Annotated in this window: 43 protein-coding genes and 2 pseudogenes; 34 read left to right on the forward strand and 11 right to left on the reverse strand. The window is 71.2% G+C overall.

Features of this window, described 5'->3' with window-relative positions:
• The 9 genes and pseudogenes from FREUN1FDRAFT_RS46470 to truA form a co-directional block, all read left to right on the forward strand.
• Positions 1-140, forward strand: a pseudogene (locus FREUN1FDRAFT_RS46470) (type I methionyl aminopeptidase); the annotation flags it as partial.
• A 301-nt stretch (positions 141-441) separates the two neighbouring features.
• On the forward strand, positions 442-663 hold the full coding sequence (gene infA, locus FREUN1FDRAFT_RS18015; protein ID WP_006541558.1) for a translation initiation factor IF-1: 222 nt from the start codon (positions 442-444) through the stop codon (positions 661-663).
• A gap of 55 nt (positions 664-718) precedes the next feature.
• The gene (gene rpmJ / locus FREUN1FDRAFT_RS18020; RefSeq protein WP_003956441.1) at positions 719-832 is read left to right on the forward strand and encodes a 50S ribosomal protein L36; all 114 of its coding nucleotides are present in this window, start codon (positions 719-721) and stop codon (positions 830-832) included.
• A gap of 278 nt (positions 833-1,110) precedes the next feature.
• Complete coding sequence (gene rpsM / locus FREUN1FDRAFT_RS18025) at positions 1,111-1,491, forward strand: 30S ribosomal protein S13 (RefSeq protein ID WP_006541559.1); 381 nt, start codon at positions 1,111-1,113, stop codon at positions 1,489-1,491.
• A gap of 91 nt (positions 1,492-1,582) precedes the next feature.
• A complete protein-coding gene (gene rpsK / locus FREUN1FDRAFT_RS18030) occupies positions 1,583-1,987 on the forward strand; it encodes a 30S ribosomal protein S11 (RefSeq protein ID WP_006541560.1) in 405 nt (134 codons plus the stop codon).
• 35 nt (positions 1,988-2,022) lie between these two features.
• Positions 2,023-2,652: a 30S ribosomal protein S4 gene (gene rpsD, locus FREUN1FDRAFT_RS18035; RefSeq protein WP_006541561.1), complete on the forward strand. Its 630-nt coding sequence runs from the start codon at positions 2,023-2,025 to the stop codon at positions 2,650-2,652.
• 190 nt (positions 2,653-2,842) lie between these two features.
• The gene (locus FREUN1FDRAFT_RS18040) at positions 2,843-3,892 is read left to right on the forward strand and encodes a DNA-directed RNA polymerase subunit alpha (RefSeq protein ID WP_006541562.1); all 1,050 of its coding nucleotides are present in this window, start codon (positions 2,843-2,845) and stop codon (positions 3,890-3,892) included.
• 120 nt (positions 3,893-4,012) lie between these two features.
• Positions 4,013-4,600 (forward strand): 50S ribosomal protein L17, encoded by a 588-nt coding sequence (gene rplQ, locus FREUN1FDRAFT_RS18045; protein WP_006541563.1) that lies wholly within the window; start codon positions 4,013-4,015, stop codon positions 4,598-4,600.
• 152 nt (positions 4,601-4,752) lie between these two features.
• Entirely contained in the window at positions 4,753-5,580 is an 828-nt protein-coding gene (gene truA / locus FREUN1FDRAFT_RS18050) for a tRNA pseudouridine(38-40) synthase TruA (RefSeq protein ID WP_006541564.1), read from the forward strand.
• Positions 5,581-5,651: 71 nt separating this feature from the next.
• Here the strand turns inward: truA and FREUN1FDRAFT_RS39910 are convergent, their stop codons facing one another.
• Entirely contained in the window at positions 5,652-7,331 is a 1,680-nt protein-coding gene (locus FREUN1FDRAFT_RS39910) for a hypothetical protein (protein ID WP_006541565.1), read from the reverse strand.
• A gap of 490 nt (positions 7,332-7,821) precedes the next feature.
• Between FREUN1FDRAFT_RS39910 and rplM the strand changes: the two genes are divergently transcribed.
• The 4 genes from rplM to glmS all read left to right on the forward strand — a co-directional run bounded on the left by rplM (position 7,822) and on the right by glmS (position 12,375).
• On the forward strand, positions 7,822-8,265 hold the full coding sequence (gene rplM, locus FREUN1FDRAFT_RS18060; RefSeq protein ID WP_006541566.1) for a 50S ribosomal protein L13: 444 nt from the start codon (positions 7,822-7,824) through the stop codon (positions 8,263-8,265).
• Between the two features lie 36 nt (positions 8,266-8,301).
• Positions 8,302-8,709, forward strand: coding sequence for a 30S ribosomal protein S9 (gene rpsI / locus FREUN1FDRAFT_RS18065; RefSeq protein ID WP_006541567.1), 408 nt, complete (start codon positions 8,302-8,304; stop codon positions 8,707-8,709).
• Positions 8,710-8,881: 172 nt separating this feature from the next.
• A complete protein-coding gene (gene glmM / locus FREUN1FDRAFT_RS18070; RefSeq protein ID WP_006541568.1) occupies positions 8,882-10,285 on the forward strand; it encodes a phosphoglucosamine mutase in 1,404 nt (467 codons plus the stop codon).
• A gap of 161 nt (positions 10,286-10,446) precedes the next feature.
• Positions 10,447-12,375 carry a glutamine--fructose-6-phosphate transaminase (isomerizing) gene (glmS, locus tag FREUN1FDRAFT_RS18075; RefSeq protein WP_035952161.1) on the forward strand — a complete coding sequence of 643 codons (1,929 nt, stop codon included), beginning with the start codon at positions 10,447-10,449 and terminating at the stop codon, positions 12,373-12,375.
• A gap of 143 nt (positions 12,376-12,518) precedes the next feature.
• Here glmS and FREUN1FDRAFT_RS18080 read toward each other — a convergent pair whose 3' ends face one another.
• On the reverse strand, positions 12,519-13,406 hold the full coding sequence (locus tag FREUN1FDRAFT_RS18080) for a PadR family transcriptional regulator (protein WP_006541570.1): 888 nt from the start codon (positions 13,404-13,406) through the stop codon (positions 12,519-12,521).
• 126 nt (positions 13,407-13,532) lie between these two features.
• On the opposite strand from FREUN1FDRAFT_RS18080, the gene FREUN1FDRAFT_RS18085 reads away from it, so the two are divergent.
• The 3 genes from FREUN1FDRAFT_RS18085 (at position 13,533) to alr (ending at position 16,958) form a co-directional block, all read left to right on the forward strand.
• Complete coding sequence (locus tag FREUN1FDRAFT_RS18085; protein ID WP_006541571.1) at positions 13,533-14,075, forward strand: SWIM zinc finger domain-containing protein; 543 nt, start codon at positions 13,533-13,535, stop codon at positions 14,073-14,075.
• Positions 14,076-14,196: 121 nt separating this feature from the next.
• A complete protein-coding gene (locus FREUN1FDRAFT_RS18090) occupies positions 14,197-15,822 on the forward strand; it encodes an NAD(P)H-hydrate dehydratase (protein ID WP_006541572.1) in 1,626 nt (541 codons plus the stop codon).
• On the forward strand, positions 15,819-16,958 hold the full coding sequence (gene alr / locus FREUN1FDRAFT_RS18095) for an alanine racemase (RefSeq protein ID WP_006541573.1): 1,140 nt from the start codon (positions 15,819-15,821) through the stop codon (positions 16,956-16,958). Before FREUN1FDRAFT_RS18090 ends, alr begins: the two co-directional genes overlap by 4 nt.
• Before the next feature lie 153 nt (positions 16,959-17,111).
• On the opposite strand, the gene FREUN1FDRAFT_RS18100 is transcribed toward alr, so the two are convergent.
• The gene (locus FREUN1FDRAFT_RS18100; RefSeq protein WP_006541574.1) at positions 17,112-17,453 is read right to left on the reverse strand and encodes a hypothetical protein; all 342 of its coding nucleotides are present in this window, start codon (positions 17,451-17,453) and stop codon (positions 17,112-17,114) included.
• 356 nt (positions 17,454-17,809) lie between these two features.
• Between FREUN1FDRAFT_RS18100 and FREUN1FDRAFT_RS18105 the strand changes: the two genes are divergently transcribed.
• From FREUN1FDRAFT_RS18105 to tsaD, 6 genes are all read left to right on the forward strand, one after another.
• Positions 17,810-19,051, forward strand: coding sequence for an alpha/beta fold hydrolase (locus FREUN1FDRAFT_RS18105; protein WP_006541575.1), 1,242 nt, complete (start codon positions 17,810-17,812; stop codon positions 19,049-19,051).
• A 190-nt stretch (positions 19,052-19,241) separates the two neighbouring features.
• Positions 19,242-19,685: a tRNA (adenosine(37)-N6)-threonylcarbamoyltransferase complex ATPase subunit type 1 TsaE gene (tsaE, locus tag FREUN1FDRAFT_RS18110; protein ID WP_006541576.1), complete on the forward strand. Its 444-nt coding sequence runs from the start codon at positions 19,242-19,244 to the stop codon at positions 19,683-19,685.
• An 811-nt stretch (positions 19,686-20,496) separates the two neighbouring features.
• On the forward strand, positions 20,497-21,432 hold the full coding sequence (locus tag FREUN1FDRAFT_RS18115) for a TetR/AcrR family transcriptional regulator (protein WP_006541577.1): 936 nt from the start codon (positions 20,497-20,499) through the stop codon (positions 21,430-21,432).
• A 440-nt stretch (positions 21,433-21,872) separates the two neighbouring features.
• Complete coding sequence (gene tsaB / locus FREUN1FDRAFT_RS18120; RefSeq protein ID WP_006541578.1) at positions 21,873-22,676, forward strand: tRNA (adenosine(37)-N6)-threonylcarbamoyltransferase complex dimerization subunit type 1 TsaB; 804 nt, start codon at positions 21,873-21,875, stop codon at positions 22,674-22,676.
• A 53-nt stretch (positions 22,677-22,729) separates the two neighbouring features.
• Complete coding sequence (gene rimI, locus FREUN1FDRAFT_RS18125) at positions 22,730-23,227, forward strand: ribosomal protein S18-alanine N-acetyltransferase (RefSeq protein WP_050795917.1); 498 nt, start codon at positions 22,730-22,732, stop codon at positions 23,225-23,227.
• Positions 23,228-23,321: 94 nt separating this feature from the next.
• On the forward strand, positions 23,322-24,344 hold the full coding sequence (gene tsaD / locus FREUN1FDRAFT_RS18130) for a tRNA (adenosine(37)-N6)-threonylcarbamoyltransferase complex transferase subunit TsaD (RefSeq protein ID WP_006541580.1): 1,023 nt from the start codon (positions 23,322-23,324) through the stop codon (positions 24,342-24,344).
• Positions 24,345-24,456: 112 nt separating this feature from the next.
• Here tsaD and FREUN1FDRAFT_RS18135 read toward each other — a convergent pair whose 3' ends face one another.
• Entirely contained in the window at positions 24,457-25,095 is a 639-nt protein-coding gene (locus tag FREUN1FDRAFT_RS18135; RefSeq protein ID WP_006541581.1) for an FMN-dependent NADH-azoreductase, read from the reverse strand.
• Positions 25,096-25,417: 322 nt separating this feature from the next.
• Between FREUN1FDRAFT_RS18135 and FREUN1FDRAFT_RS18140 the strand changes: the two genes are divergently transcribed.
• The 4 genes from FREUN1FDRAFT_RS18140 (at position 25,418) to groL (ending at position 28,618) form a co-directional block, all read left to right on the forward strand.
• On the forward strand, positions 25,418-26,125 hold the full coding sequence (locus FREUN1FDRAFT_RS18140; RefSeq protein WP_232295257.1) for a MarR family winged helix-turn-helix transcriptional regulator: 708 nt from the start codon (positions 25,418-25,420) through the stop codon (positions 26,123-26,125).
• Positions 26,122-26,409 (forward strand): hypothetical protein, encoded by a 288-nt coding sequence (locus tag FREUN1FDRAFT_RS18145; RefSeq protein WP_006541583.1) that lies wholly within the window; start codon positions 26,122-26,124, stop codon positions 26,407-26,409. Before FREUN1FDRAFT_RS18140 ends, FREUN1FDRAFT_RS18145 begins: the two co-directional genes overlap by 4 nt.
• A gap of 127 nt (positions 26,410-26,536) precedes the next feature.
• Entirely contained in the window at positions 26,537-26,845 is a 309-nt protein-coding gene (gene groES / locus FREUN1FDRAFT_RS18150; protein ID WP_006541584.1) for a co-chaperone GroES, read from the forward strand.
• Positions 26,846-26,968: 123 nt separating this feature from the next.
• The gene (gene groL, locus FREUN1FDRAFT_RS18155; protein ID WP_006541585.1) at positions 26,969-28,618 is read left to right on the forward strand and encodes a chaperonin GroEL; all 1,650 of its coding nucleotides are present in this window, start codon (positions 26,969-26,971) and stop codon (positions 28,616-28,618) included.
• Between the two features lie 428 nt (positions 28,619-29,046).
• On the opposite strand, the gene FREUN1FDRAFT_RS18160 is transcribed toward groL, so the two are convergent.
• Together FREUN1FDRAFT_RS18160 and FREUN1FDRAFT_RS18165 are read right to left on the reverse strand one after the other, a co-directional pair.
• Entirely contained in the window at positions 29,047-29,379 is a 333-nt protein-coding gene (locus tag FREUN1FDRAFT_RS18160) for a WhiB family transcriptional regulator (RefSeq protein WP_006541586.1), read from the reverse strand.
• A gap of 638 nt (positions 29,380-30,017) precedes the next feature.
• Positions 30,018-30,434 carry a DUF5319 domain-containing protein gene (locus tag FREUN1FDRAFT_RS18165; protein WP_035952132.1) on the reverse strand — a complete coding sequence of 139 codons (417 nt, stop codon included), beginning with the start codon at positions 30,432-30,434 and terminating at the stop codon, positions 30,018-30,020.
• A gap of 576 nt (positions 30,435-31,010) precedes the next feature.
• Here FREUN1FDRAFT_RS18165 and guaB point away from each other — a divergent pair.
• From guaB to FREUN1FDRAFT_RS18215, 5 genes are all read left to right on the forward strand, one after another.
• Complete coding sequence (guaB, locus tag FREUN1FDRAFT_RS18170; RefSeq protein ID WP_006541588.1) at positions 31,011-32,651, forward strand: IMP dehydrogenase; 1,641 nt, start codon at positions 31,011-31,013, stop codon at positions 32,649-32,651.
• Between the two features lie 169 nt (positions 32,652-32,820).
• The gene (locus FREUN1FDRAFT_RS18175) at positions 32,821-33,951 is read left to right on the forward strand and encodes a GuaB3 family IMP dehydrogenase-related protein (RefSeq protein WP_006541589.1); all 1,131 of its coding nucleotides are present in this window, start codon (positions 32,821-32,823) and stop codon (positions 33,949-33,951) included.
• Positions 33,952-34,070: 119 nt separating this feature from the next.
• Positions 34,071-35,597 (forward strand): hypothetical protein, encoded by a 1,527-nt coding sequence (locus FREUN1FDRAFT_RS18180; protein ID WP_006541590.1) that lies wholly within the window; start codon positions 34,071-34,073, stop codon positions 35,595-35,597.
• Positions 35,598-35,826: 229 nt separating this feature from the next.
• Positions 35,827-38,853 (forward strand): hypothetical protein, encoded by a 3,027-nt coding sequence (locus FREUN1FDRAFT_RS39915; RefSeq protein ID WP_050795916.1) that lies wholly within the window; start codon positions 35,827-35,829, stop codon positions 38,851-38,853.
• Between the two features lie 280 nt (positions 38,854-39,133).
• Positions 39,134-40,606 (forward strand): ABC transporter substrate-binding protein, encoded by a 1,473-nt coding sequence (locus tag FREUN1FDRAFT_RS18215; RefSeq protein WP_006541594.1) that lies wholly within the window; start codon positions 39,134-39,136, stop codon positions 40,604-40,606.
• A gap of 207 nt (positions 40,607-40,813) precedes the next feature.
• Here FREUN1FDRAFT_RS18215 and FREUN1FDRAFT_RS18220 read toward each other — a convergent pair whose 3' ends face one another.
• From FREUN1FDRAFT_RS18220 to FREUN1FDRAFT_RS18235, 5 genes are all read right to left on the reverse strand, one after another.
• Positions 40,814-41,410 carry an ATP/GTP-binding protein gene (locus FREUN1FDRAFT_RS18220; RefSeq protein ID WP_035952152.1) on the reverse strand — a complete coding sequence of 199 codons (597 nt, stop codon included), beginning with the start codon at positions 41,408-41,410 and terminating at the stop codon, positions 40,814-40,816.
• Positions 41,391-41,750, reverse strand: a complete 360-nt coding sequence (locus FREUN1FDRAFT_RS18225) for a DUF742 domain-containing protein (RefSeq protein ID WP_006541596.1) — start codon at positions 41,748-41,750, stop codon at positions 41,391-41,393. The genes FREUN1FDRAFT_RS18220 and FREUN1FDRAFT_RS18225 overlap by 20 nt, the downstream gene beginning before the upstream one ends.
• A gap of 25 nt (positions 41,751-41,775) precedes the next feature.
• Entirely contained in the window at positions 41,776-42,198 is a 423-nt protein-coding gene (locus tag FREUN1FDRAFT_RS18230) for a roadblock/LC7 domain-containing protein (RefSeq protein ID WP_006541597.1), read from the reverse strand.
• Positions 42,195-42,548, reverse strand: a complete 354-nt coding sequence (locus FREUN1FDRAFT_RS46475) for a hypothetical protein (RefSeq protein ID WP_232295259.1) — start codon at positions 42,546-42,548, stop codon at positions 42,195-42,197. Before FREUN1FDRAFT_RS46475 ends, FREUN1FDRAFT_RS18230 begins: the two co-directional genes overlap by 4 nt.
• 203 nt (positions 42,549-42,751) lie before the next feature.
• Entirely contained in the window at positions 42,752-45,946 is a 3,195-nt protein-coding gene (locus FREUN1FDRAFT_RS18235; RefSeq protein WP_232295260.1) for a nitrate- and nitrite sensing domain-containing protein, read from the reverse strand.
• A 485-nt stretch (positions 45,947-46,431) separates the two neighbouring features.
• Between FREUN1FDRAFT_RS18235 and guaA the strand changes: the two are divergent.
• From guaA to FREUN1FDRAFT_RS18255, 3 genes and pseudogenes are all read left to right on the forward strand, one after another.
• Positions 46,432-48,035: pseudogene (guaA, locus tag FREUN1FDRAFT_RS18240) on the forward strand (glutamine-hydrolyzing GMP synthase).
• A 787-nt stretch (positions 48,036-48,822) separates the two neighbouring features.
• Complete coding sequence (locus FREUN1FDRAFT_RS18250) at positions 48,823-50,217, forward strand: threonine/serine dehydratase (RefSeq protein WP_006541602.1); 1,395 nt, start codon at positions 48,823-48,825, stop codon at positions 50,215-50,217.
• Positions 50,218-50,363: 146 nt separating this feature from the next.
• Positions 50,364-52,563: UvrD-helicase domain-containing protein (locus FREUN1FDRAFT_RS18255; protein ID WP_006541603.1), on the forward strand; the 2,200-nt coding region annotated here is incomplete at its 3' end.

Raw genomic sequence — 52,563 nt, forward strand, 5'->3', positions numbered from 1 at the left:
CGCTCGCTGCCACACCGAGCACTCGGTGGCGGTGACTCCGGCGTGGGCCGTGGGTCCTGACCGAGCCGGATGGTGGCGTGGCGCGGTTCGCCGCGCTCGGTGTTGCCTGCGGTCAGCCGGCTGACGCCCCGACCGGCTGACCCCGCGCGGCCGCCGGGACGACACGGCCCGCGGACGCCTCGACGGGTTGGTCGCCCGGGATGGTCGACGGTCACGAGGGCGCCGGCTGAGGTCGGCGGGCCCCCTGTTGGCCCTTGACGAGCCGGGCACGTACACTCAGGAGTCGACGGTCTCAAGCGTTGTCGGTGTTCGTCGTTCACACGGCGGGCCCGCGCAGTGACCTGGCGCGATGAGCTCGCGTGGCGCTCTCTGGGGTGCGGCGCCGGTCCATACGGGTCAGGGTCCGTCATCCCAAGCGTCGACGTCAGGACAGCGGAGGACATGCCGAAGAAGGACGGGGCCATCGAGATCGAAGGCCGAGTAGTGGAGCCGCTCCCGAACGCGATGTTCCGGGTGGAGCTCCAGAACGGTCATCGCGTTCTCGCCCACATCAGTGGCAAGATGCGCCAGCACTACATCCGTATCCTCCCGGAGGACCGGGTGGTGGTGGAGCTCTCGCCATACGACCTGTCCCGCGGTCGCATCGTCTACCGCTACAAGTAGTCGTCATCCCACCAGTAAGCGCGGCCCACAGCTGCGTGTGGAGGTTCTCGCGGCCGTGAAGGTCAAGCCGAGCGTCAAGAAGATCTGCGACAAGTGCAAGGTGATCCGCCGTCACGGGCGTGTCATGGTCATCTGCGACAACCTGCGTCACAAGCAGCGTCAGGGCTGATGACTGAGCGTTTTCCATCGTAGACCCGGAGCTGCGGCCCCTTGGCCGTGCACCGTGAGATGGAAAAGGCTCACTGGCGGCGGGCCTGAGCTCGCCGCCGCCAATCGGCAGGTAAGCCTGCCAGCAGAAGCGACACCAGACCGCATCATGCGGTTCCACCCCCGGTCGGAGGCCGGGGCCTCGTCGACTACGGGCTGATTTCCGCCGTCAAGGCGTGGTCGTCCCGGCGAGGGCGGTGTCGCCCGAGACCTCCGGATGCAGGAAGGAACCATCGCGTAATGGCACGCCTGTCAGGTGTCGACCTTCCCCGCGAGAAGCGGGTCGAGATCGCACTGACCTACATCTTCGGGATCGGCCGCAGCCGTTCCAAGGAGACTCTCGCCGCCACCGGCGTCAACCCGGACACCCGGGTTCGCGACCTCACCGACGAAGAGGTCCAGAAGCTCCGGGAGTGGATCGACGCGAACTACCGCGTCGAGGGTGACCTCAACCGCGAGATCAAGCAGGACATTCGCCGCAAGATGGAGATCGGCTGCTACCAGGGTCTCCGTCACCGCCGCAACCTTCCCGTCCACGGCCAGCGGACGCACACCAACGCGCGTACCCGCAAGGGCCCGCGCCGCGCCATCGCCGGGAAGAAGAAGGCCGGCAAGAAGTAGTCATCGGTTCTGCTCGGGCCACTTTCGCTTTCGCGCCGGCCCGGGCGTCACGACCGCTGACCGACGACCTCGTAGACGGAGACCACGGGTTATGCCTCCCAAGACACGCGCCGCCGGCGTCAAGAAAGTCCGGCGCAAGGAAAAGAAGAACGTCGCCCACGGGCATGCTCACATCAAGAGCACGTTCAACAACACGATCGTCTCGATCACGGACCCCAGTGGCAACGTGATCTCCTGGGCCTCGGCCGGCCACGTCGGCTTCAAGGGCTCCCGCAAGTCCACCCCGTATGCCGCGCAGATGGCCGCCGAGAACGCGGCCCGCAAGGCGCAGGAGCACGGGATGCGCAAGGTTGACGTCTTCGTCAAGGGCCCCGGCTCCGGCCGGGAGACCGCGATCCGTTCGCTGCAGGCCGCTGGCCTGGAAGTCGGCGCGATCCAGGACGTCACCCCCACCCCGCACAACGGCTGCCGCCCGCCGAAGCGTCGCCGGGTCTGAGCTCCGCGCCAGGGATACGAGAGAGAAGGACGAGCATGGCCCGTTACACCGGCGCGGACTGCAAGCGTTGCCGCCGCGAGAAGACGAAGCTGTTCCTCAAGGGCAGCAAGTGCGAGACCCCGAAGTGCCCGATCGAGATCCGGCCGTACCCGCCGGGCGAGCACGGCCGCGGGCGCACCAAGGACTCCGAGTACCTGCTCCAGAAGCGCGAGAAGCAGAAGTGCGCGCGCATCTACGGGGTGCTGGAGAAGCAGTTCCGGGGCTACTACGACGAGGCGAACCGCCGTGCCGGCAAGACCGGTGACGAGCTGCTGAAGATCCTCGAGTCCCGGCTCGACAACGTGGTTTACCGGGGTGGCTTCGCGCCGTCCCGCGACGCCGCGCGCCAGGCCGTCCGGCACGGTCACGTGCAGGTCAACGGGCGCAAGGTCGACATCCCGAGCTACCGGGTCACCGAGAACGACATCGTTGAGATCGCGCCGAAGTCGCGTGAGCTCACGCCGTTCATCGTGGCCCGTGAGACCGCGGGGACCGGGCGTACCGTCCCGCCGTGGATCGAGGCCATCCCGAGCCAGATGCGGCTGCTCGTCCACTCGCTGCCCGCGCGCCAGGTGATCGACACCCAGGTGCAGGAGCAGCTGATCGTCGAGCTCTACTCGAAGTAGTCGTGAGATCCGGCGCCGGCCCTGTGTCGGCGCCGGATTCGCGTCGGTACCCGGTCCGGGGCTCATCCCGCTCCGTCGGTGACCCGGCGTACTGTTGACAGGCACGGGGATGGACGGATGTCCCTGTGCCAGCCCCGTTGGGGGTCTCACGGCGTCATATGGCGGTCGCCGTGTCCGGAAGGAAGATCTCATGCTGATTGCTCAGCGTCCCACCCTCGTCGAGGATCCGATCACGGAGTTCCGGTCACGTTTCGTGATCGAGCCTCTGGAGCCGGGCTTCGGCTACACCCTCGGGAACTCGCTGCGCCGCACGCTGCTGTCCTCGATCCCGGGCGCCTCCGTGACGAGTATCCGGGTGGACGGTGTCCTCCACGAGTTCTCGACGGTCCCCGGGGTGAAGGAGGACGTCACCGACCTGATCCTGAACCTGAAGGAACTGGTCGTCAGCTCCGACAACGACGAGCCGACGGTGATGTACCTGCGCAAGCAGGGCCCCGGTGACGTCACCGCGGCGGACATCGCCCCGCCGGCCGGCGTCGAGGTGCACAACCCCGACCTGCACCTGGCCACCCTCAACGACAAGGGCAAGCTCGAGATCGAGCTGACCGTCGAGCGGGGCCGTGGCTATGTCAGCGCCGCGCAGAACAAGCAGCCGGGCCAGGAGATCGGGCGCATCCCGATCGACTCGATCTACTCGCCGGTGCTGAAGGTCACCTACAAGGTCGAGGCGACCCGTGTCGAGCAGCGCACGGACTTCGACCGGCTCATCGTCGACGTCGAGACCAAGCAGTCGATCTCGCCGCGCGATGCGATGGCCAGCGCCGGCAAGACCCTCGTCGGCCTGTTCGGGCTGGCTCAGGAGCTCAACGCCGAGGCGGAGGGTGTCGACATCGGCCCGTCCGCGGCGGACGCCGCCCTGGCCGCCGACCTGGCGCTGCCGATCGAGGAGATGGATCTGACCGTCCGCTCCTACAACTGCCTCAAGCGCGAGGGCATCCACACCATCGGTGAGCTGGTGTCCCGCAGCGAGGCGGATCTGCTCGACATCCGCAACTTCGGGCAGAAGTCGATCGACGAGGTGAAGACGAAGCTGGGTGCCATGGGCCTGCAGCTCAAGGACTCCCCGCCCGGGTTCGACCCGCGCCAGGCGGTCGACACCTATGGCACCGACACGTACAACCCGTCGTTCTCCGACCCGTCTGACGACGGTCGCGAGTTCGTCGAGACCGAACAGTACTGATCCGACCGTGCGCCCCGGGGCCCCGATTCGGTCGGAGCCCCGGGCGTACGTCGACCGGGAGCCCAGCCGTGCTTCCCGGCGGCGCCCGGAGAACAGCGAAAGGAACGAGGAGCACCCATCATGCCCACGCCAACCAAGGGCGCCCGGCTCGGCGGTAGTCCCGCACATGAGCGGCTGCTGCTGGCCAACCTCGCCACCGCGCTGTTCGAGCACGGTGGCATCACGACCACTGAGGCCAAGGCGCGCCGGCTGCGCCCCTACGCCGAGCGCCTGGTCACCCACGCGAAGCGCGGTGACCTGCACGCACGGCGCAGGGTCATGCGGGTCGTCCGGAACAACTCGGTCGTCCACACGCTCTTCACGGAGATCGGCCCGCGCTACGCGGACCGTAACGGTGGATACACCCGCATCGTGAAGCTGGGCCCGCGCCGTGGCGACGCCGCCCCGATGGCGCGCATCGAGCTGGTCGAGGCGCTGACCGTCGGCCAGTCGGCGGTCGCGGAGGCCGAGCGCGCCCGCGGAACCCGGTTCGCGACCCGCAAGGCGCCGACCGGTGCGACCGCCGAGGCCGCCGACGACCTGAAGAACGAGTCGCCGACCGCCGCCGCGGTCGCGGCCGAGGCGCAGGCCGCTGACACCGCGCCCGAGGCCGCATCCTCCGAGGCGGTGTCCTCCGACACACAGGGCGACGCGAAGCCGGAGAGCTGAGTTCGCACCGCAGTTCGTTCGTAACAGCAGAAGCCCGTCGCCCATGGGGTGGCGGGCTTCTGCTCTGCCGCTGGTGGAGCTCCTGATGGAGCTCTGTGAGCCAGAAGTCCGCGACGATGCTCCCGACGGTTGCACAGGGGGGAGGCCCGCTCATGAACCCGGCCGACGGACTGCTCCGACTAAGGCTGGACCTCGCCTACGACGGCACGCCCTTCGCCGGCTGGGCGCGCCAGCCGGGCCAGCGCACCGTGCAGGGCGACGTCGAGGACGCGCTGATGCGGGTGGCGAGGCTGCCAGCGGTCCGGCTCACGGTCGCGGGCCGCACCGACTCCGGTGTGCACGCGATCGGCCAGGTGGCGCACGTCGACCTTCCCACGGGCACGCCCGTCGGTGGGCTCGCCCGCAGGCTCAACGGAGTGCTTGACCGCGCGGTCCGGGTGAAGGGCCTCGCTCCCGCTCCGGCCGGCTTCGACGCGCGGTTCTCCGCGTTGTCGCGCCGGTACGTCTACCGGATCACGGACGCGCCGTTCGGGGCGGAGCCACTGCGCCGGTTCGACACACTGGCCTCCCCGCGCCCGCTGGACGTCCCCGCGATGGCCGAGGCCGCGTTGCTGCTGCTGGGGGAGCACGACTTCGCCGCGTTCTGCCGGCGACGGGAGGGTGCCACGACGGTGCGGACCCTGCTGCGCCTGGACGTCTCCCGGGTGGAGGGCGTCATCCTGGCCGACGTCGAGGCGGACGCGTTCTGCCACTCGATGGTGCGCGCGCTGGTCGGGGCGCTCGTGGCGGTCGGAGAAGGCCGCCGCCGACCGGAGTGGGCGGCCGCCGTGCTCGGCCGGGGCGTGCGTGATTCGGGGGTTACGGTGCTGCCTGCCCACGGCCTGACACTGGTCGAGGTCAGGTACCCGCCAGACGCGCTGCTCGCGGCCCGGGCCCAGGTGACCCGAGCGGTGCGCGTCCCGACGTCCGCGTCGGGCTGAAGCCTGCATGTCGCCGGGCACGCCCCGGCAGAGCTGCCGGGGCGCCGCGCAGCCTGGCGGGCGCGGGCCGCTCAGCGGGTGCTGGCGCTCGCTGTCGGAGCCGGCGCGGGTGACACGGTCCCGGTCGGGACGGTCCCGGTCGGGGCGGTGCCTCCGGCGCCACTGCTGCTGCCCGCGCTGCCCGCGCTGCCGGTGACCATGCGCTGGGCGATGGGCTCCTTGGCGATCAGGCCCAGATCGGTGATGGCACTGCGCAGCGGAACGTCGTCGGCCGCGCCCTGGCTGCCGTCGACATAGGCGAGCTGGGTGAGGATCATGTAGTGGCCGCTCGCGATCGCGGCGCGCCAGGAGTTGTCCCCGTTCGGGCCGGTGATCCGCGCGTCGCGCACCGAACCCTCCGGGATCGGCAGCGGCGCGACGCCGCCCCTGCGCTCAGCCGCGATGGTGGCCGCGGACTGCGCGGTGCTCTGCTCGTTCAGCACGAACACGGACATCCCCGCGAGCACCTGCTTCTCGCCGGCCGCGGGCGTACTCAGGTACAACGCCCGGACGAGCTGGGTGCACCGGCCGTCCTTCAGCGTGGTGGTGAGCTCTCCGGTCAGGTCCGGGCAGCCGTCGACGACACTGCTGGCGATCCGGGTGTACGTCCGCCCCTGGACGGTGACCTCCTTGTCCGGGAAGAACTCGTTCGAATCCACCGGCCGGGAGTCGGAGCTGGCGCTGTTGATGAAGTTCGGGTCGACGGTCGGGGTCGCGAGCCTGGGGTCCTCGGTGGCCGAGGTGTCGCCCCTGGTCAGCATGACCACCGCGGCCGCAGCGACGAGGGTGAGCACGACTGCGGTCGCCACGGCGACCAGAGCGCGGGGGCGGCGTCGGCGCGGCGTCGGCGCGTACTCCGCCGGGATCCGGAGTCGGCCGGCCGCCTCCGGCGGCAGCTCGGGTTCTTCCTCGTCGCCCCGCGCGTTCGGGCCGTACTGGTCGTCCTGGTCGTCCCGGGCGGCCCGCTGGCGGCTCAGCGCGACCTGCAGACGGGCTGGCCTGGCACGCCCCGAGGCATCGCCGCGGCCGTCCGCCATGGGTGCCTCGCCGCCGGCGGCGGTGCGGGGGCGCGGGCGCGGTTCGTCCTCGGGGTAGGGCGTGGCCGCGGGGATGGCGAGTGGGCCGGTCGGGTGCTCCGATTCCGGCCCGTCGAAGGCTTCGTCCGCCCCGGCCGGCCGGCCGGCGGCAGGTGACAGGTCCGCGGTCGTCGCGCCGTCAGGAGCCGCCGGACGCTCTGGCAGCGTCGGCAGCGGGCTGGTCGCGGCCCGGCGATGGAAGGAGTAGCCCTTCGTCTGCTCAGGGCCCGCCCCGCCGGCCACCGGCTGGCCGCCGGTCGGCGGCCCGATCCGGATGCCGCCGGAGGAGGGCTCCGCGCCCGGCCAGCCCGCAGCGACCTGGTCGGGCCGGGGGCCCGCGGGCGGATACCCGGCGACCGGGTAGCCCCCCTGCTGCTGGCCGGCGAGGGGATATGCCCCGGTCGCGTAGGTCGGCATGGGACCGAACAGCGGGTCATCGACCGGTGGGGTCCAGCCGCCGGTCGGTGGCGCGCCGTCGTCAGGCCCTGGCTGGCCGGGCTGCCCGGACAGGTCGAACGGAGCGGGCGAGCCGGGATCCGACGGCCCGGGCACAGGAACGGCCTGTGGCGCGGGTCCCGGGTAGGGCGGGCCGCCGGCCACTGTGAACGACTCGTTGTCCGCGGGTTCGGGTGGCATGTGCCCTCCTCACTCATCCCCCCAGGCCCGCAGCCGGCGAGGCGTCCGATGTCATCGTCGCTGTCGTGACGGGTTGGGCCTCGGCTGCGGAACAGTTCTCGACCCTCGCGCGCGGTCGACGCGTCCGGCTGGATCGGGTGAGAATATCCGAACGCGGCATATGCCCATGTCGGGGCGCTGCTCGGAGGATGTGTGCGGCTGCGGTGCCGTCGCATGCGTTGTCGCGGGGGGCCTGCGGTCCGGTACGACCGATCGCCTGGTAACCTCAAAGACTGCTGCGGACCTCCAGCCTCGTGCGGATCAGCCCGGTCGATCAGGTCATGCTCAACTGCGTGCTGATTAACTCCATGCTGATGGACTCATGGTGCTGAGGTCAGCCCATACTTCTGGCAGTGCACCTCGCTCCGCGGTGTTTCGCGCCCCGCGGAGCACAAGCTGGCGACACCCCGACGATCTCCCCTCGAGATCGTCCGAACGAGAAGGCAGACCTGTGCGCACGTACCAGCCCAAGCCCGCGGACGTACAGCGCGCGTGGCACGTCATCGATGCCACCGACGTCGTGCTCGGTCGGCTGGCCAGCCAGGCTGCCCAGCTCCTGCGCGGCAAGCACAAGCCGTACTTCGCCCCGCACATCGACACCGGTGACTTCGTCGTCGTCATCAACGCCGGCAAGGTCGCGATGACCGGCAACAAGCGCGAGCAGGCCCAGTACCACCGGCACTCGGGCTTCCCGGGCGGTCTGCGCAGCACCTCCTACGGCGAGCTGCTCGACACGCGCCCGCACGTGATCGTCGAGCGGGCGATCCGTGGGATGCTGCCGCACAACCGCCTCGGTCGTGCGCAGGGCAGCAAGCTGAAGGTCTACGCGGGGCCGACGCACCCGCACCAGGCCCAGCAGCCCGTCCCCTACGAGATCAAGCAGGTCGCGCAGTAGTCGCGGTTCTGGTTTCAGACAAGGAAGGAACGCGACGTGGCTGTCGTGACCGACGCCCAGGGTAACCCCCGCGCTACCGGGCGGCGCAAAGAAGCCGTCGTCCGGGTGCGGCTGCTCCCGGGGACGGGCAACTGGAGCCTCAACGGGCGCACGCTCGAGGAGTACTTCCCGAACAAGGTCCACCAGCAGCTCGTGAACGAGCCGCTGAAGATCCTGGAGCGGGCCGAGTCCTTCGACGTGGTCGCCATCCTGCACGGTGGCGGCGTGTCGGGGCAGGCGGGCGCGCTGCGCCTGGCCATCGCCCGGGCACTGATCGTCGCCGACGAGGAGTCCCGCCCGGCGCTCAAGAAGGCCGGCTTCCTGACCCGGGATGCCCGGATCAAGGAGCGCAAGAAGTACGGCCTCAAGAAGGCCCGTAAGGCGCCTCAGTACAGCAAGCGCTGACGCAGCACCGGCCCGCGGTTTCTCACAGCCCGGGTCGGTGTCCCGGCCCGGCAGGTGCATCCTGCCGGGCCGTAGGCGTGCGATTGTCCTTTGCGGATCTGTCCTTTGCCGATCTCCGCGCGGTGTGCTGACAGCGCCCGCCGGTGCCGTTGCAACCTCAGGGGAGGCCTCAATGGCGAGGCTTTTCGGTACCGATGGCGTCCGTGGCGTCGCCAACGCGGACCTGACGGCCCAGCAGGCACTTGAGCTTGCTTCGGCCGCGGTCGAGGAGGTCGCCGCGCGGGACGCCTCCCCGCAGCAGCCGGTGGACGGCGTACCGGTGGCCCGGGCCGCCTCGTCGGCGGACCACCGCCCTGTCGTCATCGTCGGCCGGGACACCCGCCCATCCGGCGAGTTTCTCGAGGCGGCGGTTGTGGCCGGTCTGGCCAGCTCCGGTGCCGACGTCGTGCGCATCGGCGTGGTGCCGACCCCGGTGGTCTCCTATGTGGTCGCGCAGACGGGCGCCGATCTCGGCGTGATGCTGTCCGCGAGCCACAACCCGATGCCCGACAACGGGATCAAGCTCTTCGCCGCCGGGGGCCTCAAACTGCCCGACGAGGTCGAGGACGCGATCGAACGGCGGATGGCCGGCCCGCTCACCCGCCGCCCGGTGGGAGCAGAGGTTGGTCGGGTCCGTGACGACGTCACGCTCGTAAACGGCTATGTCGACCACCTGCTCGCGAGCCTGCCCGCCGGGCCGGGCAGCCTGCAGGGCCTGAAGGTCGTGGTGGACTGCGCCCAGGGCGCCGCCTCCGACCTCGCGCCCCGGGTGCTGCGGGCCGCCGGGGCTGACGTGATCGCCCTGCACGCGGACGGCGACGGCCTGCGCATCAACGACCGCTCCGGCGCGACCCACCTGGACAGCCTGCGCGACGCCGTCCGCCTGCACGGCGCGGACGTGGGTATCGCCCACGACGGTGACGCCGACCGCTGCCTGGCCGTCGACGCGCTGGGTGAGATCGTCGACGGTGACCAGATCCTGGCCATCTGTGCCGTGGCGCTCGCCGAGCGCGGTGAGCTGGGTAACGGCACCGTGGTCGTCACCATCATGTCGAACCTCGGGTTCCACCATGCGATGCGCGAGGCCGGAATCAACGTGGTCACCACGCCCGTCGGGGACCGCTATGTGCTCGAGGCGATGCGTTCGGGCTCCTATTCGCTGGGTGGCGAGCAGAGCGGCCATGTCGTCTTCCTGCGCCACGCCGGTACCGGCGACGGGCTGTTGACCGCCCTGCAGGTTCTCGGCCGGATGGCGGAGAAGGGCCAGCCGCTCGACGAGCTGGCGAAGGTGATGACCAGGCTGCCGCAGGTCCTTGTGAACGTTCGCGGGGTCGACCGGTCGCGGGCCGGGACGTCGGAGGAGCTGCGCGCCGCGGTGGCGGAGGCGGAGGCGGAGCTCGGGGGCAGCGGGCGGGTGCTGCTGCGCCCGTCGGGCACCGAGCCGCTGGTCCGGGTGATGGTCGAGGCCCCGACCGACCAGCTCGCCCGTTCACTCGCGGACCGGCTCGCGGATGTCGTCCAGCGTGCCCTGCGCTGACCTGGCCGGCGCGTCCTGCGTTGGCGGGCACTCCTGATGCGGATCTTCCAGGCGGATGCGCCAACCCGCTGTGACGGGACGCGCGCGGCTTCCGTCCGACATCCGCGGTGTCCCAGTGGTCTATGCGCGGTACCCGGACCGGACTGCGTACGCTGAGCAACATGTGCGGGATCATTGGGTACGTCGGTGAGCAGCCGGCCCTTGAGGTCGTGCTGAGCGGACTGCGCCGGTTGGAATACCGCGGCTACGACTCGGCGGGCGTCGCCGTCGTCGGCGGTGGGGTGCTGCGTACCGCGCGCCGCGCCGGCCGGCTGGCGAATCTGGAGAAGGTCCTCGACGAGAGCGGCGAGCAGATGCCCGGCACGACGGGCATGGGGCACACCCGGTGGGCGACCCATGGCGGTCCCACCGACGTGAACGCGCACCCCCACACCGACTGCACCGGTGCGGTAGCCGTGATCCACAACGGGATCATCGAGAACTTCGCCGAGCTGCGATCGGAACTCGAGGCCGCGGGCCATGAGCTGAGCAGCGAGACCGACACCGAGGTCGTCGCACATCTGCTGGAGATCGAGATCGCCCGTGCGGCCGCCGCGGGCCCCGCGGCGTCATCGGTGTCGTCGGGGTCCGTGTCGTCGGGGTTTGGACAGCCGGTCGCGTCGGAGCACCCGGTCACCGAGGCCCTTCGGGTGGTGTGCCGCCGGCTGAGGGGCGCCTTCACGCTGGTCGTCCTGCATCGGGACCATCCCGGCGTGGTGGTCGGGGCGCGCCGTAACAGCCCGCTCGTCGTCGGTCTCGGCGTCGGGGAGGCCTTCCTGGCCAGCGATGTCTCCGCGTTCATCGCGCACACCCGGGAGGCGCTGGAGATCGGCCAGGACCAGGTCGTCGAGGCCCGTCCAGAGGGTGTGACCGTCTACGACTTCGACGGCACCCCGGTCGAGGGCCGTCGGTATCACGTCGACTGGGACGCGAGCGCGGCGGAGAAGGGCGGCTTCCCGTACTTCATGCTCAAGGAGATCAGCGAGCAGCCCGAGGCGCTCGCTGACACCCTGCGCGGGCGGCTTTCCAGCGAGGGCGCGATCGTCCTGGACGAGGAGCGTCTCTCTGACCAGGACTTTCGCGACATCGACAAGGTCTTCATCGTCGCCTGCGGGACGGCCTACCACGCCGGGCTGATCGCCAAGTACGCCATTGAGCACTGGACGCGGCTGCCGTGCGAGGTCGAGATGGCCTCGGAGTTCCGCTACCGGGATCCGGTGCTCGACCGGTCGACCCTGGTCATCGCGATCAGCCAGAGCGGGGAGACGCTTGACACCCTGATGGCGGTCAAGCACGCCCGCGAGCAGAAGGCCCGGGTGCTGGCGATCTGCAACACCAACGGCTCGACGATTCCGCGGGAGTCGGACGCCGTCCTGTACACCCGCTGTGGCCCCGAGGTCGGTGTCGCGGCGACGAAGACGTTCCTGGGGCAGGTCGCGGCCTGCCTGCTCGTCGGTCTGTTCCTGGCCCAGACCAGGGGCGTCCTGTACGGCGACGAGGTCGCGGCCTATGTGGACCGGCTACAGCGCATGCCGGAGCTGGTGCGCCGCACCCTGGGGACGGTCGAGCCGGTACGTGAGCTGGCCCGGAGCCTGGCCGACGCGAAGGCGGTGCTCTTCCTCGGCCGCCATGTCGGCTACCCGGTCGCCCTCGAGGGCGCGCTCAAGCTCAAGGAACTGGCCTACATGCATGCCGAGGGGTTCCCGGCGGGCGAGCTGAAGCACGGCCCCATCGCGCTCATCGAGCCCGGGCTGCCCGTCGTGGTGGTGGTCCCCTCACCTCGGGGGCGGGCGAACCTGCACGGCAAGGTGGTGTCGAACATCCAGGAGGTCCGGGCCCGCGGGGCGCGCACGATCGTGATCGCCGAGGACGGCGACACCGATGTCGAGCCCTACGCTGATCATCTGATCCGGGTGCCGGCGACGTCCTCGCTGTTCGCGCCGCTGGTCACGACCCTGCCGCTGCAGGTCTTCGCCTGCGAGCTGGCGCTTGCACGGGGCCTGGACGTCGACCAGCCGCGCAACCTGGCGAAGTCCGTCACCGTCGAGTAGGGGGACCGTGCCCGGGCCGTGCCCTGGCAGTGGCTGGGGCACACCCGGGGCCTGCGGTACCGGAGCGGAGGCGGGGCTCGCGTTTCCGCTCCGGTACCGAGCCAGGCTTTCGGGCGTCGCCTGGTGGCGACGCCGTCGAACGGTCAGCTCAGATCCTTCGTGGGCCGACCGGACGGGTTCCCGTCGCCGTCGCCGTCGGTCGAGCCGGGCTGCGCGGTGCCGGTGGCGCCCGCGTCACCGCCGGTCTGCGTGGCTGCCTCGGGGCCGGCCGGTTCCCCGGCCAGGATGCGGTACAGGTTCCGACGGGTCTCGGTGAGCAGCTCCCGGGCCGCGGCGATCTGGCTGGCATCGCCGGCCTGGGCGACCTGCACCACCGCCGCGCCGACCCCGAAGGCCAGGTTCCGCAGCGCGGACACGTCGTCGTTGGCGCTCGCCGCCGCGGTCTCCCACGGCTTGGGCGCGTCGCCACGGGCCTCGACGTGGGCCCGGCCCGTGTCGGTGAGGTGGAACACCCGGCGCCCGTCCCGCTCCTCGGCGCGGACCAGGCCCTCGTCGGCGAGCATCGACAGGACGGGGTAGACCGAACCAGGGCTCGGCCGCCACATGCCACCGCTGCGGTTCGCGAGCTCGCCGATCATCTGGTACCCGTGCATGGGCTCCTCGGCGAGCAGTGCGAGCAGGGCCTCGCGGACGTCACCGCGGCCAACCCTTGCCCCGCGGCCGAACCCGGGGCCGGGCGGAAAGCCGCGGCCGAACGGCCAGCCGCCCCCGGGCCCGCCCGGTCCGCCGGGACCGAACGGCCCGCCTGCGCCGCCTCGCCCACCGCGGCCGCCGCGGCCACCATGCCCGCCACGGTCACCTCGGTCGCGTGGCCCGGGACCGCCATGCATACGGCTGTGGCGCTCACGGGCGGGGTCGCAGTTCGTTTCGGTGAACGCCGCCTGGTAGGCGGCGTCGATCAGCCGGGAGGCGCCGAACCTGCGCCAACCCTCCCAGCCGGCTTCCCATCCTGGAATCGCGTACGAACTCATCATGATCTCCTTGATCTTTAATCGCGTTGCCTCGCGTAAGCTCACGATATATCGCGAGCGGACGCCTGGCAAGGTGGCCTCCCACCTGGCCGGCGCGCACGTGCGTCGGTTCCGTAGGATTAGAGAATGATCATTTCGGCTTCCGAGGGTGACGGCCACGGCGAGGGTGCGGTCACCCCGCTCGAGGCCGCCTTCGAGGAACGTGCCTGTGCCCAGAGGGCTGGCACGGCCGTCTTCATGGAAGGCGTCAGCCTTGCTCTGCTCGGCCGGGTGGAGCAGCTCCGGATCCGTCCCACCAACGCGTCGGGCACCGTCGATGACGACGGTCACCAGCAGGTCAGCCTGGTGGCTGGCGACGATGGCCCAGGCTCGACCTGTACGTGCTCCGACAGTGTGGGCGGGGTGTTCTGTCGTCATGCCGTAGCGGTCGCCCTGGTTGCCACCGGGTCGGCCGGAATGGCCGACGACGATGACGACGAGGAAGGCCACGGCGAGGAGCTCTTCGCCGACGATCCCGTGCACGCGGCCATCAGGGTCTTCCTGAGCCGCGTCCCGCGGGCCGAGCTGGTCGAGACACTCCTCGACGCCGCGGACGAGAGTGACGCCGTCGCCGACGCGCTCTGGGAAGCCACCGTGGCCTGGCACGGCCGTCAGCACGGGGCTGCCTGAGCGCAGCCCGCGAAGCCGGGTCGCCGCGCCGACTCCGCTGCCCTGCCGCCGGGCGGGTCGCCGCACCCGTACGGCCGGCCCGGGCGTGCAAGCGGCGTGCCCGAGGCGGGAGCATGGCGCCATGCTCGAAGCGCACACCGTCGCCGACGTGCGGGCCGCGGAGGCACCGCTGCTTGCCACGCTGCCCGCAGGTGCCCTCATGCAACGGGCTGTGTCCGGATTGGTGGCCCATGTCGGCCGGCGCCTGGGCCGGGTTTACGGAGCCCGGGTCGTCGTCCTCGCCGGTGGCGGCGACAACGGTGGCGACGCGCTGTGGGCCGGTGCCCGGCTCGCCGCGCGGGGCGCGGTTGTCCATGCACTGGCACCGGGACGGACCCATCCCGAGGGCACGGCGGCCCTGCTCGCCGCGGGTGGCCGCCTGTACCGCACCGGTCCGCCCGAGTCCGGCGCACGCGGTGCCGGTTCGGGCGCCGCTGGTTCGCGCGGTGGCGGTTCGCGTGCTGGCGATTCCCGCGGTGGTGCGAGCCCTGACGGGCTGGGCGGTGACCGGGCCGCGGAGCTGCTCGCCTCGGCGGACATCGTGCTGGACGGTCTGCTGGGTATCGGCGGCCGGGGCGCGCTACGCGATCCGTACGCGGCGCTCACCCGCCTGACGCCCACCGCGCGCACGGTTGCCGTCGACGTGCCCAGCGGTGTCGACGCCGACACCGGCGCGGTGGCTGACGGCGCCGTGCGGGCCAGCAGCACGGTCACCTTCGGCACCTACAAGCGGGGCCTGCTGGTGGGACCCGGCTCGACGCACACGGGCCAGGTCGAGCTGGTCGACATCGGGCTGGCGCTGCCCGCCGCCGATCTGCGCGCATTGCGGGACGGTGACGTGGCCCGGCTGCTGCCGGTGCCGGTGGCCACCGATTCGAAGTACACCCGGGGCGTCCTCGGGCTCGTCGGCGGCAGCGACCGCTATCCCGGCGCGGCCGTGTTGGCCGTCGGTGGAGCGTTGCGCGGGGGAGCGGGCTACCTCCGGGTGGCAGCGCAGGCGCGGGCCGCCGATCACGTCCTGCGCGCGCACCCCGAGGCGGTGGTGACGGTGATCGAGCCCGGGGACGCCGACGCGGCGCTTGGTGTGGGCAGGGTTCAGGCTTGGGCGATCGGGCCAGGCCTGCCGGCGGACGAGACCACGGGACGGCTCGTGACGGCACTGCTGGAGCGCACCGACGTCCCGTTGCTGGCCGACGCCGGCGCTTTGGAGCCACTCGCCGCCGTTGTCGCCGACCGGCCCACCCTGCTGCGGGAGCGAACCGCCCAGGACGGGACGAACGAGGTCGTCCTGACGCCGCACGAGGGCGAATTCGCCCGTCTGGTCGCCACCGCCCTGGGTTGGGACGCCTCCGCTGTGCCGGCCCGCCTCGCCGCGGATCGGCTGGGCACCGTTCGCCGGGCAGCCGCCGAGCTCGGTGCGACGGTGCTGCTCAAAGGGGACCGAACCATCGTCGCTGGCGCCGGCGGCGAGTCGTTCGTCAACCTGACCGGCACGCCGTGGCTGGGAACGGCCGGGTCCGGCGACGTCCTCACCGGGCTGACCGGATCCCTGCTGGCCGCGGGTCTGGCACCGGTGTGGGCGGCCGCGGCGGGCGCCCACCTGCATGGCCTCGCGGCCGGGCGGGGCCCGCGCCCGCTGGCTGCCAGCGACATTCCGGCACTGCTCACAGCGACCATCGGGGACCTGCTTGCTAGCGTCGAGGCGTGAGCCAGTCGCACCTGCCGCGCGCGTACGCGGCCATCGATCTTGACGCTGTTCGCGATTCGGTGGCGGCGCTGGTAGTCCGGGCACGGAACGCGACGACCATGGCCGTGGTCAAGGCCGACGGTTACGGCCACGGCATGGTGCCCTGCGCGCGGGCGGCGCTGGACGCCGGGGCGGGCTGGCTGGGCACCGCGTTCCTGGAGGAGGCGCTCAGCTTGCGCGCCGCCGGGATCAACGCCCCGATCTTCTCCTGGCTGGCCGCCCCGGGTGAGCGGCTGGCCGCCGGGCTTGCCGCCGACATCGACCTGTCCGCGTCGGCGACCTGGGCACTTGCCGAGCTCGCCGCGGCCGCGCGGCAGGTCGGCAGAGCCGCACGAGTGCACCTGAAGGTCGACACGGGTCTCGGGCGCGCCGGTGCCACCGCGGAGGACTGGCCGAACCTGTGCGACACGGCCGCGGCCCTGGAAGGGGAGGGGCTCCTCGACGTCGTCGGGGTCTGGAGCCACTTCGCCTTCGCCGACGACCCCGGGCACCCGACCGTGCAGTCGCAGATCGGTCGGTTCGGTGACGCGATGGACGTGGCGCGCAAGGCCGGCCTGAACCCGCAGATCCGGCATCTGGCGAACTCGGCGGCGACGCTGATCACCCCGGAGGCGCATTTCGACATGGTCCGCCCGGGCGTGTCGGTGTACGGCCTGTCGCCCGGGCCCGAGGTCGGGCCGCCCTCGGCGTTCGGGCTGCGCCCCGCGATGACCCTTCGGGCCACCACCGCGCTGGTGAAGCGGGTCCCGGAGGGGACAGGGGTCTCCTACGCGCACCGGTACACGACGCGCTCCGAGACCAATCTCGCCGTCATCCCCCTCGGCTATGCCGACGGAATCCCCCGCGCGGCGACCAACACGGCCGAGGTTCTGCTCGGTGGCCGGCGCCGCCGCATCGCCGGCACCGTGTGCATGGACCAGTTCGTGGTGGATGTGGGCGTCGACCCGGTGGCTGCCGGCGACGACGTCGTGCTTTTCGGGCCGGGCCACCACGGTGAGCCGACCTCTGACGACTGGGCCCGCGTGCTCGGCACCATCAACTACGAGATCGTCACCCGGGTCGGCGCTCGAGTCCCACGGGTCTACACCGGAGGCTGATCCGGCCCGGCGCGCCGACCGGATCGCAGCCCCCGCACAGCCATCGGCGGCACCAGCGGCGCTGGCGCCTCAACAGCGCGCTGGCCGCCCCGGTGGCACTTACCGCGTCAGCAGCGGCCGCTGCCGCCCTGTGTCAGCGGCCGCGGCCGCCGGTCAGCAGCCGCAGCCGCCGCTGCCGCAGGAACCGCCGGAACCGCCGTCATGGGAGTGGCCGGTGGCGGCACCACCGAACATCCCACGCTCCATCCGGCGACGGACCGGCTGCGGGTTGGCCGCACGCTCGGCGGCCTGCTCGATCTCCGCGCGCGTCGTCAACGTCAGCATGACCGGCCCGCCCGCGGCCGGGGCGGGGCTCGCCGCTCCCGCAGCGCCGAGACCCGAGCCCAGCTCGAGGTCGTCCTCGAGGTCGTCCTCGAGGTCGTCATCGACGTCGACAGCGCCGCCGCCGTACGCGGGCGACGTCGCCGGCTTGCTCTTGCGCCACCGCAACTTCACGAGGCCTCCCCTGGTCACAACCGCATGGCCCGACGTGTTCAACGCTAGCGGAGGATCTGGGTCAGGTCCTTATGGATCTTGTTGATCCTCTGTCGTCTTTCTGCCGGGTCGCGCCGGTCCTTCTACTTGCGCGTTTGTGCAGGCCGACCGCCTGCGTGGCCGGATCGGACCGGAGTGTCCGACCCGGCGGACGCGTGGCGTGACACCCGGCGGGATGGCACCATCGGGCATACCGGTGTGTCGTGCCGCTATTGGTGCGCGCGCGACAGTTGGTGTACGCGCGACTTCCGGTGGGCTGGATCCGGCCGGATGGATCCAGTCGAGTGGATCCGGTGGAGTGGAGAGGTGGGCGGACGATGGTGGGTGTCCCAGCCGCGAGCGGTGGCACCGATGTCGGCGATGCCCCCGGTCGTTCCCACCGCTCCGGCCTGGCCGGGGTACCCGCTGTCACGGGTGGCGTGGCCCGGGCGGCCGCGCGGGCTGCCGGGGCGGTCGTGGGATCCCGCGCCGCGCGCCGGGGTGGAACCGCCGGCCTCGTCGGCGCGGTGCTGGCGGCGGGCCTGATCAGCGAGCGGCGTACCGTCCGCCGGCATCGCGCCGTGCCGGATCTACCCGACGATGACGGCGTCGGGCCCATCGGCGGGCGGGTCTCGACGGTCATCACAGCGTCGGATGGCGTCGCGCTGTATGTCGAGGAGACCGCCCAGGAGCCACGGCCGAGCGCGGCGAACGACGCCGGTGCGCCGACCCTGGTCTTCGTCCACGGCTTCTGCGTGAACAGCGACTCGTGGGTGTTCCAGCACCGTGCGCTGCGGGATCTGGGGCCGATGGTGTTCTACGACCAGCGGGCGCATGGGCGCTCCGGGCCCTCCGAGGCAGGCAACTGCACCATTGACCAGCTCGCCGCCGACCTGCACCAGGTGCTGACCGAGCGGATTCCCACGGGGCCGATCGTGCTGATCGGTCACTCCATGGGCGGTATGACGATCATGGCGCTGACTGGCACCCATCCCGAGCTGTTCCGGGACAGGGTGGTGGGCGTGGCGCTGCTGTCGACCAGCGCGGGCGAGCTGCCCCGGCTGACCTTCGGCGTGCCGTCGCTGCTCGCCGGAGGGGTCCATCGGGTGCTGCCGCCACTGCTGGGCGGCATGCAGCGTGCGCCCGTGCTGTTCGAGCGGGCGCGTCGGCGTGGCAGTGACTTCTCCTGGGAGATCACCCGCCGCATCGCCTTCGGCTCGACCGAGGTGCCGCCGTCGGTCGTCTCGTTCCTCGAGGAGATGGTCGGGGACACGCCGATCCCGGTGATGGCGGCCTTCATGTCCACCCTCCTCGACCATGACAAGGTAGCGGCCGTGGCGGGTCTTCGCGGCACCCCGACTGTCATCCTGGTCGGCGACAGTGATCTCATGACACCGGTCGAGCACAGCCGTGTCCTCGCCCGTCTGCTGCCCGACGCCGAGCTGCGGATCGAGCCCGGTCCCGGGCACGCGATCATGCTGGAATGCCCTGCCGTCACCAACGAGGTCATCCGCGGCCTGGTGGAACGTGTCCGGGTACCCGCGGCACCGGGTCCCCGGGCAAGTGAGCCCGTGACCTGAGCGGTAGGCGCCCCGGGGGTGCGCCGCCCGCCGCCCGCGCCGCACCGCCCGTGCTCCAACCGGCCGGGCCACGACCAGGAACGGACCCGACCCGATGACCACGCCCGCCACGCCCGGCACATCCGCCACGTCGGCGCAGCCGCCTCCCACGCCGGTCGCTCCGGAGATCGTGGCCGAGGATCCTGACGGCATGCGGGCGATCGGAGCGCGGCTCGCACCGGTACTGCAGCCCGGTGATCTGATCATTCTCGACGGTCCGCTGGGCGCCGGGAAGACGGTCTTCGTGCAGGGCCTTGCGGCGGGCCTGGGGGTTCGGGCGCAGGTCACCTCACCGACGTTCGTCCTGGCCCGAGTCCACCCGGACGGCCGTCTGCCGCTGGTCCACGTGGACGCCTATCGGCTGGGCGGGGTGGCGGAGGTGGACGATCTCGACCTGGACGCCGACCTCGCACAGTCGGTCACCGTCGTCGAGTGGGGCTCCGGGTTGGTGGAGCAGCTGGCGGGTGCCCATCTGCGGATCGAGATAAGCCGGCCCGCGGGTGACGAGGCGGGCGAGGTGCGGCGGGTGCGCCTGCGCCCAGCCGGGGCCGACTGGGCGCGGCGTCTGGCCTCGCTCGGCCTGGCGCCGCGCTGACCTGCACGTTCGTCCCAACCCGCGGAGGCAGCCCCTCCCTCCGCGGGCGTTAGCCGGCTTGTGCCATCGGCGGGACCGTGTGGACGTCCGCTCGGCGGGGGACCTGCTCTGGTGCCCGAGTTCGTCCGAGTCAAAGTCGTCGACCTGTTGGCGTCGGGTGGTCGGCTGCCGCGGTGGGCCGGTCGGTGCTTGCCGGGAGCCGTGCGATGCGGAGAGGAAGCGCCTCGCGGCGGCGTGCGGCGGCGCGACGCGGGCTACGTCCCGCGGGCGGCGGAGCCCACGAAGTAGTCCATGCCGTGGCGTCCTGAGGGCGCCCGTCGGCGGCGGATCGGGGGACTGGCCGGCGTCGAGGCCCTCGGATGTGGTGAACCGGGCCGCCCCCGCGGGCGGCGCCCGCCGGCCCGGGGGTGGCCCGCCGGTGCCGTAGCACCTTTTCGGGTGGGCATGTTCGGGTAAGCGGGAAAGTGATTCCGGGAACATTGGGCCTTCTTGCCGGTAGTTAATCCCTGACGAGTTCCGGAATGAGGACCGTCACCGCAGGTGAACCATGGCTCAGCCCTCGGTGTCCTAGATCATGTTAAGATCGCGTATCCCCCGGTTAATGCCTGGTCCAGGCCTGCTCCCATACCGCCTCGCGGCTGGTTGTGTCGCGGCAAGCGGCCCGTAAGGACAAACAGTCAACGTTCCGTAGTTGATGAGTTGTTCCGCTATATTGGCGGCGTAGGCGCGAAGTTCATGCATGCGGCGGCCCACCCGTGTCATGACCGCGAGAATCCGTTGATGGCCAGTTGTGGCCGTGAGAGGGGCGCGCGTGCGCAGCAGCACCGCTGTCGACCTTGTAGAGGCTCCGGCTGAGCGCTCGGCCCGGTCCCGCAGGACCCGAAGCGACTTCCTGGCCAGCCGGCGTGACCTTCTCGACGCGGTGGGGCGACTCCTCGCGCGCAACGGACGCCGTTTCAGCCTGGTGGATCTCGCGGCCGAGGCCGGAGTGTCGACGGCGACCGCCTATCGGCACTTCACAGACGTCCACGACGCGCTCGACGTCTACTACCTGCAGCTCATCGACGTCCTGGTGACCGACATCCGAGCCCTGTCGACCGGTGACGACCACCTCGGCAACTTCGAGGTGGTCTGCGAGGTCTGGGTCCGCTCGGTCGCCCGGTGGGGTCGGGCCGCGGTGCACGTGCGCTCCGCGCAGGGCTACCTCGCCCGGCTGCGGGGGCAGGACGACCTGGTCTCCAGGCTGCACGAGGTGCTCGCACCGGTGCTGGTCGGGCTGGCCGAGACCGGCTTGCTGCCGCCGCAGGAGGCCGAGTACGCGGTCCTGTTGTGGGCTTCGGTCTTCGACGAGCGTGTGATCGTCGACCTGCTGGACACTCTCGGCTGGTCGGTGGAGCAGGTCGCGCAGAAGCTCACCGCCTCGGCGCTGCGGATGCTCGGCTACACGGGCTGGAGCCCGTTGCGCTCATCGTTCCCGCCGGCGTTGGGTGTTCCCGCGCACAGTCCGGCGGCACCGCGGATGCCCACCGTTCCGGCGCCCACCGTTCCGGCGCCCACGGTTCCGGCGCCCACCGGCCCGCTGGCGGGCTCCGCTCGCCTGGGCCGTCCGCCGCGGACCACGGGCGCTGTCACCTCGTCGGTCCACGGCCGCGCGGGTCTACCGCCGATCGCAGGCCTGCCGTCGATCGGCGTCGATCCGCGGATCCGGCACCGTCCCTCGGGTGGCCCGGCCCGCCGCAGCCACTGAGCCGGGTACACCGAGCCCGGCACACCGGCCGCCGGTCGTCGGCTGGTTGTCCGTTGTGATTTCCCGGGTCGGCCGGCGGGGGCGGACCGCTCCGCGTGCGGCGGCCGGTCGCGGTTCGTTCACGGCTCGCCCGCGTTCACCGGCGGCGGCTCGCACGGCATTCTCTGAATTTCCGCAGATATTCCTGACGGTCATATCCTTTTTTCTGGCCGTGCCGGTGTGCGTGGATGTTCGGAAACGCGCTCCCGGAGGCCGGTGGAAATTCCCGCGGAAGGCGTCGGCCGGCCCGTGTTTCGGGAGTCGGAGGGAGTCGGGGCAGACGCTCGGAGGTCCTGGTGCGCCGGCGGTCGGGCAGATGGTTCGGGTACGGATCGATCGGGTGCCCGGACGCCGGGCGTGCCGGGCGCCAGGGGCGTCCGGCGGGTCCGTAGGCTGGACAGATGCTGGTCCTGGCGCTGGACACCTCGACGGCGGCCTGCACGGTCGCGCTGGTCGAGCTGGGCGCACCGGCCTCGGCGGCTGTCGGGTCGGGGCCCGAGCGGGTGCTCGCGGAGAGATCCGCGTGGGACGCCCGCCGCCATGGTGAGCTGCTGGCGCCCATGATGAGCGCCGTCCTCACCGAAGCCGGGGTCCGGCCGCCCGACGTGGCCGCGGTCGTCGTCGGCGTGGGCCCGGGGCCCTTCACCAGCCTTCGGGTGGGCATGGTGACCGGGTCGGCCTTCGCAGCGGCGCTCGGTATCCCGGCACACGGCGTCTGCTCGCTGGACGGCATCGGCCTCGGGACCGCGGGCCCGGTGGGGGTCGTGACCGACGCCCGCCGTCGTGAGGTGTTCTGGGCCCGCTACCAGGACGGAACGCGCCAGGGGGAGCCTGCCGTCGGCGCGCCCGCCGCCGTCGCGGCGGATCTGCTCGCGGCAGGGGTGCGCCGGGTGGTGGGTCCCGGTGTCGCGCTGTATCCCGAGGCCTTCGCCTCCTTCGAGCCCGTGACGCCCCTCGTCGGTGAGTCCGGCCAGCCCGGCCAGCCCGGTCATGCCGGTCCGGCCGGTGAGTCGATCTGTCCGGCGCCGCCGCTCCTCGTCCGGGTCGCGGCGGCGGCCATCCTCGATGGCCGTGCACCGGGACCGCTGGTGCCGCTCTACCTGCGGCGGCCCGACGCGGCCGAGCCTCGTCCGCCCAAGTCCGTCACGGCGGCAACGGAGGCTGGGGCCGTCGCCCCGGCGGCCGCCGGGGCGACGGCGGGTTGACCGCGGTGGCTGTGAGTCCGTCTCCAGGCACCGGCGACGTCGACCTGCTGCCCATGCGCTGGTGGCATCTGGCCGGGATCGCATCGATCGAGCGGCGGGTCTTCGACCTCGATCCGTGGTCGGCCGAGCTCTTCTGGTCCGAGCTTGCGCAGGGTGACAGCCGGAACTATCTGGTGGCGGTCTCGGCCGGGTCGATCGTCGGATATTCGGGTCTCGCCCTTCAGGGGGACGAGTCCTACATCCAGACCATCGGTGTCGTGCCGGAGATGCGTGGCCGGCGTCTCGGAGCCCGGCTGATGATCGCCCAGCTCCGGGAGGCTCGCCGTCGTGGCGCGCGCAGCTGCGGGCTGGAGGTCCGGACGGACAACGTCGCGGCCCGAGCGCTGTACGCCGGCCTGGGCTTCGTGGATCTCGGTGTCCGCCGGGGCTACTACCAGCCTTCGGGCGGGGACGCGTATGTCATGAGGGCCCGCCCGATCGACACCGTCGGGTACGGGGCGTTGCTGGACCGCATCGAGGCCGCGATCGCCCGGGACAGGGCGGCATCGTGACGGTTCGCGCCTGGGCGGTGGTTCGTACCTGGGCGGTGGTTCGCTGGGTGGCCGGTCGCGCGTCGGCGTCGCCGGTGGTGGTGGGAGGCAAAGGATGACGAGCAGGGACAGCCCGCTCGTGCTTGGCATCGAGACGTCCTGCGACGAGACCGGAGTCGGCCTGGTCCGTGGCGGGGTCCTGCTCGCCGACGCGCTCGCGTCGTCGGTCGACGAGCATGCCCGCTACGGAGGTGTCGTACCCGAGATCGCGGCCCGCGCGCACCTGGAGGCGATGGTCCCGACGATCGAGCGGGCGCTGGGCCAGGCCGGCCTGCGGCACCGTGATGTGGACGCCGTCGCGGTGACAGCTGGACCGGGGCTGGCCGGGGCACTGCTGGTGGGCGTCGCGGCGGCGAAGGCGTACGCGCTCGCCCTCGGCGTCCCGCTGCACGGCGTGCACCACCTCGCCGCCCACGTCGCCGTGGACACGCTTGAGCACGGCCCGCTGCCGCGTCCGTCCGTGGCACTGCTGGTCTCCGGGGGGCACAGCTCGCTGCTGCTGGTACCCGATCTCGCGACCGAACCGGTGGTGCCGCTCGGTGCCACGGTGGACGATGCCGCGGGCGAGGCCTACGACAAGGTCGCTCGCCTGCTCGGCATGCCGTTCCCGGGCGGTCCGCCGATTGACGCGGCGGCCCGGGCGGGACGGGCGGACATCCCCTTCCCCCGGGCCAAGGCCGGGGACGGAACCTTCGACTTCTCCTTCTCCGGCCTCAAGACCGCCGTGGCGCGCTGGGTCGAGGCACGGCGGCGGTCCGGGGAGCCGGTGCCGGTGGCGGACGTCGCGGCGTCGTTCCAGGAAGCGGTCGCGGACGTGCTGACCGCGAAGGCGGTCGCCGCCTGCCGCGCCCATGGCGTCGACACGCTGGTGATCGGCGGCGGTGTCGCCGCGAACAGCCGGCTGCGGGCGCTTGCGGCCCTGCGGTGTGAGGCCGCGGGCATCACCCTGCGGGTGCCGCGGCCGGGCCTGTGCACCGACAACGGCGCGATGGTGGCCGCGCTCGGCTCGCTGCGGGTGGAAGCAGGTGTGGCACCGTCGTCGCTGGAGCTTGCGGCGACCTCCGCTCTGGCGCTCTGAGCGGATCTCTGGATGGCCACGGCGCCAGGGCGACTGCGAGGTTCCGCCCGGATCGCGGTCCTGCCTGGACCGCGATCCGCTGACGGAAGGTCCGGTCTGTGGCGGCGACGGCTCAGCCGCTCGTGGCGCGGCGCCGGGCGGCCTGCTCGGCGGAGTCGAGGGAAGCCGCGAAGAGGTCCTTGAACTCCGCGAGCGCCGGGTTGACCGGCGCGAGGGTCATCACGACGGTGATGAACTCGATGTTGTCGGCGCCGAGGGCTTCGAAGGCGTGCCGCAGGTAGGGGACCTGGTGGTCCCAGCCCTCCTTGGGTGTGCCGGGCGCGTAGGAACCGCCCTGCGCGGTCACGACGGTGACCTTCTTGCCGGCGAGCACACCGCCACCGGCCTCACCGGGCGTGGTGCGCCCCATGACGATGATCTGGTCCAGCCAGGCCTTGATCGTCGACGGGTACGAGTAGTTGTACATCGGGACGGAGACGACGTACTCGTCCGCCTTCTCGACCTCGCCGAGGTACTCCTCGCGGACCCGCACGGCCTCGGCCTGCTCCGGGGTGAGCTGCTCGGGGTCGGTGTAGCCGCTGGACACCAGCGTCCAGCTCAGGTGCGGGGGAGGGGTGGCGGCCAGGTCGCGGTGCGTTACCGAACCTTCCGGGTTGTGCTCGCGCCAGGCCTCGACGTAGGCAGCGGCGACGCTTCGGGAGACCGAGCCCTCCGGCGCAAAGCTGGAGTCGACGTGAAGCAGATTGGGCACCAGGAAACTCCTTGATCGTCATTGGATGGATCGGGGTGGCTGGCCCGGAGGGCCGTGGCCGGCGCTCGCGCGGCGAGGAACGACTGGCGACGGGCTCCCGGGCAGACGCGGACACGTCGCCTGGGCGGCTCCGCGCCGGCATGGCCTGCCTCTGCCTCTGCCTCCGCCCTGCCACCTGTCGCGTAGATGTCCATGCAGATGATTGCCCCGTAAAATAATCTGTGTCAACACCTATCTGTGTGTCAGACGAGTTGTTGATGATCGGCTAGGTAACTGGTCGGGGTACTGTGTGAGCGTGGAGCGGTCGTTGGGTGGTGCCTCTGTGGCGCCTTCGTCGGCCGATGCGCGGGGTCCGGAGCCGGCTGCGGAGCGGCTGGAAGCCGGCCTGGCTGCTGGTGGCTCCGCCTGTGCTCCACGCGATGACTGCGGCTCGGCGGGTGGCGCCGACCTGGATCTGCCCGTCAGCGTGCGCCACGACCTGCGGTGGATCGTCGGCCAGATCCACCACGGCTACCTGGCGGCCTCGGTGGCCGCGGTCGGTGGGCTCCCCGGTGGCATGAAGGGGTTCTACGTCCTCGAATCCGCGGTCGAGGGGGTGGCCCACAACCAGATCGAGGTGGCCCGCCGCTTCAACATCGACCGGACCGTGATGGTGCGGCTCATCGACGAGATGGAGCGCGCCGGGCTGGTGGAGCGGCGTCCGGTGCCGACCGACCGGCGGGCGCGGATGATCGTCGCCACGGAGCTGGGTATCGGCGAGTACCACCGGGCGCGGGGCGCGTTACGTGCCGTTGACGACCATGTCCTGGCGCCGCTGGCACCCGCGGACCGGGATGCCTTCGTCGCCTTCGCGCGCCTCGTCTCGGAGCATCTGGTCGCGATGGACCCGACCAAGGGTGCCGCGGCGTGTGTGACAGCCGAGGCGACGATGAGGGCCGAGGTGACGATGAGGGCCGAGGTGGCCAACGGTGGCGGTGCCTGCGAGCCGACCCCTGACGCCACCGGTGGCGGGCCCCAGGCGCGGGGATGACCACCTGGATGTGGGAGGCCCGGGCGGCCCAGGGTCGGGTGGCCGACCTCGAGGCCTGGGCCTGGGTCGCCGTGCGTGGCCAGGAGGCCGAGATCTATTTGGGGCGCGGGGCGTCGTCGGGTCTTGTTGTGATCCTTCTGCACATCGGTGGCGGTGGTCTGGAAGCTGACACGGTCGGGCCGCCGTTGCCGGACCCGCCTGTCGGGCTGGTGACGGGCACGGTGCACGCCTGGCAGTTCGAGCGGGCCGATCCCCGTCTTGACAGATCCGACCGTGTTGGTTGACGTCCGTGGTGCGGGTGCTAAGTTGGCACTCGGCACTTGCGAGTGCCAGCGACAGGCGCCTGTTCACCCGCGACGGCAGGCCGCCAGGGTCGCTCTCTCATCCAGCGAAGGAAGGGGGAGGTCGATCGTGACGACCACCGCCACCAAGGTTGCAATCAAGCCGCTCGAGGACCGGATCGTCGTCCAGCCTTCGGACGCCGAGACGACCACCGCGTCCGGCATCGTGATCCCGGACACGGCGAAGGAGAAGCCCCAGGAGGGGACTGTCCTGGCCGTGGGCCCGGGTCGTTTCGAGGACGGCAAGCGCGTCCCGCTCGACGTCAAGGTCGGCGACGTCGTGCTCTACAGCAAGTACGGCGGCACCGAGGTCAAGTACTCCGGCGAAGAGTACCTGGTGCTCTCCGCCCGGGACGTCCTCGCGATCATCGAGAAGTAGGACTGGTCGCCGGCAACAGCAGGCGGGGCGTGTCCCACCGGTGGTCCCCGGTATCCACCGGGGCCCCGGCGGGGCACGCCCTTCTTGTTTCGCCAGGCCGCCGTGTCGGAGGGACACGCAGGTATGCCGAAGATTCTGACGTTCAACGAGGACGCGCGCCGCTCGCTTGAGCAGGGTGTCAACGCCCTCGCGGACGCCGTCAAGGTGACGATCGGCCCGCGTGGCCGCAACGTCGTCATCGACAAGTCGTACGGCGCGCCGACGATCACCAACGATGGTGTGACGATCGCGCGCGAGGTCGAGCTGGACGACCCCTACCAGAACCTGGGGGCGCAGCTTGCCAAGGAAGTCGCCACCAAGACCAACGACGTGGCCGGTGACGGCACGACGACGGCGACGGTGCTGGCCCAGGAGATGGTGCGCCAGGGCCTGAAGCTGGTCACCGCGGGCGCTTCCCCGCTGTCGCTCAAGGTCGGCATCGAGGCGGCCGTCGAGGCCGTCTCTTCGGCGCTGCTGGAGGCGGCGATCGAGGTCGACTCGAAGGAGACGATCGCCCAGGTCGCGGCCATCTCGGCGCAGGACGTCCAGGTCGGTGAGCTCATCGCCGAGGCGATGGACAAGATCGGCAAGGACGGTGTGATCACCATCGAGGAGAGCCAGACCATGGGTCTGGACCTCGAGCTCACCGAGGGCATGCAGTTCGACAAGGGCTACATCTCGCCCTACTTCGTAACCGACCAGGAGAGCATGGAGGCGGTCCTCGAGGACGCCTACGTGCTGCTGCACCCTGGCAAGATCGGCGCCCTGAACGACATCCTGCCCCTGCTCGAGCAGGTGGTGCAGGAGCGCAAGCCGCTGCTGATCATCGCGGAGGATGTCGAGGGCGAGGCGCTGTCCACCCTCGTCGTCAACGCGGTGCGCAAGACCTTCACGGTCGTCGCGGTGAAGGCTCCCGGCTTCGGGGACCGCCGCAAGGCGATGCTGCAGGACCTCGCCGTCCTCACCGGCGGTCAGGTCGTCGCTGCCGAGGTCGGCCTCAAGCTCGACTCGGTCACGCTGGCCGACCTCGGTCGGGCCCGGCGGATCGTCGTCGACAAGGACACCACCACCATCGTCGACGGTGGCGGCGACGCCGACACCGTCGGTGAGCGGGTCCGCCAGATCAAGCAGGAGATCGAGCTCTCGGACTCCGACTGGGACCGGGAGAAGCTCCAGGAGCGTCTGGCCAAGCTCGCCGGCGGGGTCGCGGTCATCCGCGTCGGCGCCGCGACGGAGGTCGAGCTCAAGGAGAAGAAGCACCGCCTCGAGGATGCGGTCTCCGCGACCCGTGCCGCGGTCGAGGAAGGCATCGTGGCGGGCGGCGGGACCGCGCTCGTGGACGCCGCCGCCGTGCTCGAGGGCGACCTCGGGCTCACCGGTGATGAGCGGTCCGGCGTGCAGATCGTGCGCCGGTCGCTGGACGCGCCGCTTGCCTGGATCGCGCGGAACGCCGGTCTCGAGGGCGCGGTGATCGTGTCCAAGGTCCGCGAGACCGGAACCGGCATCGGCTTCAACGCGGCCACCGGCGACTACGGCGACCTCGTCGCAGCTGGTGTGGTGGACCCGGTCAAGGTCACCCGCTCCGCGGTGGCGAACGCCGCGTCCATCGCCGCGCTGCTCATCACCACCGAGAGCCTGGTGGCGGAGAAGCCGGAGGCGCCCGCGGCGGCCCAGGGCCACTCCCACTCCCACGGTGGGCACGGGCACTCGCACTCGCACGGGCCGGGCTTCTGACCCGTCCCGGCAGCAGCGGGTCGCCCACCCGCCGGCACCGGCGAGGTAGCACCGTGGCCGAGGCCCGGTCGGTCATCAGGACCGGCCGGGCCTCGGTCGTTCTCCGGTGGCGATCGCCGGTGTGCACGAGCGCCACCCCGGTGTGCACGAGCAAGGTCGCGCCGGACGCCACCCGGGTCGGGCACCCGACACCTGATCACGGGGCGCTCACCCGTCGCGGGTGGTCGCCGGGGATGGGTGGTGATGTCCGAACAGGGGGCGGTCAATCGGCCAGCTGAGGGCCGGGGAGTGCTTCTGCGGCAGGGGTGCTTCTGGAGCAGGGGAGGCCTCTGGGGGCCATGGGGTCCCTGCAGACGCGAGATCCCCGGGTCCGTCCTGGCGTGGCAGGGGACGGGCCCGGGGATATCGGTACTCGGTGATCGAACCTTTCAGCAGGCCGGTGCGAGACCGGGCCGCGCCGTCGTGTGACGGGCCGCGCCTCGCCGGGTGCGCCCGGTCAGGACGGCCTCCCGTTCGGACTCACTCATTCCACCCCAGACGCCGTACGGTTCCCGGGCCGCAAGGGCATGCTCTCCGCAGGCCCGGATGACCGGACAACGTGCGCAGATGGCCTTCGCCGCGGCTTCCCTCGCGGCTCGGGCCGGGCCGCGCTCGCCCTCGGGATGGAAGAAGAGCTCGGTGCTCTCGCCTCGGCAGGCGCCGTGGAGCTGCCACTCCCACTTCTCCGCACCGGGGCCTGGAAGTCGTCGGACGTCGGTCATAGGTCTGACCCCCCCTTTCGACCTGAGCGGCTGGCGCCGCGACTACCCGGTCACCGTAGCCGCCCGCCGTCGACTGGAGATCTTGGAATTTCACCCGGTCGGCCGGCGCCGCGCCCCCGCTGCCGCCCGCTTTGCCCGGCATCTGGTCTGCCTGGCATCTGGCCACGGGTGGACCACCGCGGTGTGATCCGCGCCTGGGCGGCCGTGGCCCGCACGTGGACGGACGACGGCCGTCGGTGGCGCCGGCAGGGAACACGAGGACGGCACGACCAGGTCTGACCCGTGGACGTCCGACCGCCGGCACCGACGACGACACGAGACCACCATCGATCACGGGTGCCTCGCGCTCCGCCGGCAGCATCGACCTACCCGCCAACCGGTCGCTAACACGAGCCGACGTCGAACACGAGCCGACGCCGGGATTCGCCTGACTTGCCGGGAGAGGTTCGCCTGGGAGAGCACGAGCTGCTCAGGGCATGCGCGCATGCCCGCCTGGCCTGGCCAGCGCGGACGAAGGGTCGCCTGGCATCTGTGCCGGCCAGGACAGGGCCCGGCCGGCATGCGGCATCGGTCGGCACGGGCTGTCTGGCCACGAGGCCCGCCAGCACGGCCGCCCGCTCAGCGGACGACTGAGCCCGTCACCGCGTGTCCGCCTCGGACGCGGTGGAGGCCTCGTAGGCGCCATCCGCGAATCCGCGTGCGTAATCCCAGCTCACGTAGCAGGCGGGATCCGGAGCGTAGGCGGGCTCATGCACCCGGGTGCGACCCTCGTCGAGGAGGTGCCGCAGGTTCCCGGCAAGCAGGTCCCAGTCGAAGTAGTGCGGCTCGGCGCACCCCTCGCAGTCGACGACAAGTCCCCGGAAGCCACGCGGTTCGAGCAGCGTCCGGAAGACGTCGAGGTCGCCCAGCTCGGCGAGGATCTCTTCCCGCTCACGGAGGGACAGCGGTTCAAGCAGGTCCAGATCCTCGGCGGAATCGAGCTGCGCGAGCTCGGCCGCCGGGTCCTCGGGGTCGCCCGCGAAGGGGTCGAGGGGCTCGTTGCTCACGAGGAACACGCTACGCTTGTAGCCCCAGCTTAGTGGTCCCGATACCGAGTCCGGCACCGACGTGCGGGGCATTCGTCCAACATGCCCGAATCTGTCCGGTCCTGGATGGCTTCCAGTGGTGCTCGCACAGCTGGTGGGATGTGTCTGTGCGGCCTCCGGTGGTCTGGTCTGTGTTCGGCCTGTCTGGCTGCAAGGATCGTGTTTCGCGAAACCCGATACGGAAACAAGGTCATTGTGGTAGGGGCTCGCTGATTTCGTAATCAGCCACCTGAACTTCGACGGACCGGGTACGGAGCGGTCCGCATCCCGGCGTCGAGTCGGCGACGCGTGGCATCTGTGGTGCTCTCGGTCACGCAGGGGCGTTCGGAACGGTAAGGGGGCCTCTACGATGGGGGGCATCACCGTCGCTCGGCCGGCGGGCCGCGCACTCGCGCGGCGTGCTCGACACGTCGCTCCGGGCGGCACATCTGTTCGTACGGATGTGCCCCCAGGGTTTGCCGGCTCGTCCGGTTTCCGGGCGCGGAACCCCCACGCGCCGCGGGGAAGCCACCGCCGGCGCGGGGCCGACGCGAACGGAAAGGTGCCATGGACGGTTCCGCCGCCATCCCGACGACCCCGACCACGCGCGCGGGCGGGGAACCCGACCTCGACTCGGCGTTCGGTCAATCGGCCGATGCCCGCTTCACCTCCGCGGCTCCCGGCGCTCCCGGCGCCGAAGGAGCATCCCTCCCGCCGAAACTGGCGATGCTGGGGCTGACCTACGACGATGTGCTGCTCCTGCCGGCGGAGTCCGAGGTGGTGCCGGCGTCGGTCGACACGGCCACCCGCCTGTCGCGCAACATCTCGCTGGCCATCCCGCTGGTGTCCTCGGCCATGGACACCGTGACCGAGGCGCGGATGGCGATCGCCATGGCCCGCCAGGGCGGCGTCGGTGTGCTGCACCGCAACCTTTCGGTCGACGACCAGGCACAGCAGGTCGACATGGTGAAGCGCTCCGAGTCCGGCATGATCACCGCGCCGATCACCTGCGGACCCGAGGCGACGATCGAGGAAGCGAACGTGCTGATGGCGCGTTACCGCATCTCGGGCGTGCCGGTGACCCAGCCGGATGGCCAGCTCCTCGGCATCGTGACCAACCGCGACATCCGTTTCGAGCGGGACTACTCGCGCCGGGTCCGGGACGTCATGACCCCGATGCCGCTGGTCACCGCCGCGGTCGGTGTCTCCGCCGACGACGCGCTCGGCCTGCTGCGGCACAACAAGATCGAGAAACTGCCGATCGTCGACGAGGCGGGCCGGCTTCGTGGCCTGATCACGGTGAAGGACTTCACCAAGCGTGAGCAGTACCCCAACGCCACCAAGGACGCGGACGGCCGCCTCATGGTCGGCGCCGCGATCGGTGTCGGTGAGGACGCGTTCAAGCGTGCCCAGGTGCTGGTCGCCGCGGGTGTCGACTTCCTGGTCGTCGACACGGCCCACGGCCACCACCGGGCGGTGCCCGACATGATCGCGCGGATCAAGACGGAGATGCGTGCCGGGGCCGACGGCCGTCCCCTGGACGTCATCGGCGGCAACGTGGCCACGGCCGCGGGCGCGGCCGCACTTGTCGCCGCCGGTGCCGACGCCGTCAAGGTGGGTGTCGGGCCGGGTTCCATCTGCACCACCAGGATCGTGTCCGGCGTCGGTGTCCCGCAGGTCACCGCGATCTACGAGGCCGCGCGGGCCGCCCGGGCGGCCGGCGTGCCGGTCATCGGGGACGGCGGCCTGCAGTACTCCGGTGACATCGCGAAGGCGATCGCGGTCGGTGCCGACACGGTGATGCTCGGCAGCCTGCTCGCGGGCGTTGACGAGAGCCCGGGCGAGCTGATCTTCATCAACGGCAAGCAGTACAAGTCCTACCGGGGGATGGGCTCGCTCGGCGCCATGCGCAGCCGGGGCGGAAACCGGTCCTACTCGAAGGACCGTTATTTCCAGGACGACGTGCTGTCCGACGACAAGCTCGTGCCTGAAGGGGTCGAGGGCCAGGTTCCCTACCGTGGCTCGCTGGCGGGCATGGCGCACCAGCTCATCGGCGGGCTTCGGGCCGCGATGGGGTACACCGGGTCGGCGACGATCCGTGATCTCCAGGAGCGCAGCCAGCTGGTGCGGATCACCTCCGCCGGGCTCACCGAGAGCCACGCCCACGACGTCCAGATGACGGTCGAGGCGCCGAACTACACCCGGTGAGCCCTTCCACCGTCGATTCGGACCTGCGGCATCCCTGACCGTGGACCGTGAGATGGAAGAGGCTCGTGATCCAGGCGCCTGTCCAGCATCGTTCCTGCCGCGGCCGGCTGTCCGTCTGGTAGGCAGGGTGGTTGGCGTAACTACTTAGTTGACCAGGAGGCCGGACGCGGTGGCTGACGTCGAGATCGGTATCGGGAAGAACGCGCGGGTGGCCTACGGCCTGGACGCCGTGGGCATCGTTCCGTCGCGACGAACCCGCGACCCAGCCGACGTCTCGCTCGGCTGGGAGATCGATGCCTACCGCTTCGGGCTTCCGATCGTCGCGGCGGCCGCCGACGCGGTCACCTCGCCCGCGTCGGCGATCGCTCTCGGGCGTCTAGGTGGGCTCGGGGTGCTGCACCTGGAAGGCCTTTGGACCCGGCACGAGGATCCCGAGCCGCTCCTGGCCGAGGTGGCGGCGCTCGGCGCCGAGTCCGGTGCGGTCGCCGCCACCCGGCGTCTGCGTGAGCTGTACGCCGCACCTGTGCAGCCCGAGCTCATCGGCGCGCGTCTGCAGGAGATGCGGGAGGCCGGGGTCGTCACGGCGGCCGCGCTGCGGCCGCAGAAGCTGCGGTCCCTGTGCCCCTATGTGGTGGCTGCCGGCGTCGACCTCCTGGTCGTCCATGGCACGGCGGTGTCGGCGGAGCATCAGTCGCGTCGTACCGAGCCGCTCAACCTGAAGCAGTTCATAGGACAGCTCGACATTCCGGTGCTGGTCGGCGGCTGTGCGTCCTTCTCCACGGCGCTGCATCTGATGCGTACGGGGGCGGCCGGTGTGATCGTCGGAGTCGGCGGCGGGCTGGGTGACGACACCGCCTCAACCCTCGGAATCGGTGTACCGCTGGCGACGGCGATCGCCGACGCGGCGGGTGCGCGAATGCGCTACCTCGACGAGTCCGGTGGTCGTTATGTCCACGTCATCGCCCACGGCGATCTCCGTACCGGCGGGGATGTGGCGAAGGCGGTGGCGTGCGGAGCAGACGCCGTCATGGTGGATTCGCTGCTCGCGCAGGCGGTGGACGCTCCCGGCCAGGGCGCGGCCTGGTCGATGGAGATCCTTCATTCGGACCTGCCTCGTGGGCGTTGGGCACCGGTGGCGACGTCACACTCCGTGGCGGAAATTCTCACCGGCGGTGGTGGCACGGCCGAGGATGGTGTGGCGAACATCGCCGGAGCGCTGCGCGTGGCGATGGCCACAACGGGCTACGCGACGCTGAAGGAATTCCAGAAGGCAGAGGTCATGATCGCGGCCGGAGGCTGAGCGGGCCAACAGGGGTGGGGCCGATGGCGCGTGGCGCCCACGCTGTCGACCCGGGCGCCTTGCGCGCGGTTCGTCGTGGCACCCTGGGATCCGTCCGTCTCCGGATCGAAGGATGACCGATGCGCCTCGACGAGAACGGCCGCTGGGTCAGCGACGACGGCGCCTACGTTTGGGACGAACCCGCCCAGACCTGGCGGCTGGTGAACGCTGCGCCGCGTCCTGACGTGCCCGCGGCGGGTCCCTCAGCGCCCGAGGGAACCGCCGCTGGTTGGCGTGCCGAGGCCGCGCGCCCCGTTGCCGGCCACGCGGTGGGCGCCGCGGGCTCTGTGGTCGCGGCAGGTGAGAGCACTGCGGCCTTCCGTTCCCGCGTGGCGGATGCGACGTCCGCGAGTCCGGTCACCCGCATGTCCATCGATGCCTGGACCCCGCCCGAGGCGGGCCCGACCGTTCCCGCGCCCGACCGCGCGACACCGACCGGTCCGATCTTCACCGGTGAGGCGTATACCGGGCCGACCCGGACTGCCTCGGCCTTCTCCGGCTACGGGAGCTCGACCGATGCGCCGCGTGTCGGTGGGAGTCCCGCGGAGGTCGTGGGTACGAATCTGGTGAAGCCCGGACCAGCCAGTGCCGATCCGATTCAGGTCGATCCGGTCCGTGTCGATCCGATACGCACCGACCCGATCGTCCGTGTCGACCCGGTCGTCAGCGTCGATCCGACTCACACCGATCCGGTCCGGTTCGACCAGGCGCGCGGCGACCAGGCGCGGGGCGACCAGGCGCGGGGCGCGCAGGGTGACAGCGGGCCGCGTCGCTCGGACGGTGCGGGCGCGGATCCGGTCCGGGTCGGTGGCGACAGCACAGATCCGCTTCCCCTGCCCACAGGATCCCAGGGCGCCGGCGGCGGGTCCGCCTGGGCGGTGCCGGAGATCGCGCGTGATCCCGCCGAGAACACCGATGGCATTCCCCGGCGCACCGCGCCCGTCCGGCCGACGTCGACGACAGGCCCGGACGTGCGCCCGGACCCCGCCTCGGATCCGGGCGACGAATGGATTCCCGACGCCGACGGCTGGTACGGCACCTCGGACACGCCCGGCGGCCGTGATCCCGGCGATGGCCGGGAGGGTCGTGACCGTGCGGCGGCGCGGCGGCGTGGGACCAGGCCTCGTCCGGTGGGCGTGCTGGACCCGCATGGAGACTGGGAGGCGGGCGGCGAGGACGGCGAGCCCGGCTTCGACGGCGCTGTCGTGGGCGGGGTCGATCCGGCGCCGGGTCTCGCGGGCCTGACCGGGTGGATCGCGGCGATGCTGCGTCGGCCGACGGCGATCGCGATCGCGACCGCCGTCGTGCTCGTCGTCGCGCTCGGGGCGGCCGGATTCATCGTCCTGGGGGGCGGTGACGACAAGAGCGCAACCGCCACCAGCTCCGCCGTACCGGAGGGTCGCTACGACACCACGGTCCGTCAGACCTACATTGACGCCTGCCTCGGTGTCAGCAACGGCAACGAGCGTTACTGCACCTGCACGCTGCAGAAACTGGAGGACAAGTACAGCCAGGAGCAGTATCTGGCCTTCAGCCGAGATGTCGAGTCCGAGGACTCCCAACGCATCGTGCGCGAGGTCTACACGGCCTGCCGTACGCTGCGGTGAGAGTGTCCGTGTACAGTGTGATGATCCCGTTTACGGCCGGTTCACGTCTTATCGGTTCGGCGGCTCCCTGGGGGCCGTGGGAAAGGTCGTGGCCACATTCGCGGTCGCAGTCATGGCCTCACCGACGAGGGCGGTCGATGAGCGGAATCAATGAGGCGACAACGATGGGCGCGGGCTTGGCGCTGGCACGTGAGCCCAACCCTCGTGGCGGCAGGCGGGTGATTGATCCGTGACAGCAGGCAGCACGGACCGACCAACCGGCGGTCGTCGCGACGATGACTTCTTCGCCGTCGAACGTGTCGGGGAGCCGGAGGAGTCGACCACCTACCGGCCGCCCGCGACCGCGGACGTCGGCTGGGATGTCACACCCTGGCGGGACGTCGACCGCGATGTGAGCGGTAGTTCCCCGCTGACAGGTGGTCCGGTCGTCGATGGTCCGATCGTCGGCGGGCCCATGGTCTCCGGTGGCGCATCGCCCGGTGGTGGTTCCGCGGTCGACGGCGGTCCTGTGGTCGGTGGCGCCGCACCTCGCAGTAGTGATCCGTTCGATGTCAGCTCCACCTGGAGCGGTGGCGTGCCGGCGGTCGACGTCGGAGCCGTCCGACCGGATCTCGACCCACAGCGGCCGGCCACCGGCGGATTTCCGGTGCCGCCGAGCTACGGGCCGGCGACACAGACGTATGTCGAGCCGACACCACCACCGCGGTACCCGACGGAGAGCGGGGCCTTCCCGCCGGTTCGTCCGATCAGCCCCGACACCGGATCGGTGCGTATCGGCGGCCCGGACCCGAGCACATCCTCGCGGGGCTGGCTTCCTGCCGGTGACAGCACCGGTTCGTCGGGTGGACTCAACCCCGCCACTGGAAGCTTCGCTCTTCCGTCGGCCTATCCGGCACGTCCCGCGGAGCACCCCGCGCCTTTGGACGGGCCGGGCCGCGGCGGCGAACAGGCCGGATACAACGGCTACCAGCCGCCTCGTCCGAACACGTCCGACCTGGCGCCGCCACAGGCGCCGAGCGGGCCGAGGAGCGGTGCGCCGCTGCGGCTCGATCAGACGGGTGGTTTTCCCAGGCCGGTGACCGGCTACCCGGCGCGGCCCGACAGCGGTGCCGGGGCCGGCACGGCTGGTACGGCTGGTACGGCGGGGCAGAACACCGTGGACCCGTGGAACGGGCACGGGTCGGGTTCGGGGCAGCAGATGGGTGCGTCGCTGCCGCCCCGCCAGACTTCACCGACCGGTGGTCATTCTCGGCAGGGCCCGCCGACCGGCGGTCACCTTCGGCAGGTCCCGCCGACCGGCGGCCAGCTGGGCCGCGATCCGCTGACCGGTGACCGTCCGCGGCAGGGCCCGCCGATCGGCGGGCATTCCCAGTCGTCGCAACGACCTCACGACGGCTACCAGGGCCGTGCTGACCCGGGCTGGAGTCAGCACACGCCGGCGCCGGCTGCCGGCCAGTACGGTTCGGCCGGCCTGGAGACGAGCTACCGTCTGGGCGGTCCGGGCGGCTACGGCACCGACCCCGGAGCCGTTCACGGGCCGAGCGGATTCTCCCCGACCCGCGGTGCACCGACCGGTGGCCCGTCGACCGGTGGCCCGTCGACCGGTGGCCCGTCGACCGGTGGCGGGGCGGCCGCTCCCCCTGTCGGGAGCACTCCTGCGCGCCCTCTGGCGGCGCAGGCCCCCGTGGCGACGTCCGGTCACCATCCCGCTGTCGGGCGGTCCGCACCAGGCACACCGCCGCCTCGTTCCAGTCCGGCGGGCCTTGACCCCGGACCTACGGGGCTGCCCGGTCAGACGGCGTTGCCCGGTCAGACGGCACCGTCCGGGCCGTGGCGTACGCCGGCGGCACGCCCGGCGGTCGAGGACACCATCACCACGGGACGTCCGCCATACACAGGGGGTGTTCCGGCGCTGCCGCCGGGGCGTTCCGGCGGGGCGGGCCCGGAGTCGGGCGTGGTCTCCTCGCCCCCGGCGCCGCGGCCGGATGCCGGAGCCGGAACCGGTCCCCGGGCGGCAACGAGCCCGAAGGCCGGCCCGGTGACCAGGCCGGGCAGGGAACGGCGTCCCGAGAGCGCGGTCGAGATGACGTCGCTGGTGACGCGTCGTGGGCGAGGTGGAGGTACGCCCGACGCGAGCGATGATTCCGGGTGGCAGCCGTCCCGGTCGGTACGCCGGACGGGCGCACGGGGAGTGCCGGCTGACCGTCGGCGCACCCCGAATCCGGTGACGGACACCAACAGCCTGCAGGCGGTCTCCGCGCCTTCGCAGCGGCGAGGCCCCGGGCGTTCCGAGGAGAGCCCCGCCGACGCGGCCCCCACCGGTCGGTTCCGCGCGGCACGCGCGAACAAGGCCGCCAGCGGTGCGCCGGAGGTTGAGGATCCGCCGTCACCCAATCGCCGGTCGGCGGCGCGCGGTGCCGGCAGAGCCAGCCGCGACGGCGACGGCGCGGGCCTGGCAGGCAGGTCACGGGGGGATTCCGCCGACAGCGTCGACAGCCGGGGTGGCCACGGCGAGACCGGCCGTGGCAGCCGTGGCGGTCGTGGCCGTGATGCCGGCACGGCCGGTGGTGGCGGTCGTGCCGGCGCCGCCAGTGGCAGCGGAAGCGTTAGCGGTAGCGGCACAGCCCGTGGCGGCGCCGCCGCCGATCGGCGCGGGACGCGTGCGGTCGGGGTGCTGGAACCTGCGGATTTCGACGACGAGCCGGACGAGCCGAGCCTGCCGCAGGACCGGCTGGCCTGGCTGCGGCACGGGTGGATCGGCCCGCTTGGTATCGCGCTGGTGGTTTCGCTGCTTGTCGTCGGCCTCTACACCGTGCTCGTCGGCGGTGGCGGGGAAAAATCGCCGCAGGACGCGGCGACGGCGAATCCCAGCCCGGCGACGCAGGTCGCGACCTCACAAGAGGCGATCGCGGGAAAGGCCATGGTCAACGGCACCTGGCGGTGCCGGCTGCAAAATGAGAGCGCCACTAATGGCGACATGCTTGGTGACGTGCTCCCGGATGTGCTCGTCGTCCCTGCGGCAGGGCTGACATACACGTGGAACGATACGCCGGGAACGTACACGATATCGCCGTCTGAGGGCGACCGGTCGGGTTCGACGATCTCTCGGGTCGAGTTCACCAGCGGTCCGCTCGCCGGGGTGCCGGCCGATCATCTCCTCTCCGAAATGAACAGTGGCGCGGCCCAGGGAACGCTCTACCTGCAGCCCGTGGCGAACGATCCGAGCAAGCCGCGTCGGTACTGCTACGTGAACTGAGTGGTTCCAGGCCGGCCCGGCGGCTGCCCGACGGAGCGCACGCTGATGAGTGCGTGCACCCGCTGTGCAGAATGCGAGTGCGAGGGCTGAGTATCGATGCTTCGCGGATCGCGGCACAGATCATTGTTGGCGGCACGGATCGAACCTGCTGCACTCCGTGAGGGCTTTCGGTAGAAGTCCGACATAAGGGGCCGCCTGGCCCACTGGCGTTCGCGGCGGAGTTGGAGTGGGATGGACCCGGTGAATTCCATTTTTTGGTCATGCGGCAGGATCGTGTGTCATGTTCTGGTCTGACCGCGTTGCGGGTGCCAGGCGGCGGGACGCCGCCCAGGAGGTCTCGAGCAACGGAGGTGCCGACCTCCCCGATTCGATCGGATCGGCGCCGGACACGGCACCGCCGGTCCAGGCTGGCCCGCGGGTCGAGACGCGTCCGGAGGGCTGGCGGCTGGTTGATCGTCGCGGCATTCTCAAGGCGGCCGGGATGGCCGCGGCCGCGGCGCCCGCGGCGACCCTGCTGGCGGCCTGTGGCGGTGGTTCCGGCGGCGGCGAGGCCCGCAAGGTGCGCATCGGCATGGTCAGCCCGCGCACCGGGGCGTTGCGAAGCTACGCCGATGTGGACTCCCACGTCGTCCAAAGCATGAACACCATCTTCGCCGACGGCACCCGGGTCGGGCGTAACACGCTACCGGTGGAGATCTTCGTCCGGGACGGGCAGTCCGACCGGAACCGTGCGGCCGCGGCCGCGGCCGATCTGATCTTCGTCGACAACGTGGACATCGTCCTGGTCGGCGGCGGCGCGGACAACGTGAACCCGGTGTCCGACGTCTGTGAGGCGCAGGGCGTTCCCTGCCTTTCGACCTCGGTGCCCTGGGAGGCGTGGTTCTACAGCCGTGGCGGCAAGGCCGAGACACCGTTCTCCTGGACGTACCACGTCTACTGGGGGATGGCGGAGCTCCGGGGGGCCTACCGGGCGATGTGGCGGGCGCTCGACGTCCCGCACACCGTCGCCCTGCTGCTCCCCAACAACCAGGAGGGCGAGGCCTTCAACAACTCCGCCTACGGGTTGTCGAAGCTCACGGACGATGGTTTTCAGATTGCCGGTACGCACCGCTACAACGTCGGCGACCAGTCGTTCGGTGAGTTCGTCAACGGTATCGTCTCCAACAAGGTGTCGATAGTCGCCGGCAACCCGAGCATCACCGACTTCTCGGCCTTCTGGAAACTGCTCAACGAGAGGGACTACAAACCGCACATCGTCACCCTGTCAAGCACCCTCCTCTTCCCGACGGATGTGGAGGCGCTCGGTCTCGCGGCCGACGGGTTCACGACGGAGGTCGGTTGGTCGCCCAAGTTCCAGTACCGCAGCTATCTGACGAAGCGGACGGCCGAGGAACTGGCCAACGAGTTCGACATGGGTACCTGGTCCCAGCCGCTCGGCTTCATCCATGCACTGTTCGAGATCGTCGCGCAGGCGCTCGAGAGCGTCGACTCCATCGATGACCGCAGTGCGGTTGCCGCGGCGATCGCCGGAGTGCAGGCGAGCACGATCATTGGCAACGTCAGCTTCAACAACGCCCCGAACACCGGAATCCCCAAGAACGTCGCGACCGTTCCGCTGGCCGGCGGGAAGTGGACGAAGCAGCAGTCCTCCAGCGTCCCCTATGCCCTGCATGTCGTCGAGGCCAACGGGCTGACTCTCGCCCCGGATTCCGACAGCACCCGGATGGTCGACCTGCAGAGCATGAACACCTGACCGGTGGCCTACAGCTGACTGGTGTGGCGGTGGGCCGCGGCTCGGTGGAGCCGCGGCCCACCGCCATCAGGATGGCTTTGCGCTCGTCCGCTTTCCGCCATTTCGAGAAGGTCCACGACAACGGCGTGGGGGCGCTCCCGTGATCGGGAACGCCCCCACGCCGTTGTCAGTGCCGGGCACCGGGCCCGCGAATCCGTCGTCCGCGGGTCAGGTCCGCGCCGCCGCGCGCGACATGGTGTGCTCGACGACGGCGATCAGCGCGCTCTTGGTGGAGTCGCGGTTGCGCGCGTCGCAGGTGATGATCGGCACGGCCTGGCTGATCTGCAGCGCCTCCCGCACATCCTCGATGGAGTGCCGAAGGACGCCATCGAAGCAGTTCACCCCGATGACGAAGGGAAGCTGACGCTGCTCGAAGTAGTCGACCGCCGCGAAGCAGTCCGCGAGGCGCCGGGTGTCCGCCAGCACGATCGCGCCGATCGCACCCCGGACGATGTCGTCCCACATGAACCAGAACCGGTACTGCCCGGGGGTCCCGAACAGATAGAGGATCAGGTCCTCGTCCAGGGAGACACGGCCGAAGTCCATCGCCACGGTCGTGGTGGTCTTGTCAACGAGATGAGTGAGGTCGTCGACATGTGCGCCGGCCTCGGTCATGACGGCCTCGGTGCGCAGCGGGACGATCTCGGACACGGAGCCCACGAACGTCGTCTTGCCGGCGCCGAACCCACCCGCCACCACGATCTTGACAGACGTGGTGGCGACGGCGGAGTTGACCCGTCTGTGGTCAGAGCTTTCGAAGGCCACTGAGAACCCTTTCGAGCAACGCGAGATCCGGCGCCTCATCGCGGTCCGGCTGCTGGTGGACGCGGACGAAGCCTTCGTCCGCCATGTCGCCTACCAGGACGCGGGCGACCCCGAGAGGCACCCTCAGACCGGCGGCGATCTCAGCGATTGACCGCACCTGCCGGCACATGGCAGCGATGGTCTGCTGCTCCAGGTTGAGGCTTAGTGCCCGCTCCTCACCGAGCGGGGTTGTGAAGACGAGTGCCTCTATGGCGAGCTCGTAACGGGACCGAGTCCGCCCACCGGTCATCGCATAGGGGCGGACGACCGGTCCGGGCGCGTTCTCGGGATCGATGCTCACCCTGACTCCCTGGACCTACCCACATTCACCGCGGAAGCGTTCCCTGCAGCTCGGCTCGCAGAGCCGGAGTGAGGACGTCCTTGGCACGGGTGACGAGCAACGCCATCTCGTAGCCGACAAGGCCGATGTCGCAGGACGGCGCGGCGAGTACCGCCATGCTGGCCCCGTCGCTGATGGCCATGATGAACAGGAAGCCGAGTTCCATCTCGACGACGGTCTGCGTCACGGCTCCGGCCTCGAACACCCGGGCGGCGCCGCCTGTGAGGCTCACCAGCCCAGAGGCGACCGCAGCGAGCTGGTCGGCCCGGTCCCGGGGGAAACCGTCCGAAACAGCCAACAACAGTCCGTCGGCGGAAACCACCACGGTGTGGGCGACGCCCGGAACCCGGTCAACAAAGTTGTTGATCAACCAGTTGAGGTTCTGAGCCTCGGTACTCACGGGTGTCACCGTTCCTCCTGCGCGTCACGTCGGGGGTTCCTCGTGGTGTCGACTCCGACATCACGTCCCTGCCGCACGCCCTGGTAGAAGCTGGCGAGCCGTCCACCGACAGCCTCTGGCGAGCGTGTCGTCGGCTCGGGGGGACGCCGGCGGGGCGCTGGTTCGGCGCTGCCGGGCACGAGATGGGTCATGGGAACTCGAACCGGAAGTCCGGACCGTGTGGTGCCGCCGGTGCTGGGCTGACGGAGCTGCTCCGCGGCCTTCCAGCCCTCGTCACCCGCGGAAGACCAGGAGCCGTCGGCGGTCTGCCCGGCGGCCGGCCCGGTGGGGGTCAGGCGCTGCGGCCCGGTCTGCGGCATCGGCCGCGGCGCCTGTGCCGCCGCGGGTGCCGGAATCCCGGCCCCTGGGCGGCGCATCCCCCGAGCGGGGGATTCGAGAAGGGGTTCGCCCCGCGTCGGTACCCGCGGTGCGGCCGCCGGTGGCATACCCGGGCGGGCTGGTGCCTGCGGCTGGGCCCGCCGCGGCAGGGGCGTCCCCAACACCGATGCGGCCGCCGCTCCGGTCATGCCCTGACCGCGGACAGGGCCCGGCCGGACCGGGGCCTGCTGGACCGGGGCCTGCTGGACCGGGGCCTGCTGGCCGTCGGCGGGCTCGGGTGTCCTGCGCTGGAACCAGGCCGAGACCGAATCGAAGATCGGCGTGGTGAGGGCGTCGTCCCCCTCCTGCTCGTCCGCGACGATCTCGCCGGTGTCCTCTCCGCCCCCGAAGGCGGACCGGGCGAGCGGGCCGCTCTGCGTCGGGTCCACCCCCCGGTTGCTCCGGAAGGCCGCGGCGAGGTTCGGGCCGGTCTGGGGGAACGCGTCGTTCGGTTCGGGGCTGGGTCGGCTGGGCGCGCGGTTGAAGACCCCGCCCGGCCGCTGCAGAGCGTCGGTGTCCGGCTCGCTGTACATCTGGGTGGGGCCGGTGACCGGCCCGACGGGCAGCGGACCGGAGGGCGGTGCCTCGTCGTAGCGGCCATCCATGAGGGGAAAGCCGCCGGTGTCCGTGGAGAAGCCACCGGTGTCGAGGGAGTAGCCGCCGGTGTCCGTGGAGAAGCCACCGGTGTCGGCGAGGTCCGGGCCGGGCTCCGGTGCCTGCTCCAGCTCACGTCGCCCCGTTGGAGGCGCGTAGGCGCGGGGCTGCTCGCCGGAGCCCGGCCCGCCGTAGCCGGCGCCGTCGCGGTAGGGCAGCGGAAGCGGACCGGAGTTGAAGGCCTCCAGGGAGAACTCGCCGGAGTCCTCCGGGCCGCGCCCGTGCATCGGGTAGGAGCCGGTCGAGTCGCCGCCGCCTGGTTCGGCACCGGCGGGAGCCCGGTCAGAGGTGTTGTCCCGGTAGCCGCGGGGGTCACGCGCGTACTGGCCGTTGCGGTCGGACCGGTCCGACCGGTCCGACCGGGAGCCGTCGAACAGCGACGCCCCGCCGGGGGTGGCGAAGCCTCCGGTCGCCGGCGGCCCGAAACCGGGGTCCCGGGCGAGCCCGTTGCTGGCGGGCGCGAACGAGGAGCCGCCGGCCGCCGAGGCTGCCGCTGGATCGACGACGGGGCTGAAGTTCGTGGTCTGCAGGCCTGCTCCCAGCCCGTTGCGCTCGGGGGCGGGGGAAGGGCGTTCCCGCGGGCGGGAGGGAGGGCGGGGCTGGCGGCGGCATCCCGACCACCCGTGGCCGGGCTGAGGGCCGCCGGGCGCGGGCCGCCCGGGACGGCGCCGCTGTCACCGGTGACCAGTTTCGCGGGCAGCCGGACAACCGCGGTGATGCCGCCGGAGGCGGACTCGCGCAGCTGGACGCGGATGCCGTGCCGGCTGGCCAGCCGACCGACGGCGAACAGACCCATGGTCCGGGAGACGGAGACGTCGACGACCGGCGGATTGGCGAGGCGGTCGTTGACCCGCTCGAGCTCCTTCGCGGGCATGCCGATGCCCTGGTCCTCGATCTCGATCATGGCGCCGGCGCCCGGGCCGAGTGAGTGGCTGGAGACCAGGACGTCCGTGACCGGTGGGGAGTAGGACGTGGCGTTCTCGAGCAGCTCGGCGATCAGGTGGACGACGTCGCTCACACCGCTGCCGGCGATGGAGACCGGCGCGGCACCGGTCTGCTTCACCCGGGTGTACTGCTCCACCTCGGAGATGGCCGCGAGGACGACCTCGTTGACCGGGACGGGGTGGGTCCACCGCCGCGCGGTGTCCGTGCCGGCGAGAACCAGCAGCGACTCGTTGTTCCGCCGCATACGGGTGGCGAGGTGGTCGAGCTTGAAGAGGTTGGCGAGCTGGTCCGGGTCCTGCTCACGGTTCTCCAGATCGTCGATCAGGCGGAGCTGCCGCTCGACGAGTCCCTGGCTTCGCCGGGAGAGGTTCACGAACATCGCGTTGACGTTGTTCCGCAGGACGGCCTGCTCGGAGGCGAGCCGGACCGCCTCCCGGTGGACCGCGTCGAACGCCCGCGCGACTTCACCGATCTCCTCGTCGGAGTCGATACCGATCGGCTCGACGTCGTCGTTGAGGGTCTGATCACTGGAGTCGCGCAGTCGGCGGACGGCGTCGGGCAGCCGGCGGCCGGCGACGTCGAGTGCGGCCGTTCGCAGCGAGAGCAGCGGCCGGACCAGCGACCGGGCGACGACCACGGCCGCCAGCAGGGCGCTGGCGAGAATGAAGACGATCAGCAGACCGGAGAGCAGCGCGCCGCGCTGAATGCTGCCGCGCAGCTCGTCCACCCGATTGTCGATGTCGTCGAGCAGGGTGACGTCCACCTCGGAGCTGAGGTTGATCCATTCCTGGGTGGCTCGCGCCCACTTCTCCGACGGCGGAGACGCGAGCTTTTGGCCGGTGGTGGCCTCGAGTATCTGCTCCGTGTAGAGATCAGTGCTCTTGATGTCCAGGCTCTCGTCGGGGTTGAGCTTCTCCCGGAAGCGGGCGAGCTGAGCGGGAGTTGCGTCTTCCTCGAACGCACGGACCAGCTCGATCCGCTGTGAGTGAGCGGTGAGGAACTCGCGGTAGTCGTCGGTCGAGAATGGATCAGCGCTCAGGATGACGCTGTACGCGAGGGTCTGCGTCGTCGCGATTTCCTCGTTCGCGCGAACGAGGTGATCGGCGGCGTTGACGCTGCGCAGCAGCGCCGGATCGTCATTTCCCTGGGGGATCAGGACCACCAGATCGATCAGGGAGGTGATCAGGGGTGAATAGGCGGCGCGCACCGAGCTCGGGTCCGCCATGCTGGTGCTGGCCTTGCGCAGGTTGGCCAGATGGCCCAGGGCGTTGGTGGTGTCACGCAGCGAGTTGCGGACCTCGGGCCCGAAGGACCCCTCGTGCCGCTTGACGATGTTCTGGTAGCTGGTGAGCGCGTCGTTCGTCGCCGTCTGCCGGGCGGCCACGGAGGCCACGGCACTGCTCCCGCTGCCGCCACCGCTGCTGCTGCCGCTGGAGGCGATCCTGCCGGCGGTGTAGGTCCGCTCCTCCTGCAGGGCGTGGACGAGGGTGGACGCCGATCGGTTGATCTCGATGAGGTCGCGGATCCGGTTGACGTCCCGAGTGCTGGTCAGCACGGAGGCCGCCTGGATCGAGGAGTTGACCAGGATGGCCACGACGGGCACGGCGAGAATCGCGATCAGCTTGGTGCGTACCCGCCAGTTGGTCGGGTCGGTCACCGTCTGACGAAGGCCGCGCCCACCGGCTCGTTCCGGTCGTGGCGGCGTCGGGGGCTGGTCGCCGTGGTGTCCGTTGTCTTCCACGGACGAACCAGCGGCAGCCATGGGCGGCTGGTCTGTGGCCATGCCCGTGCTGCTGGCCATCGGTTGTCTGCGCACGTACCTTCGCAACCTCTCCGCCAGCCTCCCGGAACAGGTCGTACCAGGATGGCTCGGTATCGGGCCCGGATGTCCCTCACAACGCACCTTAGCGGGACGTAGTGAGCATCCGAAAGGCGCCCACCGTACGCCCGTTGTGGGTCACGGGCCAGTTGTGGGCGGTTTGCGCCCGAGTTTGTCACCGATGCCCATCTCGGTGGGCACTGTGGGTCGAGCTGATCCATGGGTTGGCCGCATCGATCGCGGGTGAGGACGTTCATGGACCTTTCGATCGGATCACGCATCACGGTCTTCGCGAGTCCTTCGCCGGTCGGTTCGTCCGGACGAGCCGAAGACGTCTCCAATGTGCCGCCGCCGGGCGGCGCGCGCCACCCGGCACGCATCCGCGTCGGCGTCCGTAGGCTTGATGAGTGAACGAGTCACCTCGTGGCAGCTATGGCTCCACCGATGCACATCCCGGATACGACACCGTTCTTGTGATCGACTTCGGTGCGCAGTACGCCCAGTTGATCGCTCGCCGTGTGCGTGAGTGCCATGTGTACTCGGAGATCGTCCCGTGGGATATGCCGGTCGCGGAGATCCTGGCTCGCCGTCCGGCAGCGTTGATCCTTTCGGGCGGCCCGAAGTCGGTCTACTCGCCGGGCGCCCCGCGGGTCGATCCGGCCCTCTTCTCCGCCGGGATCCCGGTCCTCGGGATCTGCTACGGCCACCAGGTGATGGCCCAGGCGCTGGAGGGGACGGTCGCGCGTACCGGCACCGCCGAGTACGGGGCGACCCGCCTGCAGGTGAGCGACCCCGGAGTGCTCTTCGACGGGCTCGCCGTCTCCCAGCAGGTGTGGATGTCCCACGGTGACTCGGTGACGGCGGCGCCCCCCGGGTTCAGGGTGACGGCATCGACCCCGTCGACGCCGGTCGCGGCGTTCGAGGATCCCGATCGTCGCCTCTACGGCGTGCAGTTCCATCCCGAGGTCGTCCACAGCGAGCGGGGGATGGACGTCCTGCGTCACTTCCTGCTGGCGGGAGCGGGCTGCCGGCCGTCCTGGACGATGCTCAACATCGTCGACGAGGCGGTTGCCGCGGTGCGCAAGCAGGTGGGCGGCGGTCGCCTTATCTGTGGTCTGTCTGGCGGCGTCGACTCGGCGGTGGCGGCCGCGTTGGTGCAGCGGGCCGTCGGGGATGCGTTGACCTGCGTGTTCGTCGACCATGGCCTGCTCCGGGCGGGGAGGCCGAGCAGGTCGAACGCGACTTCGTCGCCTCGACCGGCGTCGAACTGGTGCATGTGAAGGCGGCCGACCGGTTCGCGGCGGCGCTGGCCGGTGTCACCGATCCCGAGCAGAAGCGGAAGATCATCGGCCGTGAGTTCATCCGGGTCTTCGAGGAGGCCGCCCGGGAGCTCGACGCGCGGGCCGAGGCCGAGGGCGCCAGGATCGGATTCCTTGTGCAGGGCACGCTGTATCCCGACGTCATCGAGTCCGGCTCACCGACCGCGGCAAAGATCAAGTCCCACCACAATGTCGGTGGCCTTCCCGACGACCTGCAGTTCGCGCTGGTCGAGCCACTGCGCACGCTTTTCAAGGACGAGGTCCGCCACCTCGGCGAGGAGCTCGGGCTTCCCGAGGAGATCGTCTGGCGCCAGCCTTTCCCCGGGCCCGGGCTCGCCGTGCGGATCATCGGAGAGGTGACGCCCGAGCGGCTCGACATCGTGCGCGCCGCCGACGCGGTGGTCCGCGAGGAGATCCGCCGGGCCGGGCTCGACCGCGAGATCTGGCAGGTCTTCGCGGTGCTGCTCGCGGATGTTCGATCAGTGGGGGTCCAGGGTGACGAGCGGACCTACGGTTGCCCGGTGGTTCTTCGTGCCGTGACCAGTGAGGACGCGATGACGGCCGACTGGGCCCGGCTGCCTGCCGCGTTGCTGGAGCGCATCAGCAACCGGGTCGTCAACGAGGTGCCGCAGGTGAACCGGGTCGTCTACGACATCACGTCGAAGCCGCCCGGCACGATTGAGTGGGAGTAAGGCGATCGGTTTCGGTGTAGCCGGCTGGTCCGCCGGCTACACCGCCGGACCGTCGACGGCGGCCTCGGCGCAAGGTGTTGGGAGTTACATGTCCCTATATTGCCGTCAGGTGTCGATCCTCGTGGGTTTTGTGTCGTTTCGTGGCTGTTTGTGGGTTCGCAGTGGCCCGCCGACATGGCGATGGGCGCCGAAGCATTCCGCGGATGTCCGTCTGGAGGCTCTCCGGGGGTCGACCTCGGTGCGGACTTCATAGGCCTTGTCCGGCCTAGTCCGGTGCCATCGTGAGCCACCCGCGCTCGGTCGAGACATAGGTTTGGGTGCGCTGGCGGAAGGTATTCCGCTCGGATGTTCGAGGCGAGTTCATACGATCCCGGCGGCCGGTGTTTTGTGTCGGGGAGTTGCCGCTCGGTGGCAATAAACCTCGGATGCGATCCGGCGATTCCCCGTGGGGAACATAACGAACCGGACATTACGGATATTTAGTGGAGTATGACAGTGCTGTCTTCGGCTCACAACGGCGATCCCGTCGGAGTGGAACCGCCCGGTGTCGGGCTGGTCGCGGACGGCTCTGTCGCCCGGACGAAGCGTCCCCTGCCGGCCGGCCGGTTTGACTACGTCCGCGCCGCGGCGCACTCTAGAGGTGTGCCGCTGTTCCTCATGGTGATTACGTAGGCGCGCGACGCCCGAGAGGGTCGCGCGCCAAGCCCTTCCGCCCATCGGCGGGGGGCTTTTTCGTTTGCCGCGGCCGCAGGGGTGAGGTGGCCGCCGAGCCACCAGGAGAGTGTCGATGACATCACCATCCGTAAGAAGGCCGCCGGCTGACGGCGCCGGGTCCTCCCGCGCGGACGACCCGACCGACGCCGACGGCGCCGGAGAACGCCAGGGCGGGGCAGCGGGGGCCCTCGCCCGGATCAGTCCGCAGTCAGCCGTGCCGGCGCCGGAACGCGCCCGAGGCCCGCTGCCCGCCCACCGCTCGTCCGGTGGGCGCACCGCTCCCCGTGCCCGCGGTTGTGACGCGGCCGGGCTGCGTCCCGCCGGCCTGCCTGCCAGCTCGGGGCTGGCTGGCACCACTGGCCTGGCTGGCAGCTTCGGCCTGTCCGGTGGTCCTGTCCGCTCTGGCGTTTGCGGCCTGCCGGTCGACCTCGCCGAGGTCACCGCGGCCGCCGGGTGGCTGGGCGGTGTGGCGCGCCGTACCCGGGTCGTGCCGGCGGCCGGGAGTCTGACCGGGCATGTCGGTGCGCCGGTCTGGCTCAAGTGCGAGCACGAGCAGCACACCGGTTCGTTCAAGTTGCGGGGCGCGTTCAACCGGATCGCGACCGCGGGGCCGCGGGCACGCGCGCGGGGAGTCGTCGCGGCGAGCGCCGGCAACCACGCCCAGGGCGTCGCCTTCGCGGCGGCTCACTTCGGCGTCGCCGCGACCATCTTCGTGCCCGAGGGTGCGAACCCGGCCAAGGTCGCGCGTACCCGCGCGCTGGGCGCCCGCGTCGAGCACGTGCCGGGAGGCGTCGACGCCGCGCTGAGAGCCGCCGACGCCTTCGCCGCCGCCAGCGGTGGGCTGCTGGTCCACCCGTTCGACGACGTGGCTGTCATCGCGGGCCAGGCAACGATCGGGCTGGAGCTCCTGGAGCAGGTGCCGGAGCTTTCGACAGTGATCGTCGGGGTGGGTGGTGGTGGTCTGCTGAGTGGTCTGGCGGTGGCGCTCAGGGGCCTGCGGCCGGACGTTCGCGTGATCGGTGTCCAGGCAGCCGCCGCGCCGGCGTTCGCGTCGTCCTTTCACACCGGCCGCCGCCTGGTCGTCCCACCGGGCGCTCCCGGTACCGGCACGGGCTCCGGCACCGATGCCTGCCAGGCCGGGGCAGCCACGGGAACCGTGGCCGACGGCATGGCGGTCGGCGCGCCCGGCCGGCTTACCCTGGCACTGGCCGAACGGCTGGTGGATGACGTCGTCACGGTCGACGAGGACGCGTTCTGGGAGGCGATGGTCGCGCTGCGGCGGTCGGGCCACCGGGTGGAGCCCGCAGGAGCCGCCGGTGTCGCGGCCCTGCTGCGGATGCCCCGGCTCGCCCACGGCGCCACGGCGGTGGTGCTCTCCGGCGGCAACCTCGACCCCGCGGTGGACGCGAGGGTGGCCGCGCTCGCGGCCGGCGCGTCCGCGGGCGCTCGGACGAACGCGCCTGGGTGACCGCGTCCGGGGTGAAAGCGTCCGGACCCGAGCGCCGACCCGCGGGCCGAGCATGGAAGTGTCGGACCCGCCCGGCATCATGGCGCTGTGGTTGACCTGGCCACCGCGTCGGGCGGTTCGTCCGTCGAACGTACGATCGAGGTCTGATGAGCACTCTTTTCGACGACACCTTTGGCCCTGAATCGCTGGTCGACGGTCTGGCGCCCCTTGGCGGTGCGGGCTCGCGGGAGGGCGCGGCGGCCGGCGGCGGTGCGGCGCGCGGCGGGGCCGCCGGCGGCGGTCGGGCGTCGGGCGACTTCGGCCCGGCGGTGCTCGAGGCCGGAGCGGGTCGCCCCAGGCCGCCTCGTCTCGACCCGGGCGAACTGCTGGAGGGGCTCAACCCGCAGCAACACGCGGCGGTGGTGCACGCGGGCGCGCCGTTGCTCGTCGTCGCCGGTGCGGGCTCGGGCAAGACCCGGGTGCTGACCCACCGCATCGCCTACCTGCTCGCGGCGCGTGGCGTGCGGCCGGGCGAGATCCTCGCGATCACGTTCACGAACAAGGCCGCAGGGGAGATGAAGGAGCGCGTCGAGGCGCTCGTCGGCGGGCGGGCCAGAGCGATGTGGGTGAGCACGTTCCACTCGGCCTGCGTGCGCATTCTGCGTTCGGAGGCGGCGCGGCTCGGATTCGCCTCCTCCTTCTCCATCTACGACGCGGCGGATGCCCAGCGCCTGCTCACGTTGGTCACCCGCGATCTCGACCTCGACCCCAAGCGCCACACCGCCAAGGCGCTCGCGGTGGCGATCAGCGCTCTGAAGAACGAGCTCGTCGACTGGGAGACGGCCCGGGACCGAGCCGCGAGCCACATCGAGCGAACCGTCGCCGAGGTGTACGCCTCCTACCAGCAGCGGCTCGCACAGGCGAACGCGCTGGACTTCGACGATCTGATCATGATGACGGTCAACCTGCTCCAGGCGTTCCCCGACGTCGCCGAGCACTACCGGCGGCGGTTCCGCCACGTGCTCGTCGACGAATACCAGGACACCAACCATGCCCAGTACGTCCTCGTCCGCGAGCTGGTCGGCCGCCCCGGCCCGGCCGGGAGCGCGGGGGCGGGATCGGGTGCGGCGGAGGGCCAGCCCGGCACGGGCGGCGACGAGGGCGCGGGGCCGGCGGGAGCAGGCCACGGCGGCGGCGGTCCGGTCCCCGCCTCCGGGGCCGTACCGCCGGCGGAGCTGTGCGTGGTCGGGGACGCCGACCAGTCGATCTACGCCTTCCGCGGGGCGAACATCCGCAACATCGTCGAGTTCGAGCAGGACTACCCGAACGCGGCTGTCATCCTGCTGGAGCAGAACTACCGGTCCACCCAGACGATCCTCTCCGCGGCGAACGCGGTGATCGCGCGCAACGCCCAGCGCAAGGCGAAGCGCCTGTGGTCCGATGCCGGTGACGGCGAGCGGATCGTCGGCTTCGTCGCCGACAACGAGCACGACGAGGCCGCCTTCGTCGCGGAGGAGATCGACCGCCTCAGCGACGACAAGCTCGCCCGGCCGGCGGACGTGGCGGTCTTCTACCGGACGAACGCCCAGAGCCGAGTGTTCGAGGAGATCTTCATCCGGGTCGGGCTGCCGTACCGGGTGGTCGGCGGCGTCCGGTTCTACGAGCGCCGCGAGATCCGTGACCTGCTCGCCTACCTGCGGGTGCTGGCGAACCCGACGGACACGGTGAACCTGCGGCGGATTCTCAACGTTCCGCGCCGCGGGATCGGTGACCGCGCCGAGGCGATGATCTCGGCCTTCGCGGAGCGCGAGCGCATCCCGTTCGCCGACGCGCTCGCCCGGGTGGACGAGGTGCCCGGGGTGGCGACCAGATCGGCCCGGTCGGTCCGGGACTTCGTGGCGCTGCTGGGCGATCTGCGTGACCTGCTGCCGAGCGGCCCGCTGGCCGTGATCGAGGCCGTGCTGGAGCGGACGGGCTATCTCTCCGAGCTCGTCGCGGAGGACACCATCGAGGCCCAGGGGCGGGTCGAGAACCTGCGGGAGCTCGTCGGGGTGGTCCAGGAGTTCACCGAACGGCGTCCCGACGGCAGCCTGGCCGAGTTCCTGGAGCAGGTCTCGCTCGTCGCGGACGCGGACCAGATCCCCGACGACGACGGCTCCGACGGCGTCGTCACGCTGATGACGCTGCACAGCGCGAAGGGTCTGGAGTTCCCGGTCGTGTTCCTCACCGGGCTGGAGGACGGTGTCTTCCCACACCTGCGCACGCTCGGGGATCCGACCGAGCTGGAGGAGGAACGGCGGCTGGCGTATGTGGGTGTCACCCGGGCCAGGGCACGGCTGTACCTCACCCGGGCCCAGGTCCGCAGCG

Origin of the sequence: Parafrankia sp. EUN1f, assembly GCF_000177675.1 — a bacterium.
Classification (GTDB): Bacteria; Actinomycetota; Actinomycetes; order Frankiales; family Frankiaceae; genus Parafrankia.

Bases quoted from the DNA above. Each gene is read 5' to 3' on its own strand.
- infA (WP_006541558.1), top strand. From the start codon at position 442: ATGCCGAAGAAGGACGGGGCCATCGAGATCGAAGGCCGAGTAGTGGAG.
- rpsM (WP_006541559.1), top strand. From the start codon at position 1,111: ATGGCACGCCTGTCAGGTGTCGACCTTCCCCGCGAGAAGCGGGTCGAG.
- rpsK (WP_006541560.1), top strand. From the start codon at position 1,583: ATGCCTCCCAAGACACGCGCCGCCGGCGTCAAGAAAGTCCGGCGCAAG.
- rpsD (WP_006541561.1), top strand. From the start codon at position 2,023: ATGGCCCGTTACACCGGCGCGGACTGCAAGCGTTGCCGCCGCGAGAAG.
- FREUN1FDRAFT_RS18040 (WP_006541562.1), top strand. From the start codon at position 2,843: ATGCTGATTGCTCAGCGTCCCACCCTCGTCGAGGATCCGATCACGGAG.
- rplQ (WP_006541563.1), top strand. From the start codon at position 4,013: ATGCCCACGCCAACCAAGGGCGCCCGGCTCGGCGGTAGTCCCGCACAT.
- truA (WP_006541564.1), top strand. From the start codon at position 4,753: ATGAACCCGGCCGACGGACTGCTCCGACTAAGGCTGGACCTCGCCTAC.
- FREUN1FDRAFT_RS39910 (WP_006541565.1), bottom strand. From the start codon at position 7,331: ATGCCACCCGAACCCGCGGACAACGAGTCGTTCACAGTGGCCGGCGGC.
- glmM (WP_006541568.1), top strand. From the start codon at position 8,882: ATGGCGAGGCTTTTCGGTACCGATGGCGTCCGTGGCGTCGCCAACGCG.
- glmS (WP_035952161.1), top strand. From the start codon at position 10,447: ATGTGCGGGATCATTGGGTACGTCGGTGAGCAGCCGGCCCTTGAGGTC.
- FREUN1FDRAFT_RS18080 (WP_006541570.1), bottom strand. From the start codon at position 13,406: ATGAGTTCGTACGCGATTCCAGGATGGGAAGCCGGCTGGGAGGGTTGG.
- FREUN1FDRAFT_RS18085 (WP_006541571.1), top strand. From the start codon at position 13,533: ATGATCATTTCGGCTTCCGAGGGTGACGGCCACGGCGAGGGTGCGGTC.
- FREUN1FDRAFT_RS18090 (WP_006541572.1), top strand. From the start codon at position 14,197: ATGCTCGAAGCGCACACCGTCGCCGACGTGCGGGCCGCGGAGGCACCG.
- FREUN1FDRAFT_RS18105 (WP_006541575.1), top strand. From the start codon at position 17,810: ATGGTGGGTGTCCCAGCCGCGAGCGGTGGCACCGATGTCGGCGATGCC.
- tsaE (WP_006541576.1), top strand. From the start codon at position 19,242: ATGCGGGCGATCGGAGCGCGGCTCGCACCGGTACTGCAGCCCGGTGAT.
- tsaB (WP_006541578.1), top strand. From the start codon at position 21,873: ATGCTGGTCCTGGCGCTGGACACCTCGACGGCGGCCTGCACGGTCGCG.
- rimI (WP_050795917.1), top strand. From the start codon at position 22,730: ATGCGCTGGTGGCATCTGGCCGGGATCGCATCGATCGAGCGGCGGGTC.
- tsaD (WP_006541580.1), top strand. From the start codon at position 23,322: ATGACGAGCAGGGACAGCCCGCTCGTGCTTGGCATCGAGACGTCCTGC.
- FREUN1FDRAFT_RS18145 (WP_006541583.1), top strand. From the start codon at position 26,122: ATGACCACCTGGATGTGGGAGGCCCGGGCGGCCCAGGGTCGGGTGGCC.
- groL (WP_006541585.1), top strand. From the start codon at position 26,969: ATGCCGAAGATTCTGACGTTCAACGAGGACGCGCGCCGCTCGCTTGAG.
- FREUN1FDRAFT_RS18160 (WP_006541586.1), bottom strand. From the start codon at position 29,379: ATGACCGACGTCCGACGACTTCCAGGCCCCGGTGCGGAGAAGTGGGAG.
- guaB (WP_006541588.1), top strand. From the start codon at position 31,011: ATGGACGGTTCCGCCGCCATCCCGACGACCCCGACCACGCGCGCGGGC.
- FREUN1FDRAFT_RS18180 (WP_006541590.1), top strand. From the start codon at position 34,071: ATGCGCCTCGACGAGAACGGCCGCTGGGTCAGCGACGACGGCGCCTAC.
- FREUN1FDRAFT_RS18215 (WP_006541594.1), top strand. From the start codon at position 39,134: ATGTTCTGGTCTGACCGCGTTGCGGGTGCCAGGCGGCGGGACGCCGCC.
- FREUN1FDRAFT_RS46475 (WP_232295259.1), bottom strand. From the start codon at position 42,548: ATGCCGCAGACCGGGCCGCAGCGCCTGACCCCCACCGGGCCGGCCGCC.
- FREUN1FDRAFT_RS18250 (WP_006541602.1), top strand. From the start codon at position 48,823: ATGACATCACCATCCGTAAGAAGGCCGCCGGCTGACGGCGCCGGGTCC.